This window comes from Streptomyces sp. NPDC051183 (assembly GCF_040682455.1).
GTDB lineage: Bacteria > Actinomycetota > Actinomycetes > Streptomycetales > Streptomycetaceae > Streptomyces.
Map to the genome: position 1 here is coordinate 227,133 of NZ_JBFBBA010000004.1, position 46,835 is coordinate 273,967.

Annotated in this window: 40 protein-coding genes (1 of these 40 only partly in view); 27 read left to right on the forward strand and 13 right to left on the reverse strand. The window is 72.5% G+C overall.

The genetic code is table 11. The annotated features are described in order from the left end of the window. The 5 genes from AB0M99_RS05495 to AB0M99_RS05515 all read right to left on the reverse strand — a co-directional run. On the reverse strand, positions 1-1,040 hold the 5' portion of the coding sequence (locus AB0M99_RS05495; RefSeq protein ID WP_365917340.1) for an NAD(P)/FAD-dependent oxidoreductase. Its footprint begins 385 nt before the window's first position; the window shows 1,040 of its 1,425 coding nt (coding positions 1-1,040); its start codon is at positions 1,038-1,040; the stop codon falls past the left edge of the window. A gap of 32 nt (positions 1,041-1,072) precedes the next feature. Beyond that, positions 1,073-1,699: a DUF4126 domain-containing protein gene (locus AB0M99_RS05500; RefSeq protein WP_365917341.1), complete on the reverse strand. Its 627-nt coding sequence runs from the start codon at positions 1,697-1,699 to the stop codon at positions 1,073-1,075. Between the two features lie 106 nt (positions 1,700-1,805). Then, positions 1,806-2,207, reverse strand: a complete 402-nt coding sequence (locus AB0M99_RS05505) for a DUF3040 domain-containing protein (RefSeq protein WP_215015059.1) — start codon at positions 2,205-2,207, stop codon at positions 1,806-1,808. 260 nt (positions 2,208-2,467) lie between these two features. Then, positions 2,468-3,226: a methyltransferase gene (locus tag AB0M99_RS05510; protein WP_365917342.1), complete on the reverse strand. Its 759-nt coding sequence runs from the start codon at positions 3,224-3,226 to the stop codon at positions 2,468-2,470. 48 nt (positions 3,227-3,274) lie between these two features. After that, the gene (locus AB0M99_RS05515; protein WP_365917343.1) at positions 3,275-3,757 is read right to left on the reverse strand and encodes an SAV_6107 family HEPN domain-containing protein; all 483 of its coding nucleotides are present in this window, start codon (positions 3,755-3,757) and stop codon (positions 3,275-3,277) included. 237 nt (positions 3,758-3,994) lie between these two features. Here AB0M99_RS05515 and AB0M99_RS05520 point away from each other — a divergent pair, with 237 nt between their 5' ends. Genes AB0M99_RS05520 through AB0M99_RS05530 form a run of 3 tightly spaced genes read left to right on the forward strand, consistent with a single transcriptional unit; the run spans position 3,995 to position 7,537 of the window. Next, a complete protein-coding gene (locus AB0M99_RS05520; RefSeq protein WP_365917344.1) occupies positions 3,995-4,798 on the forward strand; it encodes an ATP-binding cassette domain-containing protein in 804 nt (267 codons plus the stop codon). Further along, a complete protein-coding gene (locus AB0M99_RS05525; RefSeq protein WP_365917345.1) occupies positions 4,770-6,857 on the forward strand; it encodes a YhgE/Pip domain-containing protein in 2,088 nt (695 codons plus the stop codon). Before AB0M99_RS05520 ends, AB0M99_RS05525 begins: the two co-directional genes overlap by 29 nt. Before the next feature lie 29 nt (positions 6,858-6,886). After that, positions 6,887-7,537, forward strand: a complete 651-nt coding sequence (locus tag AB0M99_RS05530; RefSeq protein WP_365917346.1) for a TetR/AcrR family transcriptional regulator — start codon at positions 6,887-6,889, stop codon at positions 7,535-7,537. A 274-nt stretch (positions 7,538-7,811) separates the two neighbouring features. Here AB0M99_RS05530 and AB0M99_RS05535 read toward each other — a convergent pair whose 3' ends face one another. The 4 genes from AB0M99_RS05535 to AB0M99_RS05550 all read right to left on the reverse strand — a co-directional run bounded on the left by AB0M99_RS05535 (position 7,812) and on the right by AB0M99_RS05550 (position 13,312). Then, a complete protein-coding gene (locus AB0M99_RS05535) occupies positions 7,812-10,247 on the reverse strand; it encodes a transglutaminaseTgpA domain-containing protein (protein ID WP_365917347.1) in 2,436 nt (811 codons plus the stop codon). Beyond that, positions 10,244-11,611, reverse strand: coding sequence for a DUF58 domain-containing protein (locus tag AB0M99_RS05540; RefSeq protein ID WP_365917348.1), 1,368 nt, complete (start codon positions 11,609-11,611; stop codon positions 10,244-10,246). The genes AB0M99_RS05535 and AB0M99_RS05540 overlap by 4 nt, the downstream gene beginning before the upstream one ends. Continuing rightward, positions 11,611-12,624: a MoxR family ATPase gene (locus tag AB0M99_RS05545; protein WP_365917349.1), complete on the reverse strand. Its 1,014-nt coding sequence runs from the start codon at positions 12,622-12,624 to the stop codon at positions 11,611-11,613. The genes AB0M99_RS05540 and AB0M99_RS05545 overlap by 1 nt, the downstream gene beginning before the upstream one ends. Positions 12,625-12,760: 136 nt before the next feature. Continuing rightward, positions 12,761-13,312, reverse strand: a complete 552-nt coding sequence (locus AB0M99_RS05550; RefSeq protein ID WP_365917350.1) for a carbonic anhydrase — start codon at positions 13,310-13,312, stop codon at positions 12,761-12,763. Between the two features lie 329 nt (positions 13,313-13,641). Here AB0M99_RS05550 and rsmH point away from each other — a divergent pair, with 329 nt between their 5' ends. The 16 genes from rsmH to AB0M99_RS05630 all read left to right on the forward strand — a co-directional run bounded on the left by rsmH (position 13,642) and on the right by AB0M99_RS05630 (position 31,775). Continuing rightward, positions 13,642-14,601 carry a 16S rRNA (cytosine(1402)-N(4))-methyltransferase RsmH gene (gene rsmH, locus AB0M99_RS05555; RefSeq protein ID WP_365917351.1) on the forward strand — a complete coding sequence of 320 codons (960 nt, stop codon included), beginning with the start codon at positions 13,642-13,644 and terminating at the stop codon, positions 14,599-14,601. Then, the gene (locus tag AB0M99_RS05560; RefSeq protein ID WP_365917352.1) at positions 14,598-15,110 is read left to right on the forward strand and encodes a hypothetical protein; all 513 of its coding nucleotides are present in this window, start codon (positions 14,598-14,600) and stop codon (positions 15,108-15,110) included. Before rsmH ends, AB0M99_RS05560 begins: the two co-directional genes overlap by 4 nt. A gap of 183 nt (positions 15,111-15,293) precedes the next feature. Next, positions 15,294-17,321, forward strand: a complete 2,028-nt coding sequence (locus AB0M99_RS05565) for a penicillin-binding protein 2 (RefSeq protein WP_365917353.1) — start codon at positions 15,294-15,296, stop codon at positions 17,319-17,321. A 49-nt stretch (positions 17,322-17,370) separates the two neighbouring features. Further along, positions 17,371-19,071, forward strand: a complete 1,701-nt coding sequence (locus tag AB0M99_RS05570; protein ID WP_365917354.1) for a UDP-N-acetylmuramoyl-L-alanyl-D-glutamate--2,6-diaminopimelate ligase — start codon at positions 17,371-17,373, stop codon at positions 19,069-19,071. Further along, positions 19,068-20,492, forward strand: coding sequence for a UDP-N-acetylmuramoyl-tripeptide--D-alanyl-D-alanine ligase (murF, locus tag AB0M99_RS05575; RefSeq protein ID WP_365917355.1), 1,425 nt, complete (start codon positions 19,068-19,070; stop codon positions 20,490-20,492). The genes AB0M99_RS05570 and murF overlap by 4 nt, the downstream gene beginning before the upstream one ends. Next, a complete protein-coding gene (mraY, locus tag AB0M99_RS05580; protein WP_365917356.1) occupies positions 20,489-21,559 on the forward strand; it encodes a phospho-N-acetylmuramoyl-pentapeptide-transferase in 1,071 nt (356 codons plus the stop codon). The genes murF and mraY overlap by 4 nt, the downstream gene beginning before the upstream one ends. After that, positions 21,541-22,989 carry a UDP-N-acetylmuramoyl-L-alanine--D-glutamate ligase gene (gene murD, locus AB0M99_RS05585; RefSeq protein ID WP_365917357.1) on the forward strand — a complete coding sequence of 483 codons (1,449 nt, stop codon included), beginning with the start codon at positions 21,541-21,543 and terminating at the stop codon, positions 22,987-22,989. The genes mraY and murD overlap by 19 nt, the downstream gene beginning before the upstream one ends. Before the next feature lie 74 nt (positions 22,990-23,063). After that, positions 23,064-24,434, forward strand: coding sequence for a putative lipid II flippase FtsW (ftsW, locus tag AB0M99_RS05590; RefSeq protein WP_365917358.1), 1,371 nt, complete (start codon positions 23,064-23,066; stop codon positions 24,432-24,434). Between the two features lie 6 nt (positions 24,435-24,440). After that, on the forward strand, positions 24,441-25,535 hold the full coding sequence (gene murG / locus AB0M99_RS05595; protein WP_365917359.1) for an undecaprenyldiphospho-muramoylpentapeptide beta-N-acetylglucosaminyltransferase: 1,095 nt from the start codon (positions 24,441-24,443) through the stop codon (positions 25,533-25,535). 158 nt (positions 25,536-25,693) lie between these two features. After that, a complete protein-coding gene (locus AB0M99_RS05600; RefSeq protein ID WP_365917393.1) occupies positions 25,694-26,398 on the forward strand; it encodes an FtsQ-type POTRA domain-containing protein in 705 nt (234 codons plus the stop codon). 279 nt (positions 26,399-26,677) lie between these two features. Then, the gene (gene ftsZ, locus AB0M99_RS05605) at positions 26,678-27,880 is read left to right on the forward strand and encodes a cell division protein FtsZ (RefSeq protein WP_365917360.1); all 1,203 of its coding nucleotides are present in this window, start codon (positions 26,678-26,680) and stop codon (positions 27,878-27,880) included. Next, positions 27,877-28,608 (forward strand): peptidoglycan editing factor PgeF, encoded by a 732-nt coding sequence (gene pgeF / locus AB0M99_RS05610; protein ID WP_365917361.1) that lies wholly within the window; start codon positions 27,877-27,879, stop codon positions 28,606-28,608. The genes ftsZ and pgeF overlap by 4 nt, the downstream gene beginning before the upstream one ends. A 3-nt stretch (positions 28,609-28,611) precedes the next feature. Continuing rightward, positions 28,612-29,331, forward strand: coding sequence for a YggS family pyridoxal phosphate-dependent enzyme (locus tag AB0M99_RS05615; protein ID WP_365917362.1), 720 nt, complete (start codon positions 28,612-28,614; stop codon positions 29,329-29,331). Positions 29,332-29,482: 151 nt separating this feature from the next. Further along, positions 29,483-30,094, forward strand: coding sequence for a cell division protein SepF (gene sepF, locus AB0M99_RS05620; protein ID WP_365917363.1), 612 nt, complete (start codon positions 29,483-29,485; stop codon positions 30,092-30,094). Between the two features lie 60 nt (positions 30,095-30,154). After that, entirely contained in the window at positions 30,155-30,451 is a 297-nt protein-coding gene (locus AB0M99_RS05625; RefSeq protein ID WP_112450285.1) for a YggT family protein, read from the forward strand. 82 nt (positions 30,452-30,533) lie between these two features. After that, a complete protein-coding gene (locus AB0M99_RS05630; protein WP_365917364.1) occupies positions 30,534-31,775 on the forward strand; it encodes a DivIVA domain-containing protein in 1,242 nt (413 codons plus the stop codon). 303 nt (positions 31,776-32,078) lie between these two features. On the opposite strand, the gene ileS is transcribed toward AB0M99_RS05630, so the two are convergent. Continuing rightward, positions 32,079-35,225, reverse strand: coding sequence for an isoleucine--tRNA ligase (gene ileS, locus AB0M99_RS05635; RefSeq protein WP_365917365.1), 3,147 nt, complete (start codon positions 35,223-35,225; stop codon positions 32,079-32,081). A 568-nt stretch (positions 35,226-35,793) separates the two neighbouring features. Between ileS and AB0M99_RS05640 the strand changes: the two genes are divergently transcribed. The 5 genes from AB0M99_RS05640 (at position 35,794) to AB0M99_RS05660 (ending at position 40,511) form a co-directional block, all read left to right on the forward strand. Continuing rightward, entirely contained in the window at positions 35,794-36,687 is an 894-nt protein-coding gene (locus tag AB0M99_RS05640) for a TraR/DksA C4-type zinc finger protein (RefSeq protein ID WP_365917366.1), read from the forward strand. Positions 36,688-36,837: 150 nt separating this feature from the next. Next, a complete protein-coding gene (gene lspA / locus AB0M99_RS05645) occupies positions 36,838-37,401 on the forward strand; it encodes a signal peptidase II (protein WP_365917367.1) in 564 nt (187 codons plus the stop codon). Positions 37,402-37,442: 41 nt separating this feature from the next. Continuing rightward, positions 37,443-38,384 carry an RluA family pseudouridine synthase gene (locus AB0M99_RS05650; protein WP_365917368.1) on the forward strand — a complete coding sequence of 314 codons (942 nt, stop codon included), beginning with the start codon at positions 37,443-37,445 and terminating at the stop codon, positions 38,382-38,384. Positions 38,385-38,428: 44 nt separating this feature from the next. Further along, positions 38,429-38,851, forward strand: coding sequence for a GNAT family N-acetyltransferase (locus tag AB0M99_RS05655; RefSeq protein ID WP_365917394.1), 423 nt, complete (start codon positions 38,429-38,431; stop codon positions 38,849-38,851). 67 nt (positions 38,852-38,918) lie between these two features. Next, positions 38,919-40,511, forward strand: a complete 1,593-nt coding sequence (locus AB0M99_RS05660) for a Na+/H+ antiporter (RefSeq protein WP_365917369.1) — start codon at positions 38,919-38,921, stop codon at positions 40,509-40,511. A gap of 145 nt (positions 40,512-40,656) precedes the next feature. Here the strand turns inward: AB0M99_RS05660 and AB0M99_RS05665 are convergent, their stop codons facing one another. Continuing rightward, complete coding sequence (locus AB0M99_RS05665) at positions 40,657-41,655, reverse strand: SDR family NAD(P)-dependent oxidoreductase (RefSeq protein ID WP_365917370.1); 999 nt, start codon at positions 41,653-41,655, stop codon at positions 40,657-40,659. Continuing rightward, on the reverse strand, positions 41,652-42,836 hold the full coding sequence (locus AB0M99_RS05670) for a UDP-N-acetylglucosamine--N-acetylmuramyl-(pentapeptide) pyrophosphoryl-undecaprenol N-acetylglucosamine transferase (protein ID WP_365917371.1): 1,185 nt from the start codon (positions 42,834-42,836) through the stop codon (positions 41,652-41,654). The genes AB0M99_RS05665 and AB0M99_RS05670 overlap by 4 nt, the downstream gene beginning before the upstream one ends. An 82-nt stretch (positions 42,837-42,918) precedes the next feature. On the opposite strand from AB0M99_RS05670, the gene AB0M99_RS05675 reads away from it, so the two are divergent. After that, on the forward strand, positions 42,919-43,608 hold the full coding sequence (locus tag AB0M99_RS05675) for a response regulator transcription factor (protein WP_365917372.1): 690 nt from the start codon (positions 42,919-42,921) through the stop codon (positions 43,606-43,608). Next, the gene (locus tag AB0M99_RS05680) at positions 43,605-44,990 is read left to right on the forward strand and encodes a HAMP domain-containing sensor histidine kinase (RefSeq protein ID WP_365917373.1); all 1,386 of its coding nucleotides are present in this window, start codon (positions 43,605-43,607) and stop codon (positions 44,988-44,990) included. Before AB0M99_RS05675 ends, AB0M99_RS05680 begins: the two co-directional genes overlap by 4 nt. A gap of 49 nt (positions 44,991-45,039) precedes the next feature. On the opposite strand, the gene AB0M99_RS05685 is transcribed toward AB0M99_RS05680, so the two are convergent. Continuing rightward, positions 45,040-46,104 carry a mechanosensitive ion channel domain-containing protein gene (locus AB0M99_RS05685; protein WP_365917374.1) on the reverse strand — a complete coding sequence of 355 codons (1,065 nt, stop codon included), beginning with the start codon at positions 46,102-46,104 and terminating at the stop codon, positions 45,040-45,042. Positions 46,105-46,160: 56 nt separating this feature from the next. On the opposite strand from AB0M99_RS05685, the gene AB0M99_RS05690 reads away from it, so the two are divergent. After that, a complete protein-coding gene (locus AB0M99_RS05690) occupies positions 46,161-46,739 on the forward strand; it encodes a dienelactone hydrolase family protein (RefSeq protein ID WP_365917375.1) in 579 nt (192 codons plus the stop codon). Positions 46,740-46,835: the final 96 nt, after the last annotated feature.

A 46,835-nucleotide genomic window follows, 5' to 3' on the forward strand; every position in this document is an offset into this window, starting at 1 on the left:
GTGGCCGGGTCGTCGGGGCGCAGCACGGTGACCGGCCCGCCGGGGGAGTGGACCAGGGTCCGGTGCACCGCATCCGCGGGGCGGGCGCCGCGCAGGGCGAGGAACAGCGTGACCCGGCTCGGCGTGTCCGCCCCGCGGGCCGGGACGCCGCCGGGCGCCGGCTCCACGCCGAGCCGCCGGGGGTCCACGCCGCAGACCACGAAGTCCGCCTCGGCCTCGGTGCCGTCGGCGAGCAGCAGCCCGGCCGCGCGGCCGCCGCGTACGAGGACCTCCCGTACCTCCGCGTCCACGCCGAAGACGAAGGCCACCTTCCGCTCCAGGCACCGCTCGTACACGGCGGTGGCCAGCGCACGCAGCCCGCCGCGCACGTACCAGCTGCCGAAGGTCTGCTCCATGTACGGGAGCACGGCCGCAGCCGCCGGCGCGGTCGCCGGATCGACCCCGTACGAGCCGACGCGGGCCGTCAGCAGTTCCGCGAGGCCGTCGCCGCCCAGCTCGCGGGCGGCCACCTCGGCCAGCGTCGGCGGGCGCCTGCGCAGCAGGCCGCTGCCCCGCAGCGCGGGGTACGGGTCGCGGCCCAGCACCTGCCAGTCGCGGCGCAGCGGCTCCTCCAGCAGCGGGCGGCGGGTGGCGTCCCAGGCGTCCCGGGCGCGGCCCAGCACCGCGCTCCAGCGCTCCCCGGCGCCGGGCCCGAAAGCCTGGTCGAGGACGGCGGCGGCGCCGCCGCGCGAGGCGTTGGGGAGGGTGACCTCGCGGCCGTCGGCGAGCACGTGCCGGACGGCGGGGTCCACCTGGACCAGCCGGGCGCAGTCCTCCAGCGGCCGCTTTCCGGTCTTGACGAACAGGTCGCGGTAGACGGCGGGCAGGTGCAGCAGCCCGGGGCCGGTGTCGAAGGCGAAGCCGTCGCGCTCGAAGCGGCCGACGGCGCCCCCGTACGTCGTCCCGCGCTCGTACACCGTCACCCGGTGCCCTGCCACGGCCAGCCGGGCCGCCGACGCCATCGCGCCCATCCCGGCGCCGATCACCGCAATTCGTGCCATGCGGCTGAGCCTATCGAGGGAGGCCGGCGGGCTCAGCGGGGTGGTGCCCCGGTGGCCCCGCGCACCTCGGCAGCGAGGCGCTTCTCCTCGCGGCGCTGGGCCCGGCGGCGCAGGAAGCGGCGGATCCGGGTCCAGAGGTAGAACAGCAGGGCCAGGCCGACGGCCAGCAGTACGGCCGCGATGATCGCGGCGGCCTGGGGGTTGAACATCGCGAAGGTGACGATGCCGCCCACGCCGAGGTCCTCGGCGGTGCTCATCGCGATGTTGCTGAAGGGCTCGGGCGAGGTGTTGATCGCCATCCGGGTGCCGGCCTTGACGAAATGGCTGGCCAGGGCGGTGGAGCCACCGACGGCGCCGGCGGCGATGTCGGAGAGCGACCCGCTCTGCCCGGCCAGCAGCGCGCCGACGACGGCTCCGGACACCGGGCGGATCACGGTGTGGACGCCGTCCCAGACCGAGTCCACGTAGGGGATCTTGTCGGCCACCGAGTCGCAGAGGAACAGCACGCCCGCGACGATCAGCACGTCGGTGCGTTGCAGCGAGGCCGGGACCTCGTCGGTCAGACCGGTCGCGCCGAAGATGCCGAGCAGCAGGACCACGGCGTAGGCGTTGATCCCGCTGGCCCAGCCGCTGGTGAAGACCAGGGGGAGCACACTCACCGGCTCATCATGACGGAGAACGGATGATCCGGCAGGCGGAAGACGGAAAGGTGAGGGGACGGCCGCCGTCCGGCTGCCGTCCCCTCACCTGTGTTCCGAGCGGGGCCTACTGCCCCTGTTCGTCGCGGCGGCGCTGCCACCGCTCCTCGATGCGGGTCATCATCGACCGACGCTGCCGGTTCTGGCCGTGGGCCGAACCGCCTGCACTGCCGGAGGCGGGCTGCTCGCCGGGCTTGGGAGCCTTGCGCCAACCGGTGACCACGAGAACCGTACAGCCCAGCATGACGAGGAAACCCACCACACTGATCCAGAGCACGTTCGGGACGATCACACCGGTCATGAGGAGCGCGATACCCACCACGATGCCAGCGACTGCCTGGTAGACCCGTCGCCGGGTGTACGTGCGCAGTCCGCTTCCCTCAAGCGCTGTCGCGAACTTGGGATCTTCGGCGTACAGCGCTCGCTCCATCTGCTCGAGCATTCGCTGCTCGTGCTCCGAGAGCGGCACGGGAGTCCTCCTCATCCGTCGGTCGCGGGGGGTAGCGACCAGGGGTCCCCTTCAGGATAGGCGGGGAATCGCCCCCGTGATACCCGCCCTCTACGCCACTTTCATCAATCGCTGCGCGAAACCGTACCGCCGTGCGAGCGGTCACTGGGGCGTTATTCCCCAATGGTCCGCCCGGCATGCCGGTCACTGCCCCCGATCATACGGGGCCGATCGAGGGTACGGAGGGTGTGTGGCCCACCCCGTCCAGGAAGCCCCGCAGATCAGGCGGGCTTCTCGCCCAGTACGTGCAGTTGCGTGGCGACCGCGTGGAAGGCGGGCAGCTCGGCGGCGGCCTCCTCCAGGCGGAGCAAGGCCTCGACCGCGCCCGGCTCGGTGTCCACCAGGACTCCGGGGACCAGGTCGGCGAAGATCCGCACGCCGTGCACCGCGCCGACCGCGAGGCCCGCTCCGCCGACGAGCTCGCCGAGCTGCTCGGCGGTGAAGCGGCGGGGCATCGGGTCTCCGCCGCCCCAGCGGCCGGCCGGGTCGGTGAGCGCCGTACGGGCCTCGGCGAAGTGCCCGGCCAGCGCGCGGGCCAGCACGGCCCCGCCGAGCCCGGCGCCCAGCAGGCTGAGGACGCCGCCGGGGCGCAGGGCCGCCACCGCGTTGGCCACGCCCTCGGCCGGGTCGTCCACGTACTCCAGGACGCCGTGGCACAGCACCACGTCGTACGACTCGCGGTCGACGACATCGAGCAGGCCCTGGGCGTCGCCCTGTACGCCGCGCACCAGGTCGGCCACGCCGGCCTCGGAGACCCGGCGCTCCAGCCCGAACAGCGCGTTCGGGCTGGGGTCGACCACGGTGACCCGGTGGCCCAGGCGGGCCACCGGTACGGCGAAGTTGCCGGTGCCGCCGCCCGTGTCGAGCACGTCCAGCACGTCCCGCCCGGTCGCCTTCGTCCGGCGGTCGAGGGCCTCCCTGAGGACCTCCCACACCACGGCGGTGCGGAGGGAGGCACGGGGGCGGGAAGTGTCCGACACGGCTGTTGGCTCCTCGGCGGGGTCTGGGTGAGCGGTCTTCACCCCACCCTATTGCCTCGGGACATGCGGCAGGGTCTGCGGCGGACCTTGAGCGGCCGGCGCGTGGAGTTCCAGCATCCGCTCCACCAGGCGCAGGAACATCGAGACGGCCCGCACCAGATCGTCCGCGTCCCGCCCGGTCGCCGCGTCCGCTATGCCCGCCTCGGCCCGGGCCCGGCGGGCCGCGCCGGAGGCGAAGAGCGCGCTCCACTCGGTCAGTTCGGGCGCTATCTCCGGGAGCACCTCCCACGCACTGCGGATCCGGGGCCGCCGCCGCGGGTTCACCGGCTCGGGCCGTCCGCGCGCGGCGAGCACGGCCGCGGCGGTGCGCAGGGCGGCGAGGTGGGCGGTGGCGTACCGCTCGTTGGGCCGGGTCAGCCTGGCGGCTTCGGCCAGGCCGCTGCGGGCCTTGGCGAGCAGGTCGAGGGCGGCCGGAGGGGCCGCCGACTTCCGCGGGACGGGGTGGACAGGGGACGGGGACGGTGTGGCCATGACGAACCTCCTGTCGATGCGCGCTGAGCGCTGCTGCGTGGTGCGGTGTTGGCGCCTTGCCGTGGGTGTCAGTACGTGTGTCCATCGTGACGTGCCCCACTGACAATTGCGCTGACCTGCGGTTTTCGGACATCTCACCCACTGTCTGCCCGTCAACTTCCCCCCTGCGCGTACCGGATGCCCGCCAGGATGCTAGTTTTTGAACTGACCGGTCAGTTCAAAAAGAAGGGGGACGGCGTGGACAGCCCGCACGGCGCGTCCGTGAAAGCCGAGGACTTCGGACTCAAGGGCCCGCGCGGCTGGGTCTTCCGGGGCATCGGGATCGACGCGGCGCCCGGCTCGCTCATCGCGGTCGAAGGCCCCTCCGGCAGTGGCCGGACCTGCCTCCTCCTCGCCCTCACCGGCCGGATGAAGCCCACCGAGGGCCGCGCCGAGGTCGGCCGCCACCCGCTGCCGAAGAAGATGGCCGCGGTCCGCCGGATCTCCGCACTCGGCCCGGTCCCCGGGGTCAACGACCTCGACCAGGCCCTCACCGTCGCCGAGCAGCTGCGCGAGGGCGCACTGCTCCAGCGCCGCTACGACGGCCCGTTCCGCGCCCTGCTGGGCCGGCGCACCGAGCGCCGCGCCTCCTCCGAGGCCCGCGTCGACGCCGCGCTGGCCGCCGCCGGACTGGACCTGGCCACCCTGCCCAAGGGCCCGCGCACCTCCGTACGGGACCTGGAGCGCCTGGAGGCCGTACGGCTGTCGCTGGCCATCGCCCTGCTGGGGTCGCCGAGGCTGCTGGCCGTGGACGACCTCGACCTCAAGCTGTCGGACGCCGAGCGCACCGAGGCCTGGGCCCTGCTCCGCTCCATCGCCGCCCGCGGGACCACCGTCCTCGCGGTGTGCAGCGGGGCCCCCGAAGGCGTGACGGTCCTGCGGACGACCCCCGCGGACACGGGCACCACCACTGACGAACCCGAAGTATCCGAAGTATCCGAAGAGTCCGACGAAGACACGAAGGGGGCGGACGATGCGCTCGCCGAAGCTGGCCGCGCTTGAGCTGAAGCGGTTCGGGCGGGGGAAGCTGCCCCGGGCCGCTCTCGTCGCGCTGCTCCTGCTGCCGCTGCTCTACGGGGCGCTGTACCTGTGGTCCTTCTGGGACCCGTACAGCCGCCTCGACAAGGTCCCCGTCGCCCTCGTCAACGCCGACCAGGGCGCCACCGTGGACGGCAAGCAGATCGACGCCGGCGACGAGATCACCCGCAAGCTCCACGACAGCAAGACCTTCGACTGGCGCGAGGTGAGCGCCGAGGAGGCCGCGAAGGGGCTGGAGGACGGGAAGTACTACCTGTCCCTCACCATGCCCGCCGACTTCAGCTCGAAGATCGCCTCCAGCTCCGGAGCGGACCCCGCCACCGGGGCCCTCCAGGTGCGCACCAACGACGCGAACAACTACATCGTCGGCTCGATCTCGCGCACCGTCTTCTCCGAGGTCCGCTCGGCTGCGTCCACCAACGCCTCCCGCGGCTTCCTCGACAAGATCTTCGTCTCCTTCTCCGACCTGCACGACAAGACCTCCGAGGCCGCCGACGGCGCCGACAAGCTCAAGGACGGCGCGGGCGAGGCCCAGCAGGGCGCCCAGGCCCTCGCCGACGGCCTCGACACGGCCCAGGAGAAGAACGGCGAGCTGACCGGCGGGCTCCGCAAGCTCAACTCGGCCGCCGGACAGCTGGAGAACGGCACGCGGGACGTCGCCAACGGCACCCAGGTCGTCGCCGACGTGGTCAACCGCGCCGCCGCCAAGGCCAAGCCCCTCGTCGACAACCCCAAGCAGCTCGCCGACAGCGCCGAGCTGGTCGCCGACACCGCCAAGGTCGTGAACAACCACCTCGACACCTTCGCCAAGAAGGCCCCGGCCGCGGCCCGGGTCAGCAAGCAGGCCGCTGCCCTGGCCGACGACGTCTACAACCGCACCTGCGTCACCCCCGCCACCAAGCCGCTTCCCTCGACCTGCCCCGACCAGAAGAGGCTCAAGGACCTCGCCGCCGAGGCCGCCGAACTCTCCGGTGACGTCGAGGCCCTGGTCAAGGACTCGGGCGGCGACCTGGCCAAGCTCAAGGAGCAGCTCGCCGACCTGGAGAAGGACGCCCGCAAGCTCGCCGCCATGGCCCCCGGCCTCTCCGGCGACCTCCAGTCGGCCGTCACCCAGGCCAACGCCCTCAACACCGGCGCCCACAAGGTCGCCACCGGCATGGTCAAGCTGCACGCCGGGATCGGCTCCGCCTCCTCCGGCTCCGCCGCCCTCGGCGACGGCGTCGGCAAGCTCGGCGACGGCGCGCACCGCCTCGACGGCGGCATGTACAAGCTCGTCGACGGCAACCGCGACCTCGCCGACGGCCTGCACGAAGGCGCCGGCAAGATCCCGGACTACGACCAGCAGCAGCGCGAAGCCCGCACCCAGGTGATGGCCGACCCGGTCCAGCTCGCCAACCAGTCCCTGCACAAGGCGCCCAACTACGGCACCGGCTTCGCCCCGTACTTCATCCCGCTCTCCCTCTGGGTCGGCGCGATGGTCGCCTACATGCTGATCGCCCCGATGAACCGGCGGGCCCTGGCCGCGGGCGCCTCGCCCTGGCGGATCGCCTTCGCCGGCTGGCTGCCCGTGGCGGGACTCGGCGCGCTCCAGGTGGCCGCGCTGATGTCCGTACTGCACTGGGGCCTCGGCCTGGAGCCGGCCCGGCCGGCCCTCACCGTCGGGTTCCTGATGCTGGTCACCGGCTGCTTCGCGGCCATCGTCCAGTGGCTCAACGCCAAGTTCGGCGCCGCCGGGCGGATCCTGGTCCTCGCCGTCCTGATGCTCCAGCTCACCTCGGCGGGCGGCACGTACCCCGTCGAGACCAGCCCCGGCTTCTTCAACGCCATCCACCCGTACCTGCCGATGTCGTACATCGTGGAGAGCCTGCGCCGCCTGATCACCGGCGGCGACCTCACCCCGGTCTGGCAGGGCTGCGTCGTCCTGACCGCCTTCACGGCGGGCGCCCTGGCGCTCACCGCGCTGGCCGCCCGCGGCAAGCAGGTGTGGACCATGGACCGGCTGCACCCGGAACTGAGCCTGTAGAGAGCTGTTGACCTGTGAGAATCAGCGCCATGGAAAGCAGCAGCGCCGGTACGGCGGCCACCGCGGGCAGCGGCAGCGGCGGCGGCCGCCGGCAGGCCACCAGACAGAAGCTCTACGAAGCGGCCGTCACCCTGATCGCGGAGCAGGGCTTCTCCGCGACGACGGTCGAGGAGATCGCCGAGCGGGCGGGCGTGGCCAAGGGCACCGTCTACTACAACTTCGCCAGCAAGAACGAGCTCTTCGAGGAACTCCTGCGGCACGGCGTCGGCCTGCTGACGGTGTCCCTGCGGACGGCGGAACAGGAGACGGCGGCGCGCGGCGGCAGCCGCGTGGAGGCGCTGGACGCGATGATCCGCGCCGGCCTCGTCTTCATCGACCGCTACCCGGCCTTCACCCAGCTCTACGTCGCCGAGCTGTGGCGGACCAACCGCACCTGGCAGTCCACCCTGATGGTGGTGCGCCAGGAGGCGGTGGCCGTCGTGGAGACGGTGCTGCGGGAGGGCGTCGAGCGCGGTGAGCTGAGCGCGGAGATCGACGTGCCGCTGACGGCCGCCGCACTGGTGGGGATGGTGCTCGTGGCGGCCCTCGACTGGCAGTCGTTCCAGAGCGAGCGGTCCCTGGACGACGTGCACTCGGCGCTGTCACTGCTGCTGCGGGGACGGGTCAGCGGGACCCGCTGAGCGTCCCCCGATCGGCGGTGCTGCGCGGCGGCGCGGCGGCGTAGAACTGGCTGAGTATCCGTACCTAGGCGCGGAAATGAGTACGCGCGCGGATGGGCCCCCACCTGCGCGGACGCCAGACTGGGGGCAACGGACAGGAACCCGGTCCGCCCCGCCGACACGGGGCGGCGGAGCGGGCCGGTGACCTGCGCCGTGTGGGGGTGGGGGTGGAACGTCGATGCGGCGGGGCTCGGGGGGATCGAGCCTCGCCGCATCGACGTATTCGGATTCCTGTCTAGCCGCGGTCGCGCAGCGGCAGCCGCCCCCGGACTCCGGTCCGGAGCTTGTCCAGCGCCGCCGCGCCGCGCCCGGTCACCGCCGAGGAGCGCGCGGCGGCCGCCCAGCGCAGCCGGGCCGCCGAGCGGGGCAGCAGCAGCGCGCGCAGCCGGACGCCGCGGGAGACGCCCGCCAGCAGGCCCGCCCGGGCCTCCAACACGTCCGCCTCCAGCCCGTCGTACGCGACCTGCCCGCCCGGCGGGGCGTACAGCGCCCGCTCCACCGCGCCCGCGATCCGCAGCACGGCCCGCGCAGCTTCCGGCTCCAGCCGGCCCAGCTCCACGATCCGGTCCGCGGCGCCGCGCGGTGACCGCGCCCCGTCGGGGGTGATCCCGACGTCCCAGGCCGCGTCGCCCAGCTCCTGCCAGGCCGCGAGCACCTCGTGCGCCCCCAGCCTGCGGGCCCGGACCCGGCTCCGCCACAGCATCGGCAGCAGTGGCAGGACGAGCGCGGCCAGGCCGACCGCGGTCCAGACGAGCACGGCCGTCAGCGACGGTCCGCCGCCCGAGCCGGCGTCCTGCTTGAGCGCGGGGCCCCCGCACTCGCCCAGCTTCTTCAGGGCGGGCGTGCAGTCGTCCGACTTCGTCGGCGCCGGCGCCGGCGCGGCCGAGCTCTGCGAAGGCGCCGCGGTCGGGGCCGTCGGCTGGATCTGCGGGGTCTCGGGGCGGCTGTAGTCCGGAACGGTGATGCCCGAGCGCGGGGTCGGCTCGAACCGAGTCCAGCCCACTCCCTCGAAGTACAGCTCCGGCCACGCGTGCGCGTCGCGCATCGAGACGTTCACGCTGCCGTCGGACTGCTTCGCGCCGGGGGTGAACCCGACCGCCACCCGCGCCGGGATCCCGAGCGAGCGGGACATGGAGGCCATCGAGAACGCGAAGTGGATGCAGAAGCCCTCCTTGTCCGCCAGGAAGCGGGCGATGGCCTGCGAACCCGTGCCGGAGGACACCTTGGTGTCGTAGCGGAATCCGCCGTTCACGGCGAAGTAGTCCTGGAGCTTCACCGCACGCGCGTAGTTGTCCTTCGCGCCCTGCGTGACCCGCCGGGCCGTCTCGGCGACCACCGGCGGCAGGTTGTCCGGCAGCTTCGTGAACTCGTCGCGGATCGCCGGGTTCGGAGCCGGCGCCGTCTGCAGCTGTTCGGCCGTCGGCCGCAGCAGCAGGCTCCGTACGGTGTACTGCGCGCCCTGGACGTTCTGGAACTTGTCCTTGCCCAGCTGGTCGCCGACCAGGGTGCGGCCGACCGGCTCGAACCGCCACTTCCCGCCGATGTCCACGCCCGTCGCCGGGTACGGCATCGGCAGGTAGCGCTGGGCGTACGTCTCGGAGGACGACAGGCTCGTCCGTACCTCGACCGCGCCGCCGCGCACCTCCTCGCCGAGCCCGGGCGGGTTCGGCAGCCGCGCCGGCACGTCGGTCAGGGCGCGCCCGGAGGCCTCCCACTTGACGCCGTTGAACTCGTCCAGCGCCAGGATCCGCAGGTACTGCTCGCCGAGCTGCGGGCTGTCCGTCCGGTACTTCAGCACGACCCGGTTGTCCTGCGCGTTCAGGCTGCTCTGGAGCGAGACCAGCGGGTTGACCGCCTGGATCTGCCCGCCCGCGCCGCTCCCCGAGCCGTCGCCGTCGCCCGGTGTGCCGAGCAGGCCGCTGCCGAGCGAGGGCAGCACCGCGGGCACCACCAGGGCCAGGCCCAGCGCGACCGCGCCGAGCCGCCGGCCGGTGCGCACGGGGGAGACGGCCTGACCGCCGCCGCCCGCGCCGCTCCCGTACCCGGAGGCGGCCGACACCCGCCCGCTCGGGGCCGCGCCGAACACCCGGCCCCACTGGGCCAGCCGGTCGCGGCCCTCGGCCAGCAGCAGCAACAGGTAGCCGCAGCCCGCCAGCAGGAACGTGAACCAGGACGACTCCCCGCCGCCCGACAGCCCCGCGGCCACCGAGTACAGCGCGAGCAGCGGCAGCCCGGCCGCAGCGGCGGTCCGCACGGTGACCGCCAGCATGTCCACCAGCAGCCCGACCAGCAGCACCCCGGACACCAGCAGCAGCCGGATGCCGTCGGTGAGCGGCGCCGGGATCGCGAACTCGCCCACGTCCATGACGCCCCGCCGGAACAGCGCGCCGAAGTCCGTCACCAGGTAGGCCAGCGGCCCGTCCCCGGTGGACTCGCCCTTCCCCGCGAACAGGAACGCGAGCAGCAGCAGCGACACCAGTGCCTGCGAGGCCACGGTCAGCGCGCCGGCCACCGGCACCCGCCGCGCCCCTGCGCCCACCGCGCTCTGTACGCAGAGCAGCAGCGCCGCCTGGAGCAGCCAGCCCGCCGAGTCCACCAGCCCGACCAGCGACCAGGAGGTGAGCAGCGTCGCCAGTACCGCGAACAGCGTCAGTCTCGCCCGCCCGCTCATCCCCAACCCCCCGCAGTGCCGCCGGCGAGCGGGGCGTTCCCGGCTTGCCGCCACAGTTCCCCGAAGGCCACCCCGGGCGGGACGGCCAGTGCCGTCCAGCCCGCGTCGCGCAGCCGGGCCAGCGACTGTGCGCCGCCCGGGGGACGGCCGGTCCAGGCCGCGGAGTCCAGTACGAACGCCACCGCGCCCCCGCTGCGCTGGCGCATCTTGGCCGCCAGCTCGGTCTGTGCGTCGTCCAGGTCCCCGAGGAAGGCGATGAGGAGCCCGTCGCCGCCCGCTCCGCCGAAGCCGCCGCCGCCGCCCCCGCCGCCGCGCACCGCGTCGTAGGCCCGCGAGAGCCCGGCGCCGTCGGAGTGCCCGACCACCGCGAGCGTGTCCATCAGCAGCCCGGCCGCCTCCGCGGACTCCTGGCCGCCGGAGGAGAACCCGCCGCCCTCGCCGGGCACGCAGGTCCCGGTGTCGGTCAGCAGCCGTACGGAGAACCCCTGCTCCAGCAGGTGCACCAGGGCGGAGGCGGCCGCCGAGACGGCCCACTCGAAGGCGGAGTCGGGCCCCGCGCCCTCGTAGCCGAGGCGGCGGGTGTCCAGCAGGACGGTGGCCTTGCTGCGCTGCGGCTGTTCCTCGCGGCGCACCATCAGCTCGCCGTAGCGGGCGGTGGAGCGCCAGTGCACGCGGCGCAGGTCGTCCCCGCGCCGGTAGCCGCGCGGGATCACGTCGTCGTCGCCGGCCAGGGCCAGCGAGCGCCGGCTGCCGTCGCCGTAGCCGGAGGACTCGCCGGTCAGCCGGACCGGGGCCAGGGCCTCGGTGCGCGGGACGACGGTGAGGGTGTCGTACGTGCTGAAGGAACGGGTCAGCTCGACGAGCCCGAACGGGTCGGTCAGGCGCAGCTGGAGCGGGCCCAGCGGGTAGCGGCCGCGCAGGTCGGAGCGGACCCGGTAGGACACCTCGCGCCGTCCGCCGGGCTCGACCCGGTCCAGGACGAAGCGGGGCCGGGGCCCGAGGACGTAGGGCACGCGGTCCTGGAGCATCAGCAGCCCGGTGGGCATGCGGGAGACGTTGTCCATGCGCAGCTGTACGCGCGCCTCGGCTCCGGCGGGCACCCGCACCGGGGTCAGCCGGCGGTTGCCGGTGACCCGGTGTCGGGTGCGGTGCAGGGCGTACACGCAGATCAGCGGCAGGGCGGCGAGCAGCAGACCGACCCGGAGCAGTTCGCCCTGGCCGAGCATGTACGCGCACACGGCGGCGGCGGCCCCGGCGGCCAGGAAGGACCGGCCGCGGGTGGTCAGCCCGGACAGCGACGTGCGCAGTCCGCCGAACCCGCCGCCGCCCCGGCCGCCGGCGCCGCGCGGGGCACCGGCGCTCATCAGAAGCCCCGGATGCCGGCGCCGGGCGGGGTCTCGCCGCCGCGGGGGTGCGCGGCGGGGACGGGGGTGCGCTGCAGGATGTCGGCGACGACCTGTTCGGCGGTGCGCCGGCTCAGCTGGGCCTGCGCGGTGGGCAGCAGGCGGTGCGCGAGGACGGGGCCGGCCAGCGCCTGGACGTCGTCGGGCAGGACGTAGTCCCGGCCGGACAGGGCGGCGGAGGCCTTCACGGCGCGCAGCAGGTGCAGGGTGGCGCGGGGGGAGGCGCCCAGGCGCAGGTCCGGGTGGCTGCGGGTGGCGGAGACCAGGTCGACGACGTAGCGCCGGACGGGCTCGGCGACGTACACCTCGCGCACGGCGTCGATGAGCTTGACGATGTCGTGCGCGTGCGCGACGGCCGTGAGGTCGTCGAGCGGGGAGGCCCCGCCGTGCACGTCGAGCATCTGGAGCTCGGCCTCGGGGCTGGGGTAGCCGACGGAGACGCGGGCCATGAAGCGGTCGCGCTGGGCCTCGGGGAGGGGGTAGGTGCCCTCCATCTCCACCGGGTTCTGGGTGGCGACCACCATGAAGGGGCTGGGCAGGGCGTAGGTGGTGCCGTCTATCGTGACCTGGCGCTCCTCCATCGACTCCAGCAGTGCGGACTGGGTCTTGGGGGAGGCGCGGTTGATCTCGTCGCCGATGACGATCTGCGCGAAGATCGCGCCGGGCTTGAACTCGAACTCGCGGCGCTGCTGGTCGTAGATGCTGACGCCGGTGATGTCGGAGGGCAGCAGGTCCGGAGTGAACTGGATCCGCTGGACCGAGCAGTCGATGGACTTGGCCAGCGTCTTGGCGAGCATGGTCTTGCCGACGCCGGGGACGTCCTCGATCAGCAGGTGTCCTTCGGCGAGGAGCACGGTGAGCGCGAGGCGGACGACCTCGGGCTTGCCCTCGATCACGCTCTCGACCGAGTGGCGCACCCGCTCCGCCGTGCTGGTCAGATCCGCGAGGCTCGCTCGGTCGTCATACGTGGTCACCTGGTTCTCCTCGGCCCTTTCTCAGGGCCGACGCCCCTTGGCGCATCACCGGCCCACCCCAAATACGGACACCGGCCCGGAGGGTGTCCGGGTGACGTCTCCCCGCATTCTTGACGGCGTTACGGCCCGGTGTCACTCACGAGGTGGGATCGATCTCCCGCAGCAGCCCGGTGTGCACGTCGAAGACGAAGCCTCGCACATCGTCCTTGTGGGGGAGGAACGGGTTCGTCCGGACCCGCTGCATGGACTGGCGGACGTCCTGGTCGACGTCGCGGAAGGCCTCCACGGCCCAGGCGGGGCGCTGGCCGACCTCGTCCTCCAGCTCGTGCCGGAAGTCCTCGGTCAGGCTTTCGAGGCCACAGCCGGTGTGGTGGATGAGTATCACCGTGCGGGTGCCGAGGGCGCGCTGGCTGATGGTGAGCGAGCGGATGGTGTCGTCGGTGACCACTCCGCCCGCGTTGCGGATGGTGTGGCAGTCGCCGAGCTCCAGGCCGAGGGCGGCGTGCAGGTCGAGGCGGGCGTCCATACAGGCCACGACGGCCACGTGCAGGACGGGACGGGCGTCCATGCCGGGGTCGGTGAATTTCGCGGCGTACGCCTGGTTCGCCTCCACCAGACGGTCGGTGACGGAGCGGACGCGCGTGGCCTGAGGGGCGGAGTCGGAGGGCACAGGTGCGGAAGTCGTCATGGATACGACGTTAGTGGTCACAGCTCGCATGAGCAGCGAGTGAGGGTGGACAAAGAACGTCAACGAACCGTGTTGTGAGCTAACCCACAGGGGTGGGGCGGGGGCGGCCGTCCGGGTGATTCGCACCATTTGCCGGTTCGCCGGGAGAGGGGAGCACGGCGCGCGGGGCGGTTCGTTGACCGCGGCGACCGTTGCACTAAAGTGACGCGAACCGGCCGGAGCCCGGCCCCGCAGGGCCGTCCGGACCCCGGAAAAACTGGAAAAAACCGCGTGCGCGGCGCGTACGTACGGCTGTGTACGGGTGCCGCGCCGTTATCTGAGAGGGCGCTTTGACTAGCGAGTCCCGACATGTCCCGGTGATGCTCCAGCGGTGCCTGGACCTGTTGGCCCCGGCGCTGGAGAGGCCCGGGGCGGTCGTCGTCGACTGCACCCTCGGCCTCGGCGGCCACAGCGAGGCCCTGCTGACCCGGTTCCCGGAGGCGCACCTGATCGGCCTCGACCGCGACAAGGAGGCCCTGCGGCTCTCCGGCGAGCGCCTCGCACCCTTCGGGGAGCGGGCCACCCTCGTCCACGCGATCTACGCCGACCTGGCGGAAGTGCTGGACGGCCTGCGCATCCCCGCCGTGCAGGGCATCCTCTTCGACCTCGGGGTCTCCTCCATGCAGCTGGACGAGGCCGACCGCGGGTTCGCGTACGCGCAGGACGCGCCGCTGGACATGCGGATGGACCAGACGACGGGCATCAGCGCCGCCGAGGTCCTCAACACCTACGCCCCGGGCGAGCTCGTCCGGATCCTGCGCCAGTACGGCGAGGAGAAGCAGGCCAAGCGGATCGTGTCGGCGGTCGTCCGCGAGCGCGACAAGGAGCCCTTCTCCAACAGCGCACGTCTGGTCGAGCTGATCCGCGACGCCCTGCCGCAGGCGGCGAAGCGGACCGGCGGCAACCCGGCCAAGCGGACCTTCCAGGCACTGCGGATCGAGGTCAACGGCGAGCTGTCGGGCCTGGAGCGGGCCATTCCGGCGGCCGTGGACCGGATCGCGGTCGGCGGCCGGATCGCCGTGCTCTCGTACCACTCGCTGGAGGACCGGCTGGTCAAGCAGGTGTTCGCGGCGGGCGCGGCCTCGACGGCCCCGCCGGGACTGCCGGTGGTTCCCGAGAAGTACCAGCCGAAGCTGAAGCTGCTGACGCGCGGTGCGGAGCTGCCGACGGAGGAGGAGATCGCGGAGAACCGGCGGGCGGCGCCGGCCCGCTTCCGCGGAGTCGAACGCATCCGGGAGGCGCGGCTGTGAACAAACGCGGGGGACGGCTCGGGCGGGCCCTGGCGGGCAGCCCGGCCGGGCAGGCGGCGCGGACGCCGTTCGTCCTGCTGGTGGTGGCGCTGCTCGCCGGCGGGCTGATCAGCCTGCTGCTGCTGAACTCGGCGCTGAACGAGGGCTCCTTCCAGCTGAGCAGGCTGAAGAAGGAGACCACCGCCCTGACGGACGAGGAACAGGCCCTGCAGCGGGACGTGGACGGCTACTCGGCCCCCGACGCGCTCCAGCGGCGGGCGCACGAGCTGGGCCTGGTGCCCGGCGGCAGCCCCGTCTTCATCGGCCCCGACGGCAAGGTCACGGGTACCGCCTCCCCCGCGGCGGAGCCCCCGCCCCCCTCCCCGCCGGCCTCCCCGAGCGGGCCCCCGCCGAACACCCCGGTCTCGGTCCCGGTCTCCCCGTCGGCGCCGGCGGCCACCCCGAACCCCTCGGGCTCCGCGGCCCCGGCCGCCGGCGCTCAGCAGCCCAACCAGACTCCAGGCAGGTGACGAAGTGCTGAACGGGACACCGGCCTCCGCCCGGACCCGCGCCTCGACCGTCGGCGGGGCCGGAATCGCCCTGCGGGCGATCCGGCCCGCCGGGCCCGAGCGCGGTCGCCTCCGCCCGGCGAACCCGGCCCCGCCGGAGGGTGGCCGTAACGCCGCGTACGGGCACCACCGCGGAGCACGGGCGTGAGCCCCCAGGATCCGCCGCGCCGGCGGGTACCCGGGCCCGGGAGACCCCGGCCGGGCGGCGAGCGCGCGCGGGCCACCGCGCGGCCGGCCGCCAGGCCCACGAGCCGCCCCGCCACGCGCCCGGCCACCCGCCGCCCCGCCGCGTCCCGCACCCCGCACACCATCCGGCTGGGCAAGCCCAAGCCCCGGCTGCGCCTGGTCAGCGTCGGGCTGACCCTGGTCATGCTGGCCTTCGTCGTACGGCTCCTGCAGGTGCAGGCCGTCGACGCCTCCGCGTACTCCGCCAAGGCCTCCGAGAACCGTTTCGCCAGCTACACCCTGGCCGCCGAACGCGGGGAGATCACCGATCGCAAGGGCGTGGCACTGGCCACCAGCGTGGACGCGTACGACATCACGGCCGACCCCAAGATGTTCACGCCGCAGGACAGCAAGGCCCCGGACGCCCCCGAGCAGGCCGCGGCCCTCCTCGCGCCCATCCTCGGCAAGGACGCCAAGGAACTCGCCGAGCGCCTGAAGACCAAGAACACCCGCTACGTCGTCCTGGCCCGCCGCCAGACCCCCCAGGTCTGGAACCAGATCAAGGACCTCAAGCGGGTCTTCGCCGACAAGGCCGAGGCCGACCGGAAGAACAACGGCCCCGGCGCCAACGTCCTGTCCGGCGTGTTCAACGAGAACAGCAGCAAGCGCGTGTACCCGGGCGGGGACCTGGCCGCCGGGATACTGGGCTACGTGAACGCCGAGGGCAAGGGCGGCGGCGGCCTGGAGTCCTCCCTCGACAAGAAGCTGGCCGGCAAGGACGGCGAGCTCACCTACGCCCAGTCCGGCGGCCGCCGCGTGCCCACCGCGGGCTCCAGCGAGAAGCCCGCCGTACCCGGCGAGGACATCGAGCTGACCATCGACCGCGACATCCAGTGGGCGGCGCAGAGCGCCATCACCGAGCAGGTCGCCAAGTCGGAGGCCGACCGCGGCTACGTCGTCGTCCAGGACACCCGCACCGGCGAGGTCCTCGCCATGGCCAACGCCCCGGGCTTCGACCCCAACGACCTGACGAGGGCCAGCTCCGCCGCCATGGGCAACGCGGCGCTCCAGGACGTGTACGAGCCCGGCTCCACCGCCAAGGTGATGTCGATGGCCGCCGTACTGGAGGAGAAGAAGGCCACCCCCGAGACGCACGTCGAAGTCCCGAACCGGCTGCACCGCGGCGACCGCCTGTTCAAGGACGACGTCGACCACCCGACCTGGTACCTGACCCTCAACGGGGTCCTCGCCAAGTCCTCCAACATCGGCACCATCCTGGCCACCGGCCAGCTCGGCCCCACCCAGTCCGAGGCCAACAAGGTCCTCCACTCGTACCTGACCAAGTTCGGCATCGGCCGGCCCACCGGCCTGAACTACCCCGGCGAGTCCCGCGGCATCCTCGCCAAGCCCGAGGACTGGTCCACCTCCCAGCAGTACACGATCCCTTTCGGCCAGGGACTGTCCCTCAACGCCATGCAGGCGGCCTCCGTGTACTCGACCATCGCCAACGGCGGGGTCCGGATCGAGCCGACCCTGGTACGCGGCACCAAGGGCCCCGACGGCCGCTTCACCCCCGCCCCGGCCCCCGCGCAGACCCGCGTGGTCAGCCCGGACACCGCCAAGACCCTCGCGCAGATGCTCGAATCGGTGGTCGACGACCAGGACGGCACCGGCACCAAGGCCCGCATCCCCGGCTACCGGGTCGGCGGCAAGACCGGCACCTCCAACCGAGTGGATCCGGCCACCGGCCGCTACAAGGGCTACACCGCCTCCTTCGCCGGCTTCGCGCCCGCCGACAACCCCCGCATCACCGTCTACTGCGCCATCCAGAACCCCACGAAGGGCAGCTACTTCGGCGGTCAGATCTGCGGGCCCATCTACAAGAAGGTCATGGAGTTCGCCCTCAAGACCCTCCAGGTCGCCCCCACCGGAACCGCCCCCGCCGGGCTCCCGGTCACCTACGAGCAAGGGGCCCCGGCCAGTACCCCGCCCAATCCGCAGCCCTGACAGTGACCGCCCGCCCGCCGGCCCGCCACAAGAGCGTGAGGCACCACCAGTGACAACGATCACCCCGAAACCCGGGAACCGCCCGGTCCCCGGCACCGAGGCCGGGCCCTCGCTTCGCGACCGGCCCGCCGCGCCCGGTACGCTCACCGCCGTGTCCCACGCTGATCAGCCCAGAACCGCCCAGAACGCCGCCCCGGCAGCGCCGCCGGGAGCCCCCAGGCCCGAGTCCGTCCGCCCGATCCCCCTGGGCGAGCTGGCCACCGTGCTGGGCATCGCAGCCCCCGCCGCGGCGGAGCCGCAGATCACCGGCATCACGCACGACTCCCGTGCCGTGCGCCCCGGCGACCTGTACGCGGCCCTGCCGGGTGCCCGGCTGCACGGCGCGGACTTCGCCACGCAGGCGGCCGCCCTCGGCGCCGCGGCCGTGCTGACCGACCCGGCCGGAGCCGACCGCGCCGCCGCGACCGGGCTGCCGGTCCTCTCGGTCGCCGACCCGCGCGGCCGGATGGGCGAACTGGCCGCCACGATCTACGGCCGCCCGGGTGAGGGCCTCCTCCAGATCGGGATCACCGGCACCTCCGGCAAGACCACCACCGCCTACCTGGTCGAGGGCGGACTGCGCGGCGCCGGACGCCGGACCGGACTCATCGGCACCGTCGAGATGCGCATCGCGGACGAGCGCATCAAGTCCGAGCGCACCACCCCCGAGGCCACCGACCTCCAGGCCCTCTTCGCCGTCATGCGCGAACGCGGGGTCGAGGCCGTCGCCATGGAGGTCTCCAGCCACGCCCTGGTGCTGGGCCGGGTCGACGGCTGCGTCTTCGACGTAGCCGTCTTCAACAACCTGAGCCCGGAGCACATGGAGTTCCACTCCGACATGGAGGACTACTTCCAGGCCAAGGCGCAGCTCTTCACCGGGCGCCGCGCCCGCGTCGGCGTGGTCAACATCGACGACGAGTACGGCCGCCGCCTCGCCAAGGAGTCGGCGATCCCGGTGGTCACCTTCTCCGCCGCCGGCGACCCGGCCGCCGACTGGCGCGCCGAGGACGTGGTCAGCGGCCACATGGACTCCACCCTGACCCTGGCCGGGCCGGACGGACAGCGCGTACGGGCCACGGCCCCGCTGCCCGGCCCGTTCAACGTCGCCAACACCGTCGCCGCGATCGTCACCCTCGCCGCCGCCGGGATCGACCCGCAGACCGCCGCCGACGGCGTCGCGGCGGTCCCCGGGGTCCCCGGCCGGCTGGAGCGGGTGGACGCGGGCCAGCCGTACCTGGCGGTCGTGGACTACGCGCACAAGACGGACGCCGTCGAATCGGTCCTGCGCGCGCTGCGCGAGGTCACCACCGGCAGGCTCCACATCGTCCTGGGCTGCGGAGGCGACCGCGACACCACCAAGCGCGCCCCCATGGGCGCGGCGGCCGCCCGGTTCGCCGACACCGCCGTCCTGACCTCCGACAACCCGCGCTCCGAGGACCCCCTCGCGATCCTCGCCGCGATGTTCGAAGGCGCCGTGTCCGTGCCGCCGGCCGAACGGGGCACCGTCCTCGTCGACGCCGACCGGGCCGCGGCCATCGCCGCCGCCGTCGCGCGCGCCGAGCCGGGCGACACCGTGCTCGTCGCCGGCAAGGGCCACGAGCAGGGTCAGGACACCGCGGGCGTCGTACGGCCCTTCGACGACCGCGCGGTGCTCCGCACCGCGATCGAGACAGCGCAGCACAGCCATGGACAGGCCGAGGTGAACCAGTGATCGCCCTTTCCCTCGCCGAGATCGCCGACATCACCGGCGGGCGGCCCCACGACATACCGGATCCGTCCGTCCGCATCACCGGGCCCGTCGTCATCGACTCCCGCCAGGCGGAGGCCGGCAGCCTGTTCGCCGCCTTCGCGGGCGAACACGTCGACGGCCACGACTACGCGGTTCGCGCGGTCGACGCCGGCGCCGCGGCCGTGCTCTCGGCCCGGCCCGTCGGCGTGCCCGCCATCGTCGTCCCCGATGTCGAGAAGGCGCTCGGCGCCCTCGCCCGGGCCGTCGTCGAGCGCCTGGGCACCGACGTGGTGGCCCTGACCGGCTCCGCCGGGAAGACCTCCACCAAGGACCTCATCGCCCAGGTGCTCCAGGCCCACGCGCCCACCGTGTGGACGCCCGGCTCCCTCAACAACGAGATCGGCCTGCCGCTCACCGCCCTGAGGGCCACAGAGGAAACCCGGCACCTGGTACTGGAGATGGGCGCCCGCGGGATCGGCCACATCGACTACCTCACCGGCCTGACCCCGCCTCGGATCGGCCTCGTCCTGAACGTCGGGACCGCCCACATCGGCGAGTTCGGCGGCCGCGAGCAGATCGCGCAGGCCAAGGGCGAGCTGGTGGAGGCCCTGCCGGCCGAGGCCGACGGCGGAATCGCCGTACTGAACGCCGACGACCCCCTGGTGCGCGCGATGACCGCCCGCACGAAGGCCCGTACGGTCCTCTTCGGGGAGGCCGAGGACGCCGAAGTCCGGGCCACCGAGGTACGGATGACGCCCTCGGGACAGCCCTCCTTCACACTCCGCACACCGACCGGGTGCAGTGATGTGACCTTGCGGCTGTACGGTGAGCACCACGTGTCGAACGCGCTCGCCGCGGCCGCCGTCGCCCACGTACTGGGCATGTCCGTCGACGAGATCGCCACCGCGCTCTCCGGGGCGGGCACGTTGTCCCGGTGGCGGATGGAGGTCACCGAGCGGGCGGACGGCGTCACGATCGTCAACGACGCCTACAACGCGAATCCCGAGTCCATGCGGGCCGCTCTGCGCGCACTTGCCGCGATGGGCGGCGCCGCCAGGGCGAACGGGGGACGTACGTGGGCGGTGCTCGGCCCGATGGCCGAGCTCGGTGACGCATCGCTGGCGGAGCACGACGCGGTGGGACGGCTTGCCGTCCGGCTCAACGTGAGCAAGCTCGTCGCAGTCGGGGGCAGGGAAGCGTCCTGGCTGCAACTGGGCGCATATAACGAGGGTTCGTGGGGTGAGGAGTCGGTGCTCGTGTCCGACGCGCAGGCGGCGGTCGACCTGTTGCGCAGTGAACTGCGCCCGGGTGACGTCGTGCTGGTGAAGGCTTCCAGGTCGATCGGCCTGGAGCGGGTCGCGCTGGCGTTGCTGGAGCGCGAGGGCGAGGTCGCCGGCCGATGAGGCAGATCCTGTTCGCGGGAGTCATCGGACTCTTCCTCACGCTCATCGGCACCCCGCTGCTGATCAAGGGCCTGGCCCGCAAGGGCTACGGCCAGTTCATCCGCGACGACGGCCCCCGCGGCCACGCCGGGAAGAAGGGCACGCCCACCATGGGCGGCATCTCCTTCATCCTGGCGACGCTCGTCGCCTACGCCCTGACGAAGGTCATCACGTCCAGCGAGCCGACCTTCTCGGGCCTGCTCGTCCTGTTCCTGATGGCGGGCATGGGCCTGGTCGGCTTCCTCGACGACTACATCAAGATCGTCAAGCAGCGCTCGCTGGGCCTCCGGGCCAAGGCGAAGATGGCCGGCCAGCTGATCGTCGGCATCGCCTTCGCGGTGCTCGCGCTCCAGTTCTCGGACTCGCGCGGGCTGACCCCGGCCTCCGACAGGCTGTCGTTCGTCGCGGACTTCGGCTGGTCGATCGGCCCGGTGCTGTTCGTGGTCTGGGCGCTGTTCATGATCCTGGCCATGTCCAACGGCGTGAACCTGACCGACGGTCTGGACGGCCTGGCCACCGGCGCCGCCGTGATGGTCTTCGGCGCCTACACCTTCATCGGCGTCTGGCAGTACCAGGAGTCCTGCGTCAACGCGCAGACCCTGACCAATCCGGCCGCCTGCTTCGAGGTGCGCGACCCGCTGGACCTCGCGGTCGTCGCCTCCGCCCTGATGGGCGCCTGCTTCGGCTTCCTGTGGTGGAACACCTCGCCCGCCAAGATCTTCATGGGTGACACCGGCTCGCTGGCCCTCGGCGGCGCGCTCGCCGGTCTGGCGATCTGCTCCCGCACGGAGTTCCTGATGGCGCTCCTCGGCGGTCTGTTCGTCCTCATCACCCTGTCGGTCGTCATCCAGGTCGGCTCCTTCAAGCTGACCGGGAAGCGCGTCTTCCGGATGGCGCCGCTCCAGCACCACTTCGAACTCAAGGGCTGGTCCGAAGTCCTTGTCGTGGTCCGCTTCTGGATCATCCAGGGCATGTGCGTCATCGTGGGTCTCGGTCTCTTCTACGCGGGATGGGCAGCCGAAAAGTGACCTCCTGGCAGGGCAGCAACATCACCGTCGCCGGCCTCGGCGTGAGCGGCATCAGTGCCGCCCGCGCCCTGGCCGGCCTCGGCGCGCGGGTGACCGTCGTCGACAACGGCGACGGCGACGCGCACCGGGCGCGGGCCGCCGAACTCGCGCAGCAGGGCATCGAGGTCCGCCTCGGACGCCTGGACGACGGCACCCCGGCGGGCGAGTCGCTGCCCGAGGGCACCGACCTCGTGGTCACCTCGCCCGGCTGGAAGCCCGACAGCCCACTGTTCGCGGCCGCCGCCGCGGCGGGTGTGGACGTCGTGGGCGACGTGGAGATCGCCTGGCGGCTGCGGGGCCCCGACGCGGCGCCCTGGCTCGCCATCACCGGGACCAACGGCAAGACCACCACCACCCAGATGCTCGCCTCGATCCTCAAGGCCGCCGGCCTGCGGACCGCGGCCGTCGGGAACATCGGCACGCCGATCATCGACGTGGTGACCGGCGAGGAGACGTACGACGTGCTCGCCGTCGAGCTCTCCAGCTACCAGCTGCACTGGGCGCCCTCGGTACGGGCCCACTCCGCGGTCGTCCTCAACCTGGCCCCGGACCACCTCGACTGGCACGGCTCCATGGAGGCGTACGGCGCCGACAAGGGCCGGATCTACGAGGGCAACAAGGTCGCCTGCGTCTACAACGCGGCGGACAAGGCCACCGAGGACCTGGTCGTGGAGGCCGACGTCGAAGAGGGCTGCCGGGCCATCGGCTTCACCCTCGGCGCCCCCGGCCCCTCCATGCTCGGAGTGGTCGACGGCATCCTCGTCGACCGGGCCTTCGTGGCGGACCGGCACAAGAACGCCCAGGAGCTCGCGCAGGTCGAGGACGTCAACCCGCCCGCCCCGCACAACATCGCCAACGCGCTCGCCGCGGCGGCACTGGCCCGCGCCTTCGGCGTCGAGCCGCGCGCGGTCCGCGACGGGCTGCGCGACTTCCGCCCCGACGCGCACCGGGTCGCGTACGTGGACGAGGTCGCCTCGGTCACCTACATCGACGACTCCAAGGCCACCAACACGCACGCCGCGGAGGCCTCCCTGGCGGCCTTCGAGCCGGTCGTCTGGATCGCCGGCGGCCTCGCCAAGGGCGCGACCTTCGACGAACTCGTCCAGAAGTCCGCGAAGCGGCTGCGCGGCGCGGTGCTGATCGGCGCCGACCGGGCCTTGATCGCCGAGGCGCTGGCGCGACACGCCCCGGAGGTCCCGGTCGTGGACCTCGCACGGACCGACACTGGGGCGATGCTCGCAGCGGTCCGGGAAGCGGCCCGGCTCGCCGAGCCCGGCGACACGGTCCTGCTGGCACCTGCCTGTGCCTCGATGGACATGTTCGCGAACTACAACAAGCGCGGGGACGCATTCGCCGACGCGGTGCGCGAACTGGCTGCCGAGAGCGCCTAGGTCGGTCGATCCCAGGGCGGATTCCCTCCGACCGACCGGCTGCTCGCCGCGTACGAGTGGAGGGGAAGACAGAGATGCCGGACAGGCAAGTGCTGCCGGGTCGGCGGCCGTCCGCCGTGAAGACCGTCAGGCCGCAGGGCCGCAAGCGCCCGGCGGCGGGCGGGAAGCGGCCCGCGCGGCGCGGGCCGCTGGACCGGTTGCGGCGTACGCAGACGCAGTTGCGCCGGGCCTGGGACCGGCCGCTCACGGCGTATTACCTGATCTTCGGCAGCTCGCTGCTCATCACCGTGCTCGGCCTGGTGATGGTCTACTCGGCCTCCATGATCAAGGCGCTCCAGCTCGGCCTGGGCGACGCGTACTTCTTCAAGAAGCAGTTCCTGGCCGCCCTGATCGGCACCGGACTGCTGCTGGGCGCCTCCCGGATGCCCGTCAAGCTGCACCGGGCGCTGTCCTATCCCGTACTCGCGGGCACGCTCTTCCTGATGGTCCTGGTCCAGGTCCCCGGGATAGGGGTGGCGATCAACGGCAATCAGAATTGGATCTCCCTTGGCGGTCCGTTCATGCTCCAGCCCAGTGAGTTCGGCAAGCTCGCACTGATCCTGTGGGGCGCCGACCTGCTGGCGCGCAAGGGCGACAAGGGACTGCTCAGCCAGTGGAAGCACCTGCTGGTCCCGCTGGTCCCGGTCGCCTTCGTGCTGCTCGGGCTCATCATGCTCGGCGGGGACATGGGCACCGCGATGATCCTCGGAGCCATCCTGTTCGGTCTGTTGTGGCTGGCGGGGGCGCCGACGAGGATGTTCGTGGGGGTGCTGGCCTTCGCGGGTGCGATCGTCGCACTGCTCATCAAGACCAGTCCGCACCGCATGGACCGGCTCGCGTGCATCGGCGCGACCGAACCGGGCAGGAACGACCTGTGCTGGCAGGCCGTCCACGGAATCTATGCGCTGGCTTCCGGCGGATGGTTCGGTTCCGGTTTGGGTGCCAGTGTGGAAAAATGGGGGCAACTGCCAGAGGCCCACACCGACTTCATCTTCGCCATCACCGGCGAGGAACTGGGTCTGGCGGGGACGCTGTCGGTGCTCGCCCTGTTCGCGGCCCTAGGCTATGCGGGTATCCGCGTGGCCGGACGCACGGAGGACCCCTTCGTACGGTATGCCGCGGGAGGCGTGACCACCTGGATCACGGCGCAGGCCGTGATCAACATCGGTGCGGTGCTCGGTCTGCTGCCGATCGCCGGGGTCCCGCTCCCGCTGTTCTCCTACGGAGGGTCAGCCCTGCTGCCGACCATGTTCGCGGTCGGACTGCTCATCGCCTTCGCGCGGGAGGAGCCCGCCGCGCGCGCGGCGCTCGCGATGCGGAGGCCGAAGAACGGGCGGCCGCGGGCCGGGCAGAGATGGAAGTCGATGAGACGGCGCGTCAAGAAGCGTCCGTCCGGAGAGCGGTGAATTTCGGTGCATGTCGTACTCGCCGGTGGGGGGACCGCCGGCCACATCGAGCCGGCGCTCGCCCTCGCGGACGCCCTGCGCAGGCAGGACCCTTCCGTGGGCATCACCGCCCTCGGCACGGAACGCGGACTCGAAACCCGCCTGGTGCCGGAGCGCGGCTACGAGCTGGGACTGATCCCCGCCGTACCGCTGCCCCGTAAACCCACACCCGAGCTGATCACCGTCCCCGGACGGCTGCGCGGCACCATCAAGGCCGCGGAGGAGATCCTCCTGCGCACCAAGGCCGACTGCGTCGTCGGCTTCGGCGGTTACGTGGCCCTGCCCGGCTACCTGGCCGCCAAGCGCCTCGGGGTGCCGATCATCGTCCACGAGGCCAACGCCCGGCCCGGACTGGCCAACAAGATCGGCTCCCGGTACGCGCACGCCGTCGCGGTCTCCACCCCCGACAGCAAGCTGCGGGGCGCCCGCTACGTCGGCATCCCGCTGCGGCGCTCCATCTCCACCCTCGACCGGGCCGCGGTCCGCCCGGAGGCGCGCGCCGCCTTCGGCCTCGACCCCAACCTGCCGACGCTGCTGGTCTCCGGCGGCTCGCAGGGCGCCCGCCGCCTCAACGAGACCATCCAGCAGGTCGCGCCGACCCTCCAGCGCTCCGGGATCCAGATCCTGCACGCGGTCGGGCCGAAGAACGAACTGCCGCGTGTCGACAACATGCCCGGGATGCCGCCGTACGTGCCGGTACCGTACGTGGACCGGATGGATCTCGCGTACGCCGCCGCCGACATGATGCTGTGCCGGGCGGGCGCGATGACCGTCGCCGAACTCTCCGCCGTCGGGCTCCCCGCCGCCTACGTCCCGTTGCCGATCGGCAACGGCGAACAGCGGCTCAACGCCCAGCCGGTGGTCAAGGCCGGCGGCGGCCTGCTCGTGGACGACGCGGAACTGACGCCCCAGTGGGTGCTGGACCAGGTCCTCCCGGTGCTCGCCGACCCGCACCGCCTGTACGAGATGTCCCGCGCCGCCGGTGAGTTCGGCCGCCGGGACGCCGACGAGCTGCTGGTCGCGATGGTGTACGAGGCGATTGCCGCCCACAGGAACCGCTGAGGCGGTAAGCACTGACGCAGGAGGCAGGAGTGGCCGGAGCGACGACCGCGGAACGCGGCAACTCGGGGGCTGCCCGGAAGGGACCAGGCTCCGCCCGGCCCTCCAAGCCCCCGAAGCGGTCGAAGGGATCCGGCCTGCGAGGCCCCGGCGGCACACGACTGCGCCGGGGCCCCGTCCTCGTGCTCTGCCTCGCCGCCGCGCTGCTCCTGGCGGCCGGCTGCACCTGGGTGTTCTACGGCTCCTCCTGGCTCCGGATCGAGAAGGTGACCGTCACCGGTACCGAGGTCCTCACCCCGGAACAGGTGCTGGAGGCCGCCGCGGTGCCCAAGGGCGCGCCCCTGGTGTCCGTGGACACCGACGAGATCGGGAGCCGGCTCCGCGGCCGCCTGCCCCGCATCGATTCGGTCGATGTGGTGCGGGCCTGGCCGCACGGAATCGGACTGAAGGTGACGGAACGCAAACCGGTCCTGCTCATCAAAAAGGACGCCAACTTCGTGGAAGTGGACGCATCGGGTGTGCGATTCGACACTGTTGCGAAAGCACCCGCCGGCGTTCCGGTCCTCGAATTGAACGCCGCTCAGTCGCCGAGCGGCCGCCGCTTCGACGAGGAGCGGCTGCTGCACGAGGCCGTCGGCGTCGCGGGCGGTCTCCCGGAGGCGATCGCCAAGGAGACCGTGCAGGTCAAGGTGCGGTCGTACGACTCGGTCATGCTGGAGTTGACCGGCGGTCGAACGGTGGTCTGGGGGAGCGGCGAACAGAGCGAGGCGAAAGGCCGAGCACTGACCGCACTCCTGAAGGTCTCGGCCAAGGCTGACCACTTTGACGTGAGCGTCCCCACCGCCCCCTCGTTGTCCGGGAGTTGACGTCCGGTCGAACAGCGAAGCACCCTGGTTGGCCAGCGATACGGGTGATCACATAGGGTGAAAAGAAAAACGGGAGGTTCGGCGTGTTCGTTGAACACGCGCTACTTGTCGACTTAGTGTCCTGTTCGGAAGAGTCCAAGGAACAGACACACTCTTAACCCTAAACTTCAGGGTTAGGGTTCGGGTCGGCGTGTACGGACCGTCCCAATTTCGGCATCAGTCGTCGCAACGCAGGCCCGCGAGGCGGCGACACGTAACTCGAGGCGAGAGGCCTTCGACGTGGCAGCACCGCAGAACTACCTCGCAGTCATCAAGGTCATCGGTGTCGGCGGCGGTGGTGTCAATGCCATCAACCGAATGATCGAGGTCGGTCTCAAGGGCGTCGAGTTCATCGCCATCAACACGGACGCCCAGGCGCTGTTGATGAGCGACGCCGACGTCAAGCTCGACGTCGGCCGCGAACTCACCCGGGGCCTCGGCGCCGGAGCCAACCCGGCCGTCGGCCGCAAGGCGGCAGAGGACCACCGCGAGGAGATCGAGGAGGTCCTCAAGGGGGCCGACATGGTCTTCGTCACCGCCGGTGAAGGCGGCGGCACCGGCACCGGCGGCGCACCCGTCGTCGCCAACATCGCGCGCTCGCTCGGCGCCCTGACGATCGGTGTGGTCACCCGCCCGTTCACCTTCGAGGGCCGGCGCCGCGCGAACCAGGCGGAGGACGGCATCGCCGAGCTCCGCGAAGAGGTCGACACCCTCATCGTCATCCCCAACGACCGACTGCTGTCCATCTCGGACCGCCAGGTCAGCGTGCTCGACGCCTTCAAGTCGGCCGACCAGGTCCTGCTCTCGGGCGTCCAGGGCATCACCGACCTCATCACCACCCCGGGTCTGATCAACCTCGACTTCGCGGACGTCAAGTCCGTGATGTCCGAGGCGGGCTCGGCCCTGATGGGCATCGGCTCGGCCCGCGGCGACGACCGCGCGGTGGCCGCCGCCGAGATGGCGATCTCCTCGCCGCTGCTGGAGGCGTCCATCGACGGAGCCCGCGGCGTGCTGCTCTCCATCTCCGGTGGCTCGGACCTCGGTCTCTTCGAGATCAACGAGGCCGCGCAGCTGGTGAGCGAGGCCGCGCACCCCGAGGCGAACATCATCTTCGGCGCCGTCATCGACGACGCGCTCGGCGACGAGGTACGGGTCACCGTGATCGCGGCCGGCTTCGACGGCGGCCAGCCCCCGGCCCGCCGGGACAACGTCATCGGTGCCGCGTCCAAGCGCGAGGAGCCGGCCCCCGCGCCGGTCCGCGCCGCGGACCCGGTCCGCCCGGCGTTCGGCGGACTCGGCTCGGTCACCCCGCGCGAGGAGCCCCCGGCTCCGGTCGAGGCGGCTCCGGTCGAGGCCGTGGCCCCCGCGCCGCAGGTCCCGACGGCCCGGCCGTACCAGGACAGCCCGGCCGAAGAGCTGGATGTCCCGGACTTCTTGAAGTGACGCTGGAGCAGCACAGCGAGAGCGGCGCCCACTTCGCCTTCACCGACCGGTGGGGCGGGGTGAGCGCCGTTCCGTACGAGGAGCTCAATCTCGGCGGCGCGGTCGGAGACGACCCGGCCGCCGTTCGCGCGAACCGGGCCGTCGCGGCGAAGTCCCTGGGCATCGAGCCGGACCGGGTGGTCTGGATGAACCAGGTGCACGGCCGGGACGTGGCCGTGGTCGACGGGCCCTGGGGCCCGGGCCAGGACATTCCGTCCGTCGACGCGGTGGTGACCACCCGTCGGGGGCTCGCGCTCGCGGTCCTCACCGCCGACTGCACGCCCGTCCTGCTGGCCGACCCCGTCGCCGGTGTCGCGGCGGCCGCCCACGCCGGGCGGCCCGGGCTGGTCGCCGGAGTCGTCACCGCCGCCGTCGGGGCGATGGTCTCGCTCGGAGCCGAGCCCGCGCGCGTTGTCGCCCGTACCGGACCCGCGGTCTGCGGGCACTGCTACGAAGTGCCCGCCGCGATGCGGGACGCGGTCGCCGAGGTGGTGCCGGCCGCCTACGCCGAGACCAGCTGGGGGACGCCGGCCGTGGACGTGGTCGCGGGGGTGCACGCGCAGCTGGCCGAGGCGGGGGTGGTGAACATCCACCGCTCCCCGGTCTGCACACTGGAGTCGCGGGACCACTTCTCGTACCGCCGCGACCGGGTGACCGGGCGGCTCGCCGGATATGTCTGGTTGGACTGATTCATGACGGACCGTAAGGCCGAGCTCGCCGAGAACCTCGCGCGGGTGGAGGAACGTATCTCGTCCGCGTGCGCGGCCGCGGGGCGGGGGCGGGAGGAGGTGACCCTCATCGTGGTCACCAAGACCTACCCGTCGAGCGACGTACGACTGCTGGCGGACCTGGGGGTCCGTCATGTTGCGGAAAACCGCGACCAGGACGCCGCCCCCAAGGCCGCGGCCTGCGCGGATCTGCCGCTCAGCTGGCACTTCGTCGGTCAGTTGCAGACGAACAAAGTCCGTTCCGTGGCGGGATACGCGCATGTGGTGCAGTCGGTCGACCGCCCCAAGCTCGTGACCGCGCTCTCGGCGGCCGCGGAGAGCGCGGGGCGGGAGCTCGGCTGCCTCGTGCAGATCGCACTGGACGCCGAGTCGGGGGAGCGCGGGACCCGGGGCGGCGCTGCACCCGAACAGCTCGACGAGTTGGCGGCCCTCGTGGCCGGGGCGCCCGGACTGCGGATCGACGGTCTCATGACCGTGGCCCCGCTGGCCGGGCTCTACGCGGGACGCGAACAGGCCGCCTTCGAGCGGCTTGTGGAATTGTCATCCCGCCTGCGCGCGGACCATCCGACTGCCACGATGGTGTCGGCCGGAATGAGCGCGGACCTGGAACAGGCCGTTGCGGCCGGTGCGACACATGTACGCGTCGGCACTGCGGTACTCGGCGCGAGACCCCGGCTCGGGTAACGTCGCGAAGAAAGTCGGACCACAGCAGAAAATATGGTCATTACCGCTGATCAGCGGGCAGACCACGTGGATCGCGGGCAGTTGGTGACATTCGTGACACGGCGACACACCTGCGACAGGGCGATCCACCACAGAGCGGAGGACTCAGAGAATGGCCGGCGCGATGCGCAAGATGGCGGTCTACCTCGGCCTCGTGGAGGACGACCGGTACGACAGCCCGGGGTACGACCCCGACGACGAGTTCGAGCCCGAGCCGGAGCCGGAGCGGGAGCGCCGGCGACAGCAACCCGCCCCGCACCAAACGCCCGTAACGGACGAACCGGTACGAGTTGTACAGCCGCCGGCACAGCGGGAACCCATCCCAATCCCGGTAGAAAACGGACGTCCTGCGCGAATCGCCCCCGTGGCATCCATCACACCCGAACGCTCGAACCTGGAGAAGAACGCCCCCGTGATCATGCCCAAGGTCGTCTCCGAGCGGGAGCCGTACCGCATCACGACGCTGCACCCCCGGACCTACAACGAGGCCCGTACCATCGGGGAACACTTCCGTGAGGGCACTCCGGTGATCATGAATCTCACGGAGATGGACGACACGGACGCGAAGCGTCTCGTGGACTTCGCCGCTGGACTCGTGTTCGGTCTGCACGGCAGCATTGAACGCGTGACACAGAAGGTGTTCCTGCTGTCGCCTGCTAACGTCGATGTCACGGCGGAGGACAAGGCCCGCATCGCGGAGGGCGGGTTCTTCAACCAAAGCTAGACCGATCCGTCAGATACGGGACCGGGAACAGAGCGGGAGCAGGGGAGAGGGAAGCGCGGGATGGGCGTCGCACTGCAGGTTGTCTACATCGCGCTGATGTGCTTCCTCATCGTGCTGATCTTCCGGCTGGTCATGGACTACGTGTTCCAGTTCGCACGTTCATGGACACCGGGCAAGGCGATGGTGGTCGTTCTGGAGGCCACCTACACTGTCACCGATCCACCGCTCAAGCTTCTTCGGCGGCTCATCCCGCCGTTGCGTCTCGGGGGCGTGGCACTCGACCTGTCCTTCTTCGTTCTGATGATCATCGTTTACATCCTCATCAGTTTCGTGAGCACCGCTGCGAGAAGCGTGTGAACGATGAGCTTCCCCGCAGGCGCGGGGACAGTCCCGATACGGTCTTGCCGACTGCCGACGACTACGTAGAGGTGAAGAAGACATGCCGCTGACTCCCGAGGACGTGCGGAACAAGCAGTTCACGACCGTCCGCCTGCGAGAAGGCTATGACGAGGACGAGGTCGATGCCTTCCTCGACGAGGTCGAGTCCGAGCTGACGCGCCTGCTGCGCGAGAACGAGGACCTGCGCGCCAAGCTGGCCGCCGCCACGCGTGCCGCCGCGCAGAACCAGCAGCAGGGCATGCGCAAGCCGGACCCCCAGGACGGTGGAGGCCAGCGTGGCCCCGGCGCCCCCGTGCCCGCGGCCATATCCGGCCCGCCGCAGCAGCAGCAGCCGCAGATGGGCCCGCCCCAGCTGCCCGGCGGCCAGCCGCAGCTCCCGGCCGGCCCCGGTGGACACGGACCGCAGGGTCCGGGCCCGATGGGCGGCCCCATGCAGCACAACATGGGCGGCCAGCAGGGCATGGGTCAGCCGGGCATGGGTCAGCAGGGCATGGGTCAGCCGGGCATGGGCCAGCCGGGCATGGGCCAGCCCATGCAGCAGCAGTCCATGGGCGGCCAGAACCCGCTCGGCCAGCCGATGGGCCAGCAGATGCAGCCGATGGGGCAGCAGATGCAGCCCATGGGCCAGCAGATGCACCAGCCCCAGCAGCAGCTCCCGCAGCAGGGCCCCGGTGGCGACAGTGCCGCCCGCGTCCTGTCGCTGGCGCAGCAGACCGCCGACCAGGCGATCGCGGAGGCCCGCTCCGAGGCCAACAAGATCGTCGGCGAGGCCCGGTCGCGCGCCGAGGGCCTGGAGCGGGACGCCCGCGCCAAGGCCGACGCGCTGGAGCGGGACGCGCAGGAGAAGCACCGCGTCGCGATGGGCTCCCTGGAGTCCGCTCGCGCCACGCTGGAGCGCAAGGTCGAGGACCTGCGTGGCTTCGAGCGCGAGTACCGTACGCGCCTGAAGTCCTACCTGGAGTCGCAGCTGCGCCAGCTGGAGACCCAGGCCGACGACTCCCTGGCCCCGCCGCGGAACCCCGCCGGTCCCGCGCTGCCGCCGTCGCCGACGCCGTCGATGGCTCCGGCCGGTGCGATGGGGCACTCCATGGGTGGCCCGTCGATGGGCGGCCCGTCCCCCATGGGCGGTCCCTCCCCGATGGCCCCGTCCTACGGTGGCCAGCAGCAGATGTCCCCGGCGATGACGCAGCCGATGGCTCCGGTGCGGCCGGCTGCTCCGCAGCCGATGCAGCAGGCGCCGTCTCCCATGCGGGGCTTCCTGATCGACGAGGACGACAACTAAGCGCCGCCGCGCAGTCGGCAGTCACGGGCCGGGCCCGGTTCCCCCACGGGGGTACCGGGCCCGGCCCGTTTCGCTTGCCGGGCGCGGCGCCGCTGCGGGGCTCCGCCCCGGACCCCGCGCCTCAAACGCGGCGGGGCTGGATCTGGCGGGGCTGGATCTGGGCTGATGCCGCCTGCCGGCCGACTGGACCAGCCGAACCCAGCCCCGCCGGCCTTTGAGGCGGGGACGGTGGAAGGGCGGGGTGGGGAAACGCGAAGCGGCCCGTACCCCCCGGAGGGAGGGGTACGGGCCGCTCGGGGCTGGTTACGCCTTGCGGAGGCGGAACGTCAGGGCGAGGGACTCGTCCGTGAACGGGTCGCCGTACGAGGCGTCCGCCTCGGCGGACGCGTAGTCCGTCGCCAGGACCTCGTCCGCGATCAGGGCCGCGTGGTCGGTCAGGGCCGTCACGACCTCCGGGTCCGAGGAGGACCACCGCAGGGCGATCCGGTCCGCCACGTCCAGGCCGGAGTTCTTCCGGGCCTCCTGGATCAGGCGGATCGCGTCACGCGCCAGGCCCGCGAGCCGCAGCTCCGGGGTGATCTCCAGGTCCAGGGCGACCGTCGCGCCGGAGTCCGAGGCCACGGACCAGCCCTCGCGCGGGGTCTCCGTGATGATGACCTCCTCCGGGGTGAGGGCCACCTGCTCGCCGTTCACCTCCACCACGGCCTCGCCCGAGCGCAGGGCCAGCGACAGCGCCGCCGCGTCGGCTGCCGCCACCGCCTTCGCAACGTCCTGGACGCCCTTGCCGAAGCGCTTGCCCAGCGCGCGGAAGTTCGCCTTGGCGGTCGTGTCCACCAGGGACCCGCCGACCTCGGAGAGCGAGGCCAGGGACGAGACGTTCAGCTCCTCCGTGATCTGGGCCTGGAGGTCGGCGGACAGCGCGTCGAAGCCGACCGCACCGACCAGCGCCCGCGACAGCGGCTGGCGGGTCTTGACGCCCGACTCCGCGCGCGTCGCCCGGCCCAGCTCCACGAGGCGGCGCACCAGCAGCATCTGCTGCGACAGCGCCGGGTCGATCGCGGACGCGTCCGCGACCGGCCAGGTCGAGAGGTGCACCGACTCGGGGGCCTCCGGGGTGACCGGCACGATCATGTCCTGCCAGACCCGCTCCGTGATGAAGGGGGTCAGGGGGGCCATCAGGCGGGTGACCGTCTCCACGACCTCGTGCAGGGTGCGCAGCGCGGCCGCGTCGCCCTGCCAGAAGCGGCGGCGCGAGCGGCGGACGTACCAGTTGGAGAGGTCGTCCACGAAGGAGGACAGCAGCTTGCCGGCGCGCTGGGTGTCGTACGCCTCCATCGCCGCCGTGACCTCGGTGGTGAGGGTGTGGAGCTCGGAGAGGAGCCAGCGGTCCAGGACCGTGCGGTCCGCCGGGGCCGGGTCGGACGCGGACGGGGCCCAGTTCGACGTACGGGCGTACAGCGCCTGGAAGGCGACCGTGTTCCAGTACGTGAGGAGCGTCTTGCGCACGACCTCCTGGATCGTGCCGTGACCGACGCGCCGCGCCGCCCACGGGGAGCCGCCGGCCGCCATGAACCAGCGCACCGCGTCGGCGCCGTGCTGGTCCATGAGCGGGATCGGCTGGAGGATGTTGCCCAGGTGCTTGGACATCTTGCGGCCGTCCTCGGCGAGGATGTGGCCCAGGCAGACCACGTTCTCGTAGGAGGACTTGTCGAAGACGAGGGTGCCGACCGCCATCAGCGTGTAGAACCACCCGCGCGTCTGGTCGATGGCCTCCGAGATGAACTGCGCCGGGTAGCGCTTCTCGAAGATCTCCTTGTTCTTGTACGGGTAGCCCCACTGCGCGAACGGCATCGAGCCCGAGTCGTACCAGGCGTCGATGACCTCCGGCACGCGGACCGCTTCGAGGGAGCAGCCCTCGTGCGTGCAGGTGAAGGTGACGTCGTCGATGTACGGGCGGTGCGGGTCCAGGGCGGACTGGTCGGTGCCCGACAGCTCGGTCAGCTCCGCGCGCGAGCCGACGCAGGTGAGGTGGTCCTCCTCGCAGCGCCAGATCGGCAGCGGGGTGCCCCAGTAGCGGTTGCGGGAGAGCGCCCAGTCGATGTTGTTGTTGAGCCAGTCGCCGAAGCGGCCCTGCTTGACCGAGTCCGGGAACCAGTTCGTCTTCTCGTTCTCCCGCAGCATCGCGTCCTTGACGGCGGTGGTGCGGATGTACCAGGACGGCTGCGCGTAGTACAGCAGGGCCGTGTGGCAGCGCCAGCAGTGCGGGTAGCTGTGCTCGTAGGCGATGTGCTTGAAGAGCAGGCCGCGCGCGTCGAGGTCGGTGGTCAGCTTCTCGTCGGCCTTCTTGAAGAAGACGCCGCCGACCAGCGGGACGTCCTCCTCGAAGGTGCCGTCGGGGCGGACCGGGTTCACGACGGGCAGGCCGTACGCGCGGCAGACCGCGAGGTCGTCGGCGCCGAAGGCGGGGGACTGGTGGACCAGACCGGTGCCGTCCTCGGTCGTGACGTACTCGGCGTTGACGACGTAGTGGGCCTCGGCCGGGAACTCGACGAGCTCGAAGGGGCGCTGGTAGGTCCAGCGCTCCATCTCCTTGCCCGTGAAGGTCTGGCCGGTGGCCTCCCAGCCCTCGCCGAGGGCCTTCTCCAGCAGCGGCTGGGCGACGACGAGCTTCTCGGTGCCGTTCGTGGCGACGACGTACGTGACCTCGGGGTGGGCCGCCACCGCGGTGTTGGACACCAGGGTCCAGGGGGTCGTCGTCCAGACCAGCAGCGCCGCCTCGCCCGCGAGGGGGCCGGAGGTCAGCGGGAAGCGGACGTACACCGAGGGGTCGACGACCGTCTCGTAGCCCTGGGCCAGCTCGTGGTCCGAGAGGCCGGTGCCGCAGCGCGGGCACCAGGGGGCGACGCGGTGGTCCTGGGTGAGCAGGCCCTTGTTGAAGATCTCCTTCAGCGACCACCACACGGACTCGACGTACTCGGGGTCCATGGTCCGGTAGGCGTCGTCCAGGTCGACCCAGTAGCCCATCCGGGTCGTGAGCTCGGTGAACGCGTCGGTGTGGCGGGTCACGGACTCGCGGCACTTGGCGTTGAATTCGGCGATGCCGTACGCCTCGATGTCCTGCTTGCCGTTGAAGCCGAGTTCCTTCTCGACGGCCAGCTCGACGGGCAGGCCGTGGCAGTCCCAGCCGGCCTTGCGGGCCACGTGGTAGCCGCGCATGGTGCGGAACCGGGGGAAGACGTCCTTGAAGACGCGGGCCTCGATGTGGTGCGCGCCGGGCATGCCGTTCGCGGTGGGCGGGCCCTCGTAGAAGACCCACTCGGGGCGGCCCTCGGACTGCTCCAGGGTCTTGGCGAAGGTCTTGCTCTCGCGCCAGAAGTCGAGGACGGCGTGCTCAAGGGCAGGCAGGTCGACCTGGGCGGGTACCGGGCGGTACTGCGGCGGTGTGGTCATGAGGCTGAACTCTTCCTCCGGCGGGATGTCACTTCCGTCCGGAGGGACGAGAGCGCCTTGGCTGCTCCCGCGGTACCACCCTCCTTGGCCTCCGGACGGGTCCGGCGGCCCCCTCATTGGGGTGCGAAGCCGGTTCTACTCGCCGTACGGGGATCCGGGCGGGATCCGTACGGCTTTCTTCCGGCGGCTCAGGGGTGATCCTTCACGTCGCGCTCGCCCCCGGGCTCTCACCGTCCCCGGGTCGCTCCTGGCTGCGTCCGACGCTACTCGTCCCCGTCCATGCCTTTCGCTGGGCCCAAGTGTACGGGGCCGGGGTGCGGTCGGCAGACCGGTTTGCGGGGCGTGGCGCGGGGGCGTGGGGAGGGGCGTCGGCGTGACCCGAATGGGCCGATGCGGCGGTCCGGAGCCGCGTGGGGCCGGAGGGGCGGATTACCGGGCCTCCTGATGGGCACAACGGATGCAGGTTGACCTCGATGGACGCGTGCCCCGTTGCCGCGGGGCTGGAGCCGATTTATCGTTCCGGCACGATTCGCGAGCAATGATCACAGTATGTGAAGGGGCCGCGGCCATGGTGGCGAAGAAGACCGCCGGGAGTACTAGTACTGCCAAGAAGGCTGTCGGGAAGGCCGCCGGGAAGGTGGCGGCGGCCGAGGACACTGCTCCGGCCGGGGCGGTCACCACCGCCACGGGGAAGACGGCTGCGAAGAAGGCGCCCGCGAAGGCGCCTGCGAAGAAGGCACCGGCCAAGAAGGCACCGGCCAAGAAGGCACCGGCCAAGAAGGCACCGGCCAGGAAGGCCGCCGCGAAGAAGGCTGCGGCGACGACGGCGCCGGCCAAGGAGGCGCCGGCCAAGAAGGCTCCGGCCGAGAAGGCGACCGCCGTCAAGAAGACGGCCGCGAGGAAGGCCACGGCCAAACCGGCCGGGGCCGAGGGGGCGGCGCAGGCCGCGCAAGAGACGGGAGCCCGCACAGTGGTTGCCAAGAAGAGCACCGGCACGGCCAGGAAGACGGCTTCGGCCGCCACGAGCGGGCTGCCCAAGGCGCGCCCCACGGCGGCCACCACGCCGGGCGAGCTCGCCGTACGGCCCGGCGAGGACCCGTGGACGCAAGGAGAGGTCGACGAGGCCCGCAGCGAGCTGATGAGCGAGGTGCTGCGGCTGCGCGCCGAGCTCGACGCCTCGGAGGTGGCGATCTCGGGCCTGATGCGGGACTCGGGCGACGGCGCGGGCGACGACCAGGCCGATACGGGCACCAAGAACATCACCCGGGAGTCCGAGCTGGCGCTCGCGGCGAACGCCACCTCGATGCTGGAGCAGACCGAGCGGGCCCTGGAACGCCTGGAGGCGGGCACCTACGGGATCTGCGAGAACTGCGGCCGGCCCATCGGCAAGGCCAGGATGCAGGCCTTCCCGCGGGCCACGCTGTGCGTGGACTGCAAGCAGAAGCAGGAGCGCCGCCACTGAGGCCGGCCCGGGCCGGACCGGGCGGAACCGGGCGGGACGGGGCGGTACCGGGCGGGACCGGGTGTACGCCGGGCAGGCGGGCGGGCCGCGGGTGGCCTGACGTACCCTCGTGTCTCGTCAGCCTGGTTGGAGCTAGTTCGAGGGACTCACGTGACAGAGGCGGAGCGCATCATCGGTACGCCGGAGGTCGGGGACGACGACGCCCAGCCCGAGTCCGCCGAGCCCAAGGGGCGCCGGCGGATCGCGGCCCTGCTCGTCGTGGCGGTCCTCGCGTACCTGCTCGACCTCGGCAGCAAGATGCTGGTCGTCGCGAAGCTGGAGCACCAGCCGCCGATCGAGGTCATCGGGACGCTGCTGAAGTTCGAGTTCGTCCGCAACCCGGGCGCCGCCTTCGGCTTCGGCGAGGCCTTCACGATCCTCTTCACCTGCATCGCGGCCACCGTGATCGTCGTGATCGTCCGGCTGGCCCGCAAGCTGTACAGCCTGCCGTGGGCGATCGCGCTGGGCCTGCTGCTGGGCGGTGCGCTGGGCAATCTCACCGACCGGATCTTCCGTTCGCCGGGCGTGTTCCGGGGGGCGGTCGTCGACTTCATCGCGCCCGCCCACTTCGCGGTCTTCAACCTCGCGGACTCGGCGATCGTGTGCGGCGGGATCCTGATCGTCCTGCTGTCCTTCAGGGGTCTGGACCCGGACGGCACCGTCCACAAGGACTGATCGCGGGAATGGTCTCCTGTCGAGTCCTGCATACTCGACAGGTGAGTACGATTCCCGAGATCCGCACCCTGCCCGTTCCCGATGGCCTTGAGGGCGAGCGCGTCGACGCCGCCATCGCCCGTATGTTCGGTTTCTCCCGGACGAAGGCGGCCGAACTCGCGGCCGAGGGGAAGGTGTCGGTCGACGGCAGCGTCGTCGGGAAGTCCGAGCGTGTGCACGGTGGCGCCTGGCTCGAAGTCGAGATGCCCGCGCCGCCGCGGCCCGTCGAGATCGTGGCCGAGCCCGTTCCCGGCATGGAGATCGTCCATGACGACGACGACATCGTCGTCATCATGAAGCCGGTGGGCGTGGCCGCCCACCCGAGCCCCGGCTGGACCGGCACCACCGTGATCGGCGGCCTCGCCGCCGCCGGGTACCGGATCTCCACCTCCGGCGCGGCCGAGCGCCAGGGCATCGTGCACCGCCTCGACGTCGGGACCTCCGGTCTGATGGCGGTCGCGAAGTCGGAGCGCGCCTACACCTCGCTGAAGAACCAGTTCCGCGAGCGGATCGTGGACAAGCGCTACCACGCGCTGGTGCAGGGGCACCCCGACCCGATGAGCGGCACGATCGACGCGCCGATCGGGCGGCACCCCAGCGCCGACTACAAGTGGGCCGTGACCCAGGAGGGCAAGCCCTCCGTCACGCACTACGACCTGATCGAGGCCTTCCGCGCGGCCTCGCTGCTGGACATCAAGCTGGAGACCGGGCGCACGCACCAGATCCGCGTGCACATGTCCGCGCACCGGCACCCCTGCGTCGGCGACCTCACCTACGGCGCCGACCCGACGGTGGCGAAGCGGCTGGGGCTGACCCGGCAGTGGCTGCACGCCGTGCGCCTCGGCTTCGAGCACCCTTCGGACGGGCAGTGGGTCGAGTTCGAGAGCACCTACCCGGCCGACCTGCAGCACGCGCTGGACGTGATCCGGGCGGAGAGCGAGTGACCGACGTCGGCTTCGAGGTCCGGGTCGCCGTCTCGGAAGCCGACATGGCGGCGTGCTTCGCGGTGCGGACCGAGGTGTTCGTGGTCGAGCAGTCGGTGCCGGAGTCGATCGAGTACGACGCGTACGACGCGGGCGCGGTGCACGTGCTGGCCGTCGGGCCCGACGGGGAGCCGCTGGGCACCGGGCGGCTGCTGCACGGGGCCGCCGCGCTGGGCAAGACGGGTTCCGAGGACGTCGGCTCGCTGGGCCGCCTCGCGGTGCGCAAGGCCGCGCGCGGGCTCGGCGTGGGGGTCGCGCTGGTCCGGGCGATCGAGGCGCAGGCCGCCGGGATGGGGCTCCGCGCCGTGGACCTGGGCGCGCAGACGCATGCGCTGGGCTTCTACGAGCGGCTGGGGTACGAGGCCTACGGCCCCGAGTTCCAGGACGCGGGCATCCCGCACCGCGCGATGCGACGCCCCTTGCCGTAGCTCCGACACGTCGGCTCGGGGCGCGGACCGCGCAACGCCGAGCGCGGCGGCCTGGCAGGGTGGGGGAGTGGATCAGCTTGCTCTGCTGTTCGTGCTGTTGCTCGGGGCCGTGGTCACCGTTCCGCTCGGGGACCGGCTGGGGCTGCCCGCGCCGGTCCTGATGACCATCGCCGGGGTGGCGCTCGCGCTGGTGCCGGCCGTGCCGAACGTCGACATCCCGCCCGAGTACATCCTCCCGCTCGTGCTGCCCCCGCTGCTCTACGCCTCCGTGCAGCGGACCTCCTGGCGGCAGTTCGCCGCCAACGTGCGGCCCATCCTCCTGCTGGCCGTCGCCCTGGTCTTCGTGACCACCGCCGCCGTGGCCGCCGTCGCGCACGCCGTCGTGCCCGGGCTGCCGATCGCCGCGGCCGTCGCGCTCGGCGCGCTCGTCGCCCCGCCCGACCCGGTCGCCGCCACCGCGGTCGCCGGTTCGCTCGGGCTGCCCCGCCGGCTGGTGTCGATCCTTGAGGGCGAGGGCCTGTTCAACGACGTCACCGCCATCGTGCTCTACCACGTCGCCATCGCCGCCGCCGTCAGCGGCAGCTTCTCCTGGCCGGCCGCGCTCGGCGAGTTCGTGCTGTCCGCGGTGGTCGCCGTGGCGGTCGGGCTCGCGCTCGGCTGGGTCACGCACCGGCTCATGGGGCGGCTCGGCGACGCGACGCTCCAGATCGGCCTCACGCTGCTGGTGCCGTTCGTCTCGTACGTGGTGGCGGAGGAGCTCCGCGGGTCGGGGGTGCTGGCCGTGCTGACCACGGCGCTGTTCCTCGCCGAGTACGCGAGCGACGCCGACGACGTCCTCGGGCGCCTCGCCGGGCACACGTTCTGGGAGGTCGTCGACGTACTCGTCACGGGCGTGGCGTTCGGGCTGATCGGGCTGGAGCTCCACAACGTGTTCGGCACCGCGCGGGGCCACGAGTGGGAGATGGCCGGGTGGGCGGCGGCGGTCGTCGCGGTGGTGGTCGGCGTACGGCTGGTGTGGCTGCTGCCGGCCGGATGGCTGGCCAAGCGGCTGCACAAGCGCCGCGACTACGACGAGGAGATCCCGCTGAGCTGGCGGGAGTCGGTGGTGATGTGGTGGTCCGGGATGCGCGGGGTGGCCTCGGTGGCACTGGCGCTGGCCATTCCGTTCGGTACCGACGGCGGGGAGCCGTTCCCCGCGCGGGACCGGATCGTCTTCATCGCCTTCGCCGTGATCATGACGACCCTGGTGGTCCAGGGACTGACCCTGCCGTGGCTGGTGCGCCGGCTGGGGGTGGAGGCGGACGCCGATGCGGAGCGGGAGACCGAGCGGCGCCTCGCGATCCGCGCCGCGAAGGCCGCCAAGCGGCGGCTGAAGGAGATCGAGGAGGTGGAGGACCTCCCCGAGGACCTGGTGGAGATCCTCTACCGCCGGGCGTACGACGTGGGGGCGAGGATCAGCCCCGACATGGTCGACGAGGAGCGGCGGGAGGCGTACGCGAAGCGGGTGGAGCGGATCCGGGACGTCCAGCGGATCCAGCGGGAGATGATGTCGGCCGCCCGCCACGAGGTGCTGTCCGCACGCAGCGAACCCGGCGCCGATCCGGAGATCGTCGACCGGGTCCTGCGGCACCTGGACGTACGCAGCCTGCGCGGCCAGTAGGCGCCGCCGGTGGCGCGCGGGGCGGGGGTACCCGTGGCGGCGGCCGCGCTGCTCCCGTACGGCGTCGAGGAGTTCGGGGTGCTCGGCGAAGCCCTCGGCGCGACCGGGCCCCGGGGCGCGCCGGGGTCCGGCCGCCAGACACCCCCTAGACCGCGTAGCGGTCCGGGGCGAAGAGGTGCAGGTTCGCCGCGACCCAGTCCGAGGTGCGGCTCAGGCCCTCGGCCAGCGACACCTCGGGCTGCCAGCCCGCCCACTCCATGGCGCGGGTGTTGTCCGACAGGAGCCGCTGGACCTCGCTGCCGGACGGGCGCAGCCGGCTCGGGTCCACGACGACCTCCGCGTCCCGGCCGGTGGCCGCGATCATCGCCTCGGCAAGGGCGCCGATGGAGATCTCCTGGCCGGTGCCCAGGTTGACCACCTCGCCCAGTGCCCGGTCGCACTCCGCCACCGCGAGGAAGCCCGCCGCCGTGTCCGTCACGTACGTGAAGTCGCGGGTCGGGGTCGTCGAGCCGAGGCGGACCTCGCGGGAGCCCGAGTGGAGCTGCGCCAGGATCGTCGGGATCACCGCGCGCGCCGACTGGCGGGGGCCGTAGGTGTTGAACGGCCGCACCACCGTCACCGGGAGTTCGAAGGCGTGGTGGAAGGAGAGCGCCATCATGTCCGCGCCGATCTTCGACGCGGAGTACGGGGACTGCGGCTGGAGCGGGTGGCTCTCGGAGATCGGGGCCGTGAGCGCCGTGCCGTAGACCTCGCTGGTGGAGGTGTGCACCAGGCGGCGCACGCCGTGTCGGCGGCAGGCCTCCGCCATGTTCTCGGTGCCGGTCACGTTCGTCTGCACGTACGCGCCCGGCGAGGAGTAGCTGTACGGGATCCCGATCAGCGCCGCCAGGTGGAAGACGGTGTCGCAGCCCGCCACCGCGTCGCTGACCCGGCCCGCGTCGCGGACGTCGCCCGCCCACATCTCCACCGGGCCGCCGGGGTCGGCGAGGTAGCGGGCCAGGTGGCCCTTCTCGGCGTACGGCTTGTAGTGCACGAAGGCGCGCACCCGCGCACCCCGGGCCACCAGCAGGTCCACCAGCGTCGAGCCGATGAAGCCCTCGGCCCCGGTGACGAGAACGGTACGGTCGGTCCAGTCGGTGCTCACGCGTACTCCAAAGCGGTGGAAGGGATCTTGGCGACACGGAGGACCTCCGCCGCCAGCAGTTCGGCGGCCCGCGCGTGCGGGCCGGGATCGGCCGCGCCGGCCATCGCCGACAGCCGGGCCGGGTCGGCCAGCAGCGGGCCGACGAGGTCCGCGAGCCGTTCGGCGGTGGTCTCGGAATCGGGCAGCAGCAGCCCGGCGCCGGCGTCGGACAGCACCCGTGCGTTGTGGGTCTGGTGGTCGCCCGGGGCGTGCGGGTAGGGGACCAGCACGGCCGGGACCCCGGTCGCCGCGAGTTCCGCGACCGTCGCCGAACCCGCCCGGCACACCACCAGGTCGGCGGCCGCGTACACCAGGTCCATCCGGTCCAGGTACGGCACGGCCCGCGCGACCCGCTCCCCGCCGGAGGCCGCGAGCTCCGCGACGGCGTCGGGCAGCGCCGCCGGACCCGTCTTGACCAGCAGCTGTACGTCGTCCCGCGCCTGCCAGGCCGCCGCGAGCGCGACCGCGGCCCCGGTGAGCCGCAGCGCCCCCAGGCTGCCGCCGTTGAACACCACCAGCCGCCGCCCGTCGGGCACCCCCAGGAACCGCCGGGCCTCCCGGCGCAGCGCCGTCCGCTCGGGGCCGGACAGCCGGGCCAGACCCGACAGCGCCGCGGAGATCGGCATGCCGGTGGTCAGCGCCTGCGCGCCGCCCGACAGATGGGACCGGCTGCGGTCGAAGGCCACCGCCATGTGCGGGGTGAGCCGGGCGGCGAACTGGTTGGCGCGCCCCGGTACCGCGTTGGACTCGTGGATCACGGCGGGCAGCCCCGCCAGCCGGGCCCCGAGCACGGCCGGCGCGCTCGGGTAGCCGCCCATGCCGACGACGGCGTGCGCGCCCTGAGCGCGGATCACCGCCCGAGCCTGCCCGGCCGAACGCAGCAGCGCGGCCGGGAGCAGGTAGCGCTTCGCGCCCAGGGACGGATCGAAGGGGATCATGTCGACGGTGTGCAGCCGGTATCCGGCGGCCGGGATCAGCTCGGTCTCCAGGCCCCGTTCGGTCCCGATGAACGAGACCACGGCACCCGGGACCGCCGCGCGCAGCGCCTGGGCGAGGGCGAGCCCCGGGTAGATGTGGCCGCCGGTGCCGCCCGCGCCGATCACGACGGAGAGTGGAGCCAGAGGAGTGTCTCGTGTGGTCATGGGGCCACGGTCCCGGTGTGGTCTAAGAAGGTTCTAAGAGGTGGCCCTCGGACCGTTTGGCAGGCTTTGTGTCATGAGCTCCATGAGCAGTCAGCGGATTCTGGTGGTGGACGACGAGCCCGAGGTGCGGGCGGCCGTCGAGGACGGCCTGGCCGTGGAGGGGTACGAGGTGCGCGGCGCGGCCGACGGGCTGGCCGCGCTGTCCGAGGTGGCCGGGTGGCAGCCGGACGCGCTGGTGCTGGACGTGATGATGCCGGTGCTGGACGGGCTCGGGGTGTGCCGCCAGCTGCGGGCGATGGGCGACCGTACGCCCGTGCTCGTGCTGACCGCGCTGGACTCGGTGAGCGAACGGGTCGACGGGCTGGAGGCGGGCGCCGACGACTACCTGGTCAAGCCGTTCGCGCTGGACGAGCTGGTGGCGCGGGTCCGGGCCCTGCTGCGGCGGGCCGCGCCCGACCCGGCGGGGGAGACGGCCGCCCTCGCCTACGCCGACGTCGTCCTCGACCCCGCGACCCGCACGGGGCGCCGCGGCGAGCGGCCGCTGGAGTTCAGCCGGACCGAGGCCGCGCTGCTGGAGCTGCTGCTGCGCCATCCCGGGCAGGTGCTCCCGCGCGAGCTGATCCTGGAGCTGGTGTGGGGGCGGGACTTCGGACCCGACTCCAACTCCCTCGCCGTGTACGTCGGCTACCTGCGCCGCAAACTGGAGGCGGGCGGCGAGCCCCGGCTGGTGCACACCGTGCACGGGGTCGGGTACCGGCTGGACGCGGCGTGAGCGGGGCCGGCCGCCGCAGACTCGGCGCGGCCTGGCGCAGGCGCAGGCCGCTGCGGACCCGGCTGGCGCTGGCCACGACCGCGGCCGTGGCGCTGGTGGCCGTCGGGGTGTGCGCCGGGGCCTACTTCGTCGTGCGCGAAGCCCTGTACCACCAGCTCGACCTGAGCCTGACCCAGTCGGCGCGCCTCGCCGCCGGGCGGGACCAGGGCGCCGGGCCGGGCACGCTGGCCGGCGAGTGCCGGTTCCTGGCCGCGCCCGCCTGCGCGGAGGTGGTGCCGGCGGATCCGGCCAAGGATCCGCGGCCGCCCGGGCAGTTGCCGGTGGCGCCCGCCGCGCGGGAGGTCGCCGCGGGCGAGCGGGCCCCGTACTACACCGACATCACGCTGTCCGGGCACCCGATGCGGATGCTGACCACCGACTTCGCCAAGGGGCGGGCGCTGCAGGTCGCGCTGCGGGCCGACACCGTGCAGGACGGGATCCGGCAGGCCGCGCACTGGCTCGTCCTGATCGGCGCGGCCGGGGTGCTGCTGGCCGCGCTGCTCGGGTACTGGGTCTCGCGCACGGGCCTCGCCCCGGTCACCCGGATCGCCGCCACGGCCGAGCGGATCGCCGCCACCCGCGATCCGCGGTACCGGATCGAACTGCCCCCGCCGGGGCGGGAGGACGAGATCACCCGGCTCGCCGGGAGCTTCAACACCATGCTGGGCGAGCTGGAGCAGTCCGTCACGGCCCAGCGGCGGCTCGTCGCGGACGCCTCGCACGAGCTGCGCACCCCGCTGACGGCGCTGCGCACGAACGCGGAGCTGCTGGCACGGGGGGAGCGGCTGACGCCCGAGCAGCGCCAGCGGGCCTCGCTCGCGCTGGGCCGGCAGCTGCGGGAAGTGACGGGCCTGGTCAACGACCTGATCGAGCTGGCCCGGGACGAGGAACCGCAGGCGCTGGTGGAACAGGTGCGCCTCGCCGCGCTGGTGGAGTACTGCGCGGAGGCGGCGCGGGCGCACTGGCCGGCGGTCCCCTTCCGCGTACGCGTGACGGCGGCGGAGACGGCGGTGGTCCCGGGGGTGCCGGCGCGGCTGAGCCGGCTGCTGGGCAACCTGCTCGACAACGCGGCCAAGTTCAGCCCCGCCGGGGCCGCGGTGGAGGTGGAGCTGACGGCCGCGCCGGGCCGGGCCGAGCTGACCGTACGGGATCACGGGCCGGGCATCGCCGAGGAGGACCTGCCGTACGTCTTCGACCGGTTCTACCGGGCCGGCGCCGCGAGGTCCCTGCCGGGGTCCGGGCTGGGCCTGGCCATGGCCCGGCAGATCGCCCGGGCGCACGGCGCGGAGCTGCTGGCCGAGGCGGCGCCGGGTGGCGGCGCGCTGTTCCGGCTGAGGTTCTGAGCCGTGGCCGGGCGCCGCCGGGGCCCCGCGGGAGCCGTGGTCCCGCGCCTCAGGTCTGCGGCGGAGGGGCCTGCCCCTGCGGGGGTTCGTTCTCGTAGGTGACCCTGGGCAGGGCGTACGGGTGGTGGGCGACCAGCCAGGCGATCATGTGCTCGCGGACCGCGCAGCGGACCTTCCAGACGTCGTCCGCGTCCTTGGCCGTCACCACCGCCCGGACCTGGACGGTGTTCGGGGTGGTGTCGGTGACCGCCAGGCTGGCGGTGCGGCCGTCCCACTCCGGGACCTCCATCAGGAGCCGCTGGAGTTCCTCCCGCATGAGGTCCATCGGCGCGCTGTGGTCCAGGTGCCAGAAGACGGTGCCCGTCATCTGCGCGCCGCCGCGCGACCAGTTCTCGTACGGCTTGCTGGTGAAGTACGAGACCGGCATGGTGATGCGCCGCTCGTCCCAGGTGCGGACGGTGAGGAAGGTCAGGGTGATCTCCTCGACCGTGCCCCACTCCTTGTCGACCACCACCGTGTCACCGATCCGCACGGTGTCGCCGAAGGCGATCTGCAGCCCGGCGAAGAGGTTGCTCAGGGAGGACTGGGCGGCGATGCCCGCGACGATGCCGAGCACGCCGGCCGAGGCCAGCATCGAGGCGCCGACCGTCCGCATCGCCGGGAAGGTCAGCAGCATGGCCGCGACCGCGACGATCACGATGACCGTGGTGACGACCCGCTGGATGAGGGTGACCTGGGTGCGGACCCGGCGGACCCTTGCCTCGTCGGGGGCGCCGGCCGCGTAGCGCGCGTAGGTGGAGTCGACGACCGCCGTGGCGATGCCGATCAGCAGCCATGCGGCGCCGGCGATCAGGACCAGGCTGAGCGTCCGGCCCACGCCCTCCTCGTGGTCCTGGAGGATCTTCGTCTGGTGGTACGAGCCCCTGAGCAGCCCGGCGCCGAGGACGAGCAGGAAGGGCGGGCGGCAGCGGCGCAGCAGTCCCCACAGCGGGGTCTCGCCGTGCCGGGCGTCGGCCTGGCGCAGCAGCAGGTCCAGCAGCCACCCCGCGAGCAGGGTGACCACCAGGATTCCGCCGATGACAGCGATCGGGCGAAATACGGAGTCCGTGTCCATGGTCTTCAACGTAACCGGAAGGCGCCCGCGTACTCCCGCATTCGGCAACTGGCACGATGGGAGGCATGAACATCATGCTCTTCCATTCGACGTACGGGCTGCGGCCCGCCGTGCAGGAGGCGGCCGAGCGGCTGCGCGCGGCCGGTCACGTGGTCCACGTACCGGACCTCTTCGAGGGGCGTACCTTCGAGACCGTCGAGGAGGGCATGGCCCACCGGGACGAGATCGGCCGTGACGAACTGCTCAAGCGTGCCGTGCTGGCCTCCGCGCCCCACTCCGACCAGGGTCTGGTCTACGCGGGCTTCTCCTTCGGCGGCTCCGTCGCCCAGCACCTGGCGCTGGCGGACGAGAAGGCGCGCGGGCTGCTGCTCCTGCACGGCACGGCCGACCTGGAGGACGACGCCTCGGTGGACGACCTCCCCGTGCAGCTGCACATCGCGGACCCGGACCCGTTCGAGCCGCACGACTGGCTGACCGCCTGGTACCTGCGGATGCAGCGGGCCGGCGCCGACGTGGAGGTCCACAGCTACCCGGGCGCCGGGCACCTGTTCACCGACCCGGGCCTCGACGACTACGACGCGCAGGCCGCGGAGCAGACCTGGAAGGTCGTCCTCGCGTTCCTCGACGGCCTGTAGCCCGCGGGACGGGCCCTACGGGCACGGCGGCCGGACGGGCCGGGGGCGCGGCCCCCGCGGGGGCCAAGCACCACCCGCCCCCCCCCCCGCAAACCC

Excerpts from the sequence above, each read along its gene's own strand:
- AB0M99_RS05550 (WP_365917350.1), bottom strand. The coding sequence starts at position 13,312 with ATGACGACTTCCGCACCTGTGCCCTCCGACTCCGCCCCTCAGGCCACG.
- sepF (WP_365917363.1), top strand. The coding sequence starts at position 29,483 with ATGGCCGGCGCGATGCGCAAGATGGCGGTCTACCTCGGCCTCGTGGAG.
- AB0M99_RS05630 (WP_365917364.1), top strand. The coding sequence starts at position 30,534 with ATGCCGCTGACTCCCGAGGACGTGCGGAACAAGCAGTTCACGACCGTC.
- AB0M99_RS05530 (WP_365917346.1), top strand. The coding sequence starts at position 6,887 with ATGGAAAGCAGCAGCGCCGGTACGGCGGCCACCGCGGGCAGCGGCAGC.
- AB0M99_RS05525 (WP_365917345.1), top strand. The coding sequence starts at position 4,770 with ATGCGCTCGCCGAAGCTGGCCGCGCTTGAGCTGAAGCGGTTCGGGCGG.
- AB0M99_RS05690 (WP_365917375.1), top strand. The coding sequence starts at position 46,161 with ATGGGAGGCATGAACATCATGCTCTTCCATTCGACGTACGGGCTGCGG.
- AB0M99_RS05670 (WP_365917371.1), bottom strand. The coding sequence starts at position 42,836 with ATGACCACACGAGACACTCCTCTGGCTCCACTCTCCGTCGTGATCGGC.
- AB0M99_RS05515 (WP_365917343.1), bottom strand. The coding sequence starts at position 3,757 with ATGGCCACACCGTCCCCGTCCCCTGTCCACCCCGTCCCGCGGAAGTCG.
- AB0M99_RS05615 (WP_365917362.1), top strand. The coding sequence starts at position 28,612 with ATGACGGACCGTAAGGCCGAGCTCGCCGAGAACCTCGCGCGGGTGGAG.
- AB0M99_RS05540 (WP_365917348.1), bottom strand. The coding sequence starts at position 11,611 with ATGAGCGCCGGTGCCCCGCGCGGCGCCGGCGGCCGGGGCGGCGGCGGG.
- ileS (WP_365917365.1), bottom strand. The coding sequence starts at position 35,225 with ATGACCACACCGCCGCAGTACCGCCCGGTACCCGCCCAGGTCGACCTG.
- AB0M99_RS05625 (WP_112450285.1), top strand. The coding sequence starts at position 30,155 with ATGGGCGTCGCACTGCAGGTTGTCTACATCGCGCTGATGTGCTTCCTC.
- AB0M99_RS05640 (WP_365917366.1), top strand. The coding sequence starts at position 35,794 with ATGGTGGCGAAGAAGACCGCCGGGAGTACTAGTACTGCCAAGAAGGCT.
- AB0M99_RS05655 (WP_365917394.1), top strand. The coding sequence starts at position 38,429 with ATGGCGGCGTGCTTCGCGGTGCGGACCGAGGTGTTCGTGGTCGAGCAG.
- ftsW (WP_365917358.1), top strand. The coding sequence starts at position 23,064 with ATGCCGGACAGGCAAGTGCTGCCGGGTCGGCGGCCGTCCGCCGTGAAG.
- AB0M99_RS05685 (WP_365917374.1), bottom strand. The coding sequence starts at position 46,104 with ATGGACACGGACTCCGTATTTCGCCCGATCGCTGTCATCGGCGGAATC.
- AB0M99_RS05535 (WP_365917347.1), bottom strand. The coding sequence starts at position 10,247 with ATGAGCGGGCGGGCGAGACTGACGCTGTTCGCGGTACTGGCGACGCTG.
- AB0M99_RS05675 (WP_365917372.1), top strand. The coding sequence starts at position 42,919 with ATGAGCAGTCAGCGGATTCTGGTGGTGGACGACGAGCCCGAGGTGCGG.
- mraY (WP_365917356.1), top strand. The coding sequence starts at position 20,489 with ATGAGGCAGATCCTGTTCGCGGGAGTCATCGGACTCTTCCTCACGCTC.
- murD (WP_365917357.1), top strand. The coding sequence starts at position 21,541 with ATGGGCAGCCGAAAAGTGACCTCCTGGCAGGGCAGCAACATCACCGTC.